Consider the following 54,751-nt stretch of genomic DNA (forward strand, 5'->3'; position numbering starts at 1 on the left):
GAAACTGTACGGGGCGAGGTTGTCGGCGTCGTCGCCGCGGGTGCTCACCCACGCGATGGGGCGGGGCACCACAGCCCCGGAAAGCAGGCGGTACGGCGAGCCGAAGGCGTCGGGCGCGCCGTCCATCAGCGACTCGCCTCCGCGGGCGGGCGTGGTCGGCTACTCGGCGGGCGACGAGGGCGTGTCGAATCCGGTATTGCGTCGGTCACGAATGGATGTGTGGTGGGTTCGGAGGCCGATGAATCTGTGGGAGAGCGTCGGCTCGGGTGTTGGTGTCGGTTCGGTGTCGGCGTCGAGGCGGGTGTTCTGCCGGGTTCGTGTCGGAACTCGCGCCGCGGCCCCGTCCGCGGGGTTAGAACAGCGTCAGGCCGATGGCGTAGGACCACGTCGTCCCGCTGAGCGCGAGGAAGACGAGCGCGCCGCCGAGCATGACGACGTTCTTCAGGAAGCCGGTCATCTCGGACTCCTGTTGGTCCTCGGGGACCGCCCAGAAGTTGTGGAACACCGGCGTCCCGACCACGAGGAAGACGGCGACGGCACCGGCGGCGAGCACGGGGAAGACGCCGAGGACGATACCGAGCCCGCCGAAGACGAGCATCCCGCCGGAGACGACGACGCCGAGGCGGGGTGCCGGCAGGCCCTTCATCTCCGCGTAGCCGGTCATGTGGTCGAGGTTCAGGAAGTGGTTGAGTCCCATGAACGCGAGCACCGCGCCGAAGAGGACGCGCGCGAGGAGGTACGCGACGTCCGCGCCCGGGGAGGCGAACTGGAGCGCGACGCTCATCTCGACACCTCCGTCGCGGCGGTGGTCGTGTGGCGGTCCGTCGTCCGGAGAACTACTAACATTGCGTTACCTGGTACGAGTCCGAACCAACATATATGTTTGCTGATACGAGTGTCACCGGGTAACCGTTCGGGTATCCGGTTACACGGGCGTTACTCGGGGTTCACACGTCTGATGAGTACATTCAACCGGTGCCGATTTCGTCTCATCTGAGGCGATAGGGTGCCCAGTCGTTTCGTTCTCAACTCATATATGGTACGTATATGGTAGTATTGTCCGACCCTCGAAAGATATACCCCGCTTGGCACTCCATAACATCACGGGGCGTGTCAATCATGATGAAAACGACCAGCGGAGAGTCTCGGTTATGACCGAGACGTGGGATTCCGCGGGGCATATCGCGAGTTCACGGTACCGGCTGGCCGTCTGTCGGTATCTCTCGGAGCACGGTTCGGGACTTCCCTCCCGAATCGCCGCCGAGACCGACCTCGCACAGCCGCACGTGTCCCGGGCGCTCTCCGAACTTCGGGAGCGGGGCATCGTCGAACTGTTGGTGCCGGAGTCACAGCAGAAAGGGAGGCTCTACGGGCTGACGGACCTCGGCGAACTCGCCTACGAGCGCGTCGCGCTCGACCGGGAGGCGGACGTTACCGTCGTCGAAGCGGGCGAGTTCCCCGCGCCGGAAATGTCTTCCGAGTTACAGAACGCGTACGGGGACGCGCTCCGGGCGATTGCGTGGTGCGAGCCGCTTCAGACGCGGATTCGGTTCTTCGAGCGGTCGCTTCTCGACCGCTACGACGAGGACACCGTCAAGACGCTCGTTGCGACGCTCACGAACGAGGAGGCCATCGACCAACCCCTCGAAGACCTGCCAATCGGAGGCCCGGAACTCGTCGCGTTCGCCATCGACGACGTGCTCATCGTCAGGGTGCCGCTCGACGACGGCGTGAAACTGCTCGTCTCGCTCGATGCGGCTATCGATGTGACGCTCAGCGACCTCCGCGACTCCTGTCGGCAGATGACGGCCGCGGTCCTCGACTCCTAGCCCCTGGGTTTTCTCTCGCTCGACGACGTAGCTCGACTCGTGTCACAGCGACGCTTTTCCCCCGTCGTCGGCGTCGACGGCTGTTGGGCCGGCTGGGTGTGCGCCGTCGCCGCCGCGGGCGGCCTCTCCGTGCGAGTCGTCGCCGACTTCGCCGCCGTCTGGGACCTCGCCCGCGAGCGCGACGCCGCGCGAGTGCTCGTCGACATCCCTATCGGCTTGCCCGACGCCGCCCGCCGGGCGTGCGACCGCGAGGCCCGCGAGCGACTCGGCTCTCGGGCCGCCACCGTCTTCTTCGCGCCCGTTCGGGCCGTCCTCGCCGCCGACTCCCACGAGGCGGCCAGCGCGGCCAACCGCGAGCGGACCGGGGCGGGACTCTCGATTCAGGCGTGGCATCTCGTGCCCAAAATCCGCGAGGCAGACGCCGTCTTCCGGCAGACGCCGCGCGCCCGACAGCGCGTGTTCGAGTCCCATCCCGAACTCGCGTTCGCCGCGTTCGCCGGCGAACCCCTCTCGGAACCGAAATCGACGCCCGAGGGCCGTGACCGCCGCCTCGACGTGCTCAGGACGGCGTTCGCTGGAAACGAGGTCTCCGGGGACGGCGGCGACAGTTCGGAAGCCGACGCGACCGACCAGTCAGAGTTCGACCCCGAGCGCGCCTACCGCGAGACGCTGGACCGGACGCTCCGCCGCGACGTGGCCCGCGACGACGTGCTCGACGCGCTCGTCCTCGCCGCCGCGGCCAGCCGTCCCCTCGCGTCGCTCCCGAGCGACCCGCCGACAGACGCCGTCGGACTGGAGATGGCGATTCGCGTCCCGGTGAGCGCTCTCGGATGGCATCTCTCGGATTGACAATCATGCATAACCGACTCCAGAATGTTGAAACACACTAGTATATAGTCAACAATAGTGCGTGGTATTCTCAGAGGAGAAGATATTTATGCACGGTGTTCAATCAGATAGATGGCGTGGCCACTGTCGCCACCACAGAATACCCAGCCCAGCCCAATGCGTGATTCAGTGCCAGCACGCAGTCGGCCGCGCCTCCCGCTGCCTCTACTCGGGTTCGACGACCCCGCCCCGGGCTCGAACCCGACCGTTTCCACGCCCCGAGCGTCCGCTTCGGTCGGCGTTTCGCCCCGTTCTCGCCCGGTTTCGAGCCTCGGGTCTCCGGCCCGAAGCTACATCTGCGACCCATCCTAACCCCGCGTATGTACACCGGCAGGACGGACCAGCCCTGCTGTCTCTGTGACGACCCGAAGACCGTCGCCCGCATCGCGGTCCCCCCGCGAGCGGTGATGCTCATGGAGAACGCCGCCCCCATCGCGTGGCGCGACATCGTCGGCGACGTGACGCTCCAGTTCTGCGAGAGCGACTGGGAGCTCGTCGCCGAGTTGGTCTTGGACCTCGGCATGCACCCGCTTTCGCGGTGTAACGTCGCCCGCGCGGACTTCAGCATCCGCGAGGACTTCGAGGCGCTTCTGAACAGCACCCGCGACGAGCCCGACCAGACAGAACAGGAAGACCGCATGCTCGCCGAGGCGCGCGCCGTCATCGACGACTCTGACGACCCCATGGTCGAGGAACGCGACCTCGTGGAGGCGCACGTCGTGGTCCGCGCGATGGCCGAACTCGGCGTCGACCGGCCGGCGTGAGCCGTGCTGTGCCGTGCTGTGCCGTGCTGTGCCGTGTCTCGCGCCGATTTCACGTGCCGATTCTCACGCGCCGGTTGCCACGCCGAACAGCCGCGTCGACCCCCACGAGAGCACGACGATGCCGGCGATGAAGACCGCGAGCGCCGCCATCATCGGGAACGGGTCGAGCGACGGCCCGCCGAGGAACGGCCCGCGGACGATGAGAAACGAGGTGCCCATCGAGAGGCCGAGCCCGACGCTCGTGACGAGCGTGAAAAACAGTTTGGCGACGCCGATTCCCCGCGTGTCGTTCCGGAAGCGCATGGGGACAGGTCCCCCGAACCCCGCTTGAACGATTTGGCCGTCTCGTTGATGTTATCGGTCGGTTGTCGGGTTCCCGTCAGCGCTCGACGCGGAAGCCGGTCTCGCCGTCCGGTTCCTCGTAGGTGACGTCCACGTCCTCGACGGTCGCCATCGGACTCCCGTCGTGGCACCACTCGACCATCGCCTCCACGTCGTCGCGGGGGCCCTCGAAGACGGCCTCGACGCGGCCGTCGGCGAGGTTCTTCACCCAGCCGTCGACGCCGCGGTCGCGGGCGGTGTCGCGGGTCGTCGCCCGGTAGTAGACGCCTTGGACGTGGCCCGAGACGTAGACGTGCGCGCGAGTTCGGCCGTGTTCGCTCATGGCTTTCGCTTCGTCCCCCGGCGTCAAAGGCGTGCTGTCTCGGGCGGTCGGTTCCTCGGGGGGCAGGCTCCCCGAGCGACCGTCTCCGCGGTCGTCGCCGCCACCGACCCGTGCGCCCGCCTCGCACGCATCTCCCGAACCGTCAGCATCTAAGTACGACCCCGCCAACGCTGGACTATGGAACTTTTCGGCACCGCCGGCATCCGCGGGAGCGCGACGGAGCGAGTGACGCCGGAACTCGCCCTCAGCGTCGGCCGCGCCGCCGGCCTCGCCGCGCTCGAATCGGACGGGTCCGCCGAGTTCGTCGTCGGCCGCGACGGACGGACGACCGGACAGGGCCTCGTCGCCGCCGTCGAGGCCGGCCTGCTCTCCGCGGGCGCTGACGTGACCCGCGTGGGCGTCGTCCCGACGCCGGCGCTCGCGTTCGCCTCGCGGGGCCGCCGCGGCGTCATGCTCACGGCCTCGCACAACCCCCCGACGGACAACGGCATCAAGATGTTCGTCGACGGACAGGAGTACGACCGCGACCTCGAACGAGACATCGAGACGCGGGTCGAAGCGGGCGCGACCCCGGCCGACTGGGACGACTGGGGCGCGGCCGGGACGAGCGGCGTCCTCGACGCCTACCGCGACGCAATCGTCGAGTTCGCCGGCCGGCACGGGTCGGACCTCGACGGCCTCTCCGTCGCCGTCGACTGCGGCAACGGCATGTCCGCACTCGGCACGCCGCAGGTCCTCCGCGACCTCGGCGCGCGCGTCGTCACGCTCAACGGGCAGATAGACGGCCACTTCCCCGGCCGCGAGTCGAAGCCGACGCCCGAGACGCTCGCGGACCTCATCGCGTTCGTCGCCGACGGCGACTTCGACTTCGGCATCGGCCACGACGGCGACGCCGACCGCATCGTCATCATCGACGGAAACGGCGAGGTCGTCCACGAGGACACCGTCATCGCCATCGTCGCCGAGCACTACGTCCGCGTCTCCGACGCCGACGACCCGGTCGTGGTCACGACGCCGAACGCCTCGGGCCGCATCGACGAGCGGGTCCGCGAGGCCGGGGGGCGCGTCGAGCGCGTCCGCCTCGGGGCGCTCCACGAGGGCATCGCCAGCGCCCGCGCCGGCGGCGGCGACGTGGTGTTCGCGGCCGAGCCGTGGAAGCACATCCACCCGTCGTTCGGCGGCTGGATAGACGGCATCGCCTCGGCGGCGCTCGTCGCCCGTCTCGCCGCCGAGTCCGGCATGGCCGGCCTGCGCGAGCCGGTTACGGAGCGCCCGTATCGCAAGGTGAGCGTCCCCTGCTCCGACGAGAAAAAGGGGGCGGCGATGGCGGCGCTCGAACGCTCGCTCCCCGAGGCGATGGCCCCCGAGTCGGTCGACACCGAGTACGGCGTCCGACTGGAGTTCGCCGACGCGTCGTGGACGCTGGTCCGCCCGTCGGGGACCGAGCCCTACATCCGGGTGTACGCTGAGGCCGACGACGTGGACGCGCTCGTCGACGAGGTGACGGCCGTCGTCGAGGGCGAAATCGAGGACGCCTGAGCGGGTACCGGGGCAGGTTCGACCCGGCGCGAGCGCGAGCCGGCGCGGCGCGAACTCGACGTCCGCGGAGGTGAACCGCGGTCCCGTCCCCGCCGATTTGCAAACGTGGTGATGCGACGCCGCTGAAACCGCGAAACGACACCTTTATGCAATTTTCGCGGCCCCTGTCTCAATAGGAGTTCATAGATATGGACAGACGTTCTTTTGTCAAAGCGGCAGGGGTCGCGGGTATCGCGGGCCTCGCAGGTTGTACGGGCGGACCGTCCGAGGGGAGCCAAGAGACGACGGCGACGACGACCGAGTCGTCCGGCGGCGAGGAGACCACGGCGGCCGAGCAGACGACCGAGGAGTCCGGTCCGGCGGCCTACGTCGGCATGGTCTACGCGCTCGGCGGTCTCGGTGACAAGTCGTTCAACGACGCCGCGAAGCGCGGCATCGAGCAGGCGACCTCGGAGTTCGGCGTCGAGTACGACGAGGCTCAGCCCTCGGCGGCCGAGGAGTTCCCGCAGTTCCAGCGCCGGTTCGCGCAGTCGTCGAATCCGGACTACGACCTCGTGTCGTGCATCGGCTACGCCCAGAAGTCCGCGCTCGCGGAGACGGCACCGAACTTCCCGGAGCAGAACTTCATGATCGTCGACGACACCGTCGACGAGGACAACGTGGCGAGCTACCTGTTCCGCGAGGAGCAGGGCTCGTTCCAGGTCGGCTACCTCGCCGGTCTCCTCACCACCCAGGAGTTCTCGGCGGGCTCCGGCTCGACGACGCCCGACTCGAAGAACGTCGGCTTCGTCGGCGGCGTCGACGCCCCGCTCATCCGGAAGTTCCAGGCCGGCTTCGAGGCCGGTGTGGCGCACGCGGACGAGGAAATCACGGTCGACGCGGCCTACGCCGGGTCGTTCTCCGACTCCGCGAAGGGGAAGGAAATCGCCACGTCGATGTACGACAACGGCGCGGACATCGTCTACCACGCGGCCGGCGGCACGGGCCTCGGCGTCTTCCAGGCGGCGAAAGAGCAGGGTAAGTTCGCCATCGGCGTCGACTCCGACCAGTCGCAGACCGAGCCGAACTACGCCGACGTCATCCTCGCCTCGATGGTCAAGCGCGTCGAGTCGGCGGTGTACACCTCCGTCGAGAACGTCGTCAACGACGAGTTCAGCGGCGGCTCCACCATGACGCTCGGCCTCGAAGAGGACGGCATCGCCGCCGTCTACGGCGCGGAACTCGGCTCCGAAATCCCGCAGGACGTCAAGGACGCGCTCTCGGAGTCCCGCGAGGCCATCATCGCCGGCGACATCGAGATTCCGACGACGACCGAGTAACCCCGCGACCCGTCACTCGCATTTCTTTCGACGCCGCGCCCCGAGCGACGGCGTCCGAGACGAAGCAGTCAATATTGCCGGTTCCACACCGCGGGCAGTCGAACATGCCCGCGGGTTGAACAGTTCGAACTCCCCGATAACCGCCGCGACGCTCCGTGTGGACCACTCCCGCGTCGACTCGAATCCCACGAGTTTAAGCGAACCCCCCCGAAAAAAGGGTCAAGATGAGCACCGCTGTTCATCTCGACGAAATCACAAAACGGTTCCCCGGCGTCGTGGCGAACGACGACGTGGACCTGACCGTCGAGCGCGGCACGGTGCACGCACTTCTGGGAGAGAACGGGGCCGGCAAGACGACGTTGATGAACATCCTCTACGGGCTCTACGAACCCACGGAGGGGACCGTCCGCGTGGACGGGAAAGCGCGGGACTTCGACTCACCCGCGGACGCTATCGACGCCGGAATCGGTATGATTCACCAGCACTTCATGCTGGTCGACCCCATGACGGTCGCCGAGAACATCGTCCTCGGCAACGAACCGCGCAAGTGGTTCGGCACGACCGTCGACCGGGAGCGCGCGCGCCAAGAGGTCATCGACCTCTCGAACCGATACGGATTCGACGTGGACCCCGACGACGCCATCGAGGACGTGAGCGTCGGCGTTCAACAGCGCGTCGAGATTCTGAAAGCACTCTACCGCGGGGCGGACATCCTCATTTTGGACGAGCCCACCGCGGTCCTCACTCCCCAGGAGGTCGAAGAGCTGTTCCGCGTCTTCGAGGAGCTGACTGCACAGGGGAAGACGATTATCTTCATCAGCCACAAGCTCGGCGAGGCCATGCACGCCGCCGACGACATCACCGTCCTCAGAAACGGCAAGAACGTCGGCACCGTGAAGGCCGACGAGACGTCGAACGAGGAACTCGCCGAGCTGATGGTCGGCCGCGAGGTCCTCCTCGAACCGAAGGCCGAACCGCAGGAACCGGGCGACGAGGTGCTCGCGGTGCGGAACCTCTCGGCGGAGGACAACCGCGGCATCCCCGCCGTCTCCGACGTGTCGTTCGACATCCGCGAGGGCGAGGTGTTCGGCGTCGCCGGCGTCGACGGCAACGGCCAGTCGCAGTTGGTCGAAGCCATCACCGGCCTGCGGACGCCGACCGAGGGCTCGATTACCTACAAGGGCCGGGACGTCACCGACGCCTCGCGCCGCTCCCGCATCGACGACGGGATGGCGTACATCCCCGAGGACCGACACGAGCGCGGGCTCGTGATGGACTTCGACCTCGTCCAAAACGGCATCCTCGGGAGCCAGCACAGCCCGACGTTCGCCGCCGACGGCCGGATACACTGGTCCGACGCGCGCGACCACGCGGAGCGAATCATCGACGAGTACGACGTTCGACCGCCGCACGCCGACGCCGACGCGGAGTCCTTCTCCGGCGGCAACCAACAGAAGTTCATCGTCGGCCGCGAGTTCGAACGCGAACCGGACCTCGTCGTCGCCACCCACCCGACCCGCGGCGTGGACATCGGCGCGATGGAGTTCATCCACGAGCGGCTCTTGGACCTCCGAGCCGAGGGCAAAGCGGTGCTTCTCGTCTCCTCGAAGCTCGACGAGGTGCAGGGCCTCTCGGACCGCCTCGGCGTCATGCACGACGGCGAACTCATGGACATCGTAGACCCACGCGACACCACCGAAGAAGAGATCGGCCTGCTCATGGCCGGCGAACGCCCCGACGCCGACGCGACCGACGCGGAACCGCCCGTGGGTGACGCCAGATGAGCGCGGTCGAGAACGCGAAGGCCGTTCTCCGGCGGCTGACGGCCGCCTCCGCGACCGAGCGCATCCTCATCAGCTTCGCCGCGCTCGTCATGGCCGTGCTCGTCGGCGCGGTCATCATCCTCGTCTCCGGCCGCATCACGACGTGCCAGACCGCGGCGACGACGCTGTTCGGTACCGGCTTCTGTTACGACCCCGTCGAGGTGTACCTCGTGCTGTTCAACGGGGCGCTCGGCGAGCCGTTCCTCGTGAACAGCCCGGGGATTCTCAAACCGCTCAACCCCGACTGGAACCCGCTGAACTTCGGGCTCGCGCTCACGCTCAAGGAGACGACGCTCCTCATCTTCACCGGCCTCTCGGTCGCCGTCTCCTTCCGCGCGGGCCTGTTCAACATCGGGACGCAGGGACAGCTCGTCCTCGGCGGCCTCGCGACGGCGCTGTTTTCCTTCTTCGTCGCGCCGATGCTCCCGTCCGGGCTCGTCGGCGGCCTCGTCCTGATTCCGCTCGCCGTCATCGTCGGCGCGCTCGTCGGCGGCCTCTACGGCGCGATTCCGGGCGCGCTCAAGGCGTACGCCGACGCCAACGAGGTCATCACGACCATCATGCTGAACTTCATCGCCGCGCAAATCGCGTTCGTCCTCGTCAGCGAGTTCTTCTCGAACCCCGACTCGCAGGTCGTCGAGACGACGCCGCTTCCCGGTTGGGCGACGCTCCTCCCGGTGGCGTTCCCGCAGGGGGGCGACTTCTCGATTCTCGCGCTCGCGTTCGGCCTCGCGCTCGTCGTCGCCGTCTGGTTCCTGCTCGAACAGACCTCCTTCGGGTACGACCTCCGGACGAGCGGCGAACAGCCCGAAGCCGCCGAGTACGGCGGCGTCGACGCCAAGCGAACGACCGTCACGAGCATGTTCCTCTCCGGCGCGCTCGGCGGCATGGGCGGTGCCATCTGGGTGCTCATGGTCATGGGCAAGTGGCAGGCCGGCGTCCCCGCGCTCGGGTTCGACGGCATCACCGTCTCCATCCTCGCGGGGAACAACCCGTTCGGCGTCGTCCCGGCGGCGCTCCTGTTCGGGACGCTCAAGTCCGGCTCCCTCGCGGTCCAGTTCGGGACCGGCGTCCCGAAACAGCTCGTCGGCGTCCTCCGCGGTCTCATCATCCTGTTCGTCGCGATGCCCGAGTTCTTCCGCATGCTCGGCTCCGCCATCGACCTCGAACCGGACCGGGAGACCGTGGCCACGGACGGCGGCGCTCTCGGAGGTGACGACGAATGAGCACGACCACCATCGACCGACTCCGCGACACCGAACTGTCTTACAGAGCGACGCTCGCCGGCGGGGCGCTGAGCGTCTTCCTGCTCATCGCACTGCTCGGCCTCGCCTTCCCGAGCAGTATCTGGGGCAACCTCCTCGCCATCCTCACCAGTCGGAGCACGCTCTCGTCGGCGCTCCGGCTCTCGGTGCCCATCACCTTCGCCGCGCTCGGCGGTATCTTCTCCGAGAAGGCCGGCGTGGTGAACATCGGGCTGGAGGGTCTGCTCATCATCTCGGCGTTCACCGCGGTCATCACCACGGCCGTCGTCGGCCCCGAGATGACCGTCCTCGGCCTGCCGGCCATCTGGATCGGCTTCTTCGCCGGCGTCCTCTCGTCGGTGCTGTTCTCGGCGCTGTTCGCCGTGGTCTGCATCCGCTTCAAGGCCGACCAGATTATCGCCGGCCTCGCCGTCTGGCTCATCGCGCTCGGCCTCGCGCCGTTCGCGGCGACCGTCTACTACGGCGGCGTCAACACCGACAACCTCGGGACGACCCTCGGGACGTGGACGATTCCCGTCCTCTCGGACATCCCGTTTTTCGGTGCGCTGTTCGACGCCGACCCCGCGGTGTACATGATGCTCGTCGCGGTCCCGACGTCGTGGTACGTCCTGAACCGCACGGCGTTCGGCCGCCACGTCCGCGCGTCCGGCGAGAACCCCAAGGCGCTCGATACCGTCGGCGTCGACGTGAGCCGCGTCCGCTACGCGGGCGTGCTCCTCTCGGGCTTCCTCGCCGGCATCGGCGGCTCCGCGCTGTCGCTCGGCCTCGGCCAGTTCGTCGGGAACAACCAGACGATGGTCAACGGGAAGGGCTTCATCGCCATCGTGGCGTTCCTCTTCGGGAACTACAACCCCGTCGGCGCGTTCGGCGCGTCGTTCCTCTTCGCGGGGCTGGAGGCCGCCCAGATTCGCCTCCAGCAGGTCCCCGGCTACGGCGTTCCTGACTCGCTCATCCAGACGATTCCGTACGTGACGGTCCTCGTCGTCCTCGCGCTCGTCGGCCGCACCCGCATCCCGGCCGCCTCGGGCGAGCACTACGACACCGGCGACGACAACCGCTGAGCGACTCGGTCGCCTCGGGTTTCCGTTTTCTCCTGCCTCTCGTCCCCGGTTTCTCCCCGTCGAGCGCCGCGTCTCGGCGGGAGCGGTTCCCGCCGGAGTCGCCCCGCGCGGTCGGTGCGGGAGTAAAGAGTTTTCAGCCCGCGATATGGAGGTGATACCATGTCCACAGACGAGAACGACACCGCCGGGGACTCCTCGGCGAGCCCACGGACCCAGTCCGTGGACGTGGTGGTCGTCGGCGCGGGAACCTCCGGCTGTTACGCCGCCGCCACCATCGCGAACGCGGGCTACGACGTGACCATCGTCGAGCGAAAGCCCGCGGAGGAAGCGGGCCACATCGCCTGCGGCGACGCCCTGAAGGGCGCGGACGCCTTCCCCGAGGCGATTCCGAAGTCGAAAATCGAGCCCGCGTTCACCAACACCGAGGTCGACCACGGCCGCTTCGAGATTCCGCAGGAGGACACCGTCCTCGACATCCCGGTCCCCGGCGAACTCGCCGTCATCGACCGCTGGGAGTACGGCCGGCTCATCATCGAGGGCGCGGAGGAAGCCGGCGCGGAACTCCACTACGACACGGTCGTCCAAGACGTGACACAGGACGACGACGGCACCGTCACCGGCATCGTCGGCAAACACGACGGCGAGGTCGTCGAGTACGACGCCGACATCGTCATCGACGGCGCGGGCTCGCTGTCGCTCCTCCAGGATAAGGTGGACTTCGCCGGGACCACCTTCGACACGAACGTCTCCTACCAGCACTTCTCGTCGGCGTACCGCGAGGTCGTCGAGGTCCCCGAGCCCGTCGAGTGGTCGGACGCGCTCGTGTTCAAGCCCGCCGAGGTCGCCGCGGGCTACGTCTGGTACTTCCCGCGGACGGAGACGACCATCAACGCCGGCCTCGGCTTCCAGATGACAGAAGAGCCGATGAAGCTCGTCGACGACCTGAAAAAGGACCTCCGCGAGCGCCCCGAATTCGAGGGCGCGGAGGTCGTCGACAAGCTCGGCGCCGCCCTCCCGACCCGCCGCCCCTACGACTCGGCGACCGCGCCGGGCTACATGGCCGTCGGCGACGCCGCGGCCCACGTCAACCCGACGACCGGCGGCGGCATCGCCGGCGCGGCCTACGCCGGGAAGTACGCCGGCGAGCAGGCCGCAATCGCGCTCGAAGCCGGCGACGTGAGCGAGGAGACGCTGTGGCGCTACAACCAGCGCGTCATGGACCACTTCGGCGGCCGCTACGCCAGCCTCGACGTGTACAACATCCTCTCGACCGCCGTCGACGTGGACGACCTGATGGGCCTCATCGCCTCCATCCCCGGCGAGAAGCTGGCGGAGGCGCTCTACTCCGGGACGACCTCGTTCGGCCCGGTCCTCCTCGCGCAGACCGCGGCGTCGAGCTACGGCCACTGGAGCCAGATTTACGAGTTCTTCAAAGTCAAGCGCCTCGCCGACGAACTGCTGGCTCACTACGGCCGCTATCCGAGTCGGCCGAGCGCCCTCGAAGGCTGGAAGGTCGAGCGGGACCGCATCATGGACGACATCTACGAACTCACCGGCGCGGACCCGAAGTACTGACCTCGGACTCCGCCGCGAACGAGACGCCTCGGAACTCGAACCGCGCGCCACCGTTTTCGCCGGTCGTCGCCGTCACCTCCCAGCCGTGAGCGTCGGCGACGCCGGCGACGATGGCGAGGCCGAGACCGGTCCCCTTCGTATCGGTGCTGTAGCCCGACTCGAAGATTCGGTCTTGTTCTTCCGGCGGGATGCCGGGGCCGTCGTCTTCGACGAAAAAGCCGTCTTCGAGCGGGCCGACGCGGACGTTGACGCCCGGTGTTCCCCCGTCGGCGTCGGCCACCGCCCGGCGGCCGCCCGCGCCTGCCGGGGTAGTTTCGGCGGCGGACGACTGGTCGCTCCGAGCGCCGCGCTCCGCGGTCTCGTCGGAGGAGTCCCGGCGGTTCGTGGAACCGTGTTCGACGGAGTTCCGAAACAGGTTCTCGAAGACGGCGGTGAGTCGGCCCCGGTCGGCGAGCAGTCTCGCGTCGGCCTCGACGGTGAGTCCCGACGCCCCGAGGCTGGTGTTCGTCACCGCGTCGGCGGCCACGGTGGCGAGGCTGACGGGCTCGACGTCGCCGACCGACTCGCCGACGCGGGCGAGCTGGAGCACGTCCTGAATGAGCGCCTCCATCCGGTCGTGGGCCTCGGCGACCGTCGAGAGGTGGTCGGTCCCGTGGCCCTCGCGGGCGAGTTCGAGTCGCATCTGGGCGACGTTCAGCGGGTTGCGGAGGTCGTGGGTGACGACCGACGCGAACTGGTCGAGCCGCTCGTTGCGGCGGCGCAGGTCCGTCTCGCGGGCGTCGCGGTGGGTCGACCACCGGAGCGCCCCGACCACGAGCGCGACCGAGCCGACGAGGAGCGTCCCGTCTTCGAAGACGAGCGTGACCGCCTCGGGCTGGGTGACGAGCTCGTCGACCGCGTCGGTGACGGCGTAGACGGCGAACAGCGCGGTCCCGGCGTACAGCGGCCGCCAGACCGCCTGCACGTCGCGGACGGTCCCGACGACGAACGCGCCGGCGAGGGGAATCGGAACCAGAAGCAACTCCACGGCGAACCGGAGCCAGCGAACCTCGGTGCTGTGGGGGAAGACGGCGACTTGGACGACCGCGACGCCGACGGCGATGCCGACGACTGCGAGACCCGGACGCAGGTCTGTGTCTTCGGTCGATTCACCGCCGAGGAACCCCATCGCTGGCGGCTATGCACGGGGGGGACAAATAACCGCTGGCGGTTCGTCGGGGCGATTCGGGCGACAGTGTGCCGTCTCCGTCGCGGTAACGCGGTCAGAGGTGGCTCGAACGACGCGCTCGGACCGTCTCAGGGACGCTCGGCCGCGATTCGCTCGACGCTCCCGGCGAGCACGTCGACGGCGATGCGGATGGTCTCCTCGTCAACGTCGAACGTCCGGGTGTGGTGGCCGCCGGGGTGGTCCGTGCCGACGCCGACGTAGGCCGCGAGGCCGCCGCGGTCCTGCACGCGTTGCATGAGGTACGTCGCGTCCTCGCTCCCGCCGAGTTCGTCGCGGTCGAGGATGGAGGTGACGCCCTCGACGCCCTCGCTCACGCCGCCGACGATGGCCGCGAGCGCGTCGTCGCTCCGGGCGCTCGGGGCCTTGCCCTCGACGTTGATTTCGACCTCGCAGTCGTGCATGGCGGCCGCGGACTCGATGATAGTGTGGGCGCGGCCCTCGACGTACTCCATGAGTTCCGTCGTCGCGCCGCGCACCTCGCCTTCGATGAACGCCTCTTCGGCGACGATGTTCGTGGCGGTGCCGCCGCCCATCAGCCCGACGTTGACGCGGGTCGCCCCGTCGGAGTGCCGGGAGATGCCGTAGAGGTTCTGAGTGGCCGTCGCGGCCGCGAGGTTCGCGTTCTTCCCCTCCTCGGGTTTCGCGCCCGCGTGGGCCGGCGCGCCGGTGAACTCGGCGCGGAAGTGCGAGACCGCGAGGAAGCCGTCGATGCCGCAGACGACCTCGCCGGTCGGGTGGTCGAGACCGACGTGGACCGCGAGCAGGTAGTCCACGTCGTCTAGGTGGCCGCCCTCGGCGACGGCCTTGCCGCCGGCGACCTGCTCCTCGCTCGGCTGGAAGAACACCTTGAACGTCCCCTCGAAGTCGGAGTCGATGACGGCGTCGAGGACGCCGAGCCCGATGGTCGCGTGGGCGTCGTGCCCGCAGGCGTGCATGAAGCCCTCGTTCTCGGAGCGGAAGCCCTCGGCGGCCGGGAGGTGGTCATCGGCCTCGGACTCGGGGATGGGGAGCGCGTCGATGTCGACGCGGAGGCCGACGGTCGGGCCCTCGCCGCGTTCGACGACGGCGACCGCGCCGGTGTAGCCGCCGGCGAGACGGTCGAGCACGTCCTCGCGCGCGCCGGCCTCGCGGGCCCGCTCGAACCACGCGTCGAGGTCGTCGTCGTCGGGGACGGCCATGCGCTCGTCGGCGTCGAGCGTCTCGGGGCCGACGTAGAGCGCGTCGAGGTCGCGCGTCTCCAGTTCGTCGACGAGGCGGGCGGTGGTGTAGAACTCGCACCACGCGGGTTCGGGGTGGCGATGCAGGTCGCGGCGAAGCGAGACGAGGTCGTCCATCGTCGCTCGGTTGCTCATGTCTGGACTCTTTTTCCCCGGCAATGATAAACGCTCCCGACAGTTCGTGGGCGAGAAACTCAACTTTGGAAGAAATAGTTGGAGGAAATTCGTGCCTATTATATATCCCAGTCAATCTCTGACAAACGATGCCAGAAGAACCGGACATCGAGCTCAGTTTCCGCGGCGGGCGCCTCGTGAGCGCCCTGCCCATCGCCCTGTTCATCGCGTGGGCGATTTTCCAGAGCGGTATCCTCGGTATCGGCGATACGACCGGCCTCGTCGCGGGGATGCTGACAGGACTCATCGTGGGACTGCTGTTCGTCCGGGGAGACTGGAAGGACTACGCGGACGTCATCTTCGCCGGCATGACCCGCCGAGTCGCCGCGACGGCGGTCGTCGCGTGGCTCTGGGCGGGGATGTTCGCCGAGACCATCCAGGTCGGCGGCTTCGTCGACGGCCTCGTCTGGGCGGCCACGGTCCTGAACGTCGGCCCGGGGCTGTTTCCGGCGGTGACGTTCCTGCTCGCGGCGCTCCTGGCGACCGGTATCGGCACCGGCTACGGCACCGCAATCGCCTTCACGAGCCTCGTCTTCCCGGCGGGGCTCCTCCTCGGCGCGAACCCCGTGTTGCTGTTCGGCGCGATTCTCTCCGGCGCGGTGTTCGGGGACAACCTCGCGCCCGTCAGCGACACCACAATCGTCTCCGCGGTCACGCAGGACGCCGACATCGGCGGCGTCGTCGCGTCCCGCGTGAAGTACGCCGTCGTCGCGGCGGCGCTCGCAATCGCGGCGTATCTCGTCGCCGGCTTCGGTATCCCCGGCGTCTGGGGCGGCATGCCGCACGTCGACGTGGCCGGCGAGGTCTCCGCGTCGGTGTCGCCGTGGGGGCTCGTCCACCTGCTCGACATCGCCGTGGTCATCGTCCTCGCCGTCCGCGGCCGGCACATCATCGAGGCCGTCTCGTGGGGCCTGCTCCTCGCGGCGGCGTTCAACGTCGCGCTCGGCGCGGCGAACCTCGTGGACGTGTCGGCCGGGAGCATGCTCCTGTTCAGCGCGCCGCAGAACGGGCTCACGCAGGCGGTCGAGGCGCTTCCGCTCCTCGGGGCCGTCGTCGAGACCGTCCCCGCGGGACAGGTCGGCGTCGGCGGGAGCGTCTACTCCGGCGCGGCCGGCTTCTTCCCGCTTATCGTCCTGACGCTCTTGCTCGTCGCGGGCGCGGAAATCATGCGCGCCGGCGGCGGCTTCGACGCGATTCAGGAGCTCGTCATCGACCGCGTCGCCACGACGGTCCGCCGCGCGGAGACCACGATGGTCGTCGGCACGGCGCTCGTCAACGCGACGGTCACCATCAACACGGCGGCCGAAATCGCCATCGCGCCCTACATCGCCACGCTCGGCAAGCGCTTCAACATCAACGGCTACCGCCGCGCCAACATCCTCGACGCCAACACCTCGGCGCTCGGCTACATCTTCCCGTGGGGCGGCGGCCTGCTCGCCGGTTACGGGGCTATGCAGGGGCTCGTCGGCGGCGAGGCGACGCCGTGGTTCACGGCCGAGATGCTCGTGAACCCCGCGTCCGTCTTCCCCTACGTGTTCCACGGCTGGTTCCTCGTGGCGGTGTTCCTCTTCGCCGCGTGGACCGGCTACGGCCGCGAGTACGTCTCCGACCGCACGAGCGAGGAGGTGAGCCGCGTATGAGCCGCCTCGACAAGCTCTTGGCCGGCTGGACGTTCCGCACCGCGACGCCGACGTTCGAACCCGGCGAGGTCATCACGGCCTACGTCAGCGAGCGCAACGGCGACGGCCTCACCGTCCGCATCGGCGACTCGGTCATCCGGGTCGAAGACGGCGGCGACGCGGCCGTCGAAGACAAGATTCGGCTTGAGGTCACGTCGTTCGACGCGACCAACCACGTCGGAACCGGCGACGTGGTCGAACTGCTCGGGCCGGACGCCTGAGCGACCGCAGAGACCGGAGGAAAAGCGGGGACCCGCGTCGTTTTTCGCGTTCCGCGGCCGCCGTCAGCGACGGTGGCCGAGCGGCTTTTTCTGTTCGACTTCGATTTCGAGGTGGACGCTGTCGGGGAACTCCTTGAGGCCGACTTCGCGGGCGATCTGGTCCGCGCCGTGGATTTCGAGGCGGCGGGTGTAGACGGGGTAGGACCACGACGAAAACTGGTCGCCGGGCTGGAGCGTCCGGTACTGCGGGACGCTCACCTGTTTCGGCTGGTCGGAGTGGGGGCCGCGGCACTCCGCGCCCTTCCGCTCGATGAATTGCTTGAGGTCGTCGACCACCCGGTCGAGGACCGCCTTATCACCGCTTTGAAAGGTGAGTTTTGTGACGAAGGCCATAGCTGGGTACTACTCCTTGTTGCACGCTCCGACGGTAAAAGCGCATCTACACGAACCGGTGACTCGGGCCCCCACGACCCGAATCCCGAGTGAAAAACCGTGCGAACGCGCTACAGGCTCCGATACCCTCTTAAAGGGTGGCACGTTTATTTCGGGTAATGGCAGTCGAAGCGGTCAGCGCTGGAGCCATTCTCTTCCGCGACACCCGCGGCCGGAGGGAGTACTTACTCCTGAAGAGCCGTCCCGGGGACTGGGAGTTCCCGAAGGGCGGGGTCGAAGGGGACGAGGAGCTTCAGCAAACGGCAATCAGGGAAGTCAAAGAGGAGGCGGGAATCCAAGATTTCCGTCTCATCGACGGCTTCCGCGAGGACTACAGCTACGTCTTCGAAGCGAACGGTACGACGATTCACAAGACGGTCCACCTCTTTATCGCGCGGTCGTTCGAGGCGTCCGCGGAGCTCTCGACCGAGCACCGCGACCTCCAGTGGCGCGACTACGAGCAGGCCATCAACACCATCACGCAGGACGGCCCCCGCGAGATATTCGAGCGCGCCCACGAGTTCCTCGACGAACTCGCCGCGAAAAACGAGGGCGAACACAAGTACCTGAAGTAGCGTCGGCCGGTTCGGCCGACGCCCGAGACGCGATATCCGCGAGCGCCAGCGCCGCGGTTCGGCGCGAGCGGCGACACCCGCGGTATCGTCTGCTTCGTCGTCGGGCCGGACGCCGAAGCCGCCCGACCGAAACGCCTTCGGCTCCCCGCCGCAACTCCCGGTCGTGAGCGACGCCGCCGACCGCGACAGCGACCGTGACCCCGAGTTCGCCTTCGAGCTACGGGTCTGCCGCTGGGCCGAGCGCGCGTGGCACCCCGACGGCCCGCGCCCCGCGTTCGTCGCCCGACAGCTCGGCACCCGAGAGCGCCGCTGGGACACCGTCGTCGTCGAGGTCGACCCCGAGGCGTTCGCCGCCCGACGCGCCCTCTCGACCGACGGCTTCGACTCGGACCTCCTGCGCGTCGTCCGCCACGCGCCCGCCGAGTGGGCGTGGTACAGAGACGCCGTCCCCGAACCCGACTTCCCGTGGCGACACGTCGTGCCGGCGGTCCACCGCGCCGCGGGGCTCGGGCTCGTCGAGAAACGCCGCGGCTCGCGGAACCGCGTCGAGTACCGACGGACTGCGCCGTACCCCGACTGGGTCGAGCGCGTCGTCGCCATCGAGAACAAGCCGGACCTCGACGCCAGCGCCGCGCGCGCGCTCGCCGACCAACTCGAACACGACGTGTCGCGGGCGCTCGCAGACGAGGTCTGGGTTGCCACCGAGGTGACGGGCCGACGGGTCGAACCCGCCCTGCTGGAGGACCTCCCGGTCGAAGTCGGCATCCTCGGCGTCGACGGCGACTCGGCGGAGGTGCTGTGGCACCCGAGTTCGCTCTCGCCGGACCCGGCGGACGCCCGGCGGCGACTCGTCCTCGCCGAACGCGCCTTCGACCGCGGCTGGCGGAACTACGTGGACACGATGCGACCCGACTGCCGTCACTTCGAACTCGACCGGCGCGGCCGCGCGCTCGTCCCGCGGTGCGCCGCGAAAGACTGCTATCAGAGCCAACGCGAGTGCGCCCACTCGTGTCCGTCGTTCGAGCCGGAGCCGCCGGCGTGGCGGATGAAGGGGTGGCCCATCGAGGGCGGCCCCGGAAAGGGTGTGCGCCGGATTCTGGAGGCACGGCGCGAGCGCGAACGAGACCGCGCCGAACGCGGGAGTGAGAACGCCTAACTTCGCGCCCCTCGGACCGACTGATATGGAACGATTCCAGAACACGAGTCTGCCGGACTGGGATTGGTGGGGAAAGCTGTGGCCGACGCCGGGCGAGACGCTTCGGGACCTCGGGTTGTCGCCGGGCGACACCGTCGCCGAAATCGGCTGTGGAAACGGCTACTTCGCGTTGCCGGCGGCGCGAATCGTCGCGCCGGCCACGGTGTACGCGGTCGACCTCGACGACGACCTCCTCGCGGAACTCGACCAGCTCGCCGCCCAGCAACGCATCGACAACGTGGTATCGGTCCGCGGCGACGCCCGCGAGCTATCGGGGCACCTCGCCGACCCCGTCGACGTGGCGCTGTTCGCCAACGCGTTCCACGGGGTCGACGACCCCGACGAGTTCCTGACGGAAGTCGAGTCGATTCTCGCCGACGGCGGCCGGTTCGTCGTCGTCAACTGGCGGCCGCTCCCCCGAGCGGAGACGACCGTCGCGGGCGAGCCTCGCGGCCCGCCGACCGACCTGCGCCTCGGTCCCGAGGAGACCGCGGCGATGGTCGCAGAGGCGACCGACCTCGCGGCGACGGCGGAACTCGACATCCCGCCGTACCACTACGCGCTGGTGTTCGAGCGGCGAGAATAGCGTCGCGGAGACGGGCGGTCAGACGACTTCCACGTCGACCTCGTCGCGCTCGACGGCGAGGCGGAACGTGGGGACGGTCCGGTAGACGACCTCGATGACGCCCTTGCGGCGGAGGCTCTGGAGCGCGCGGCGCACGTCGTCCACGTCGGGGTCGATGTCGAACTCCTCGCGGAGCTTGTTGAGGACGCTGACGACGCTCTCGGAGCGGTCGTCGGGGCCGGCGACGACCTCGAAGACGCGGGCTTCGAGCGAGGGGACGCGGATGACGCTCGGCACGGACTCCGCCTCGTCGTCGCCCTCCACGCCGGGTTCGACGCCGACGAGTTCGGCGGCCTCCGCGGTGGCGCGGATGAGGCTGTTGTCGTCGCGGTAGTAGTAGTCTTTCAGCTCGGATTCGAGGTAGCGGTGGACCTCGCTCCCGCTTTCGAGGTCCCAGCGGTTCTGTAACTCCTTGTTCTTCGTCGGCTGGAGCCGGACGATGTCGGCGAGGCGTTCTTCCGCCTCGTCGGAGAGCGTCATATCGGTGGATTCGACGGAGGGGGTATAACGTTGTTCTGGATTCTTCGGCGCGACCGGCGAACGTTAATTATTATCCCTGTGCCTCGCGTCGCCCCGAGTATGAGCTGGGACACCCTCCGACTCGACTGGGACGGCGACGTGGCGACCATCACCATCGACCGCCCCGAGCAGATGAACGCGCTGAACGCGGACACGCTCGACGCGCTCGAAGCGGCGCTCGACGAGGCCGAAGACGGCGGCGCGCGGGTGGTCGTCCTCACCGGCGCGGGCGACAAGGCGTTCGTCGCGGGCGCGGACATCGGCTACATGAAGGACATCGGAACGCCCGCCGCGCAGAACTACGCCGAGCAGGGCCACCGCATCGCGACGCGCTTGGAGGAGTTCCCCGCGCCGACCGTCGCGGCCATCAACGGCTACGCCTTCGGCGGCGGCATGGAACTTGCGCTGGCGTGTGACCTCCGGGTCGCCTCCGAGCGCGCGCTCCTCGGGCAGACCGAAATCGACCTCGGCATCACGCCCGGTTGGGGCGGGAACGTCCGCCTGCCCGCGCTCGTCGGCGACGAGGTCGCGCGACGGCTCATCTTCTTCGGCGAGCGCATCGACGCCAGCGACGCCCACGAGTACGGCATCGTCGGCGAGGTCGTCGCCCACGACCAGCTCGAATCGCACGTCGAGGACCTCGCCGCCGAGCTCGCGTCGAAGCCGCGACACGCCCTCGCGGGCGCGAAAGCCGCCATCAACATGTCTCACGACGCGCCGCGTGACGCCGCGCTCGACTTCGAGGCCCGCGTCTGGAGCGGCCTGTTCGGTACCCACGACCAGCGCGAGGGGATGGAGGCGTTCCTCGACAAGCGCGACCCCGACTTCGAATAGAACTCGACTGAGAGACCGTTCTCCGGTGATGTCGGCCGATTAGCCTCACCGATTCCGCACTGTCGCCGTGCTAGCACGGCTCCTACAACTGCTAATACGCTCCATGTATAATGAACAATCGTGAAAGAATCCATCACGCTCGGCCGCGTCGAATCCCTCCTCGAAGACCTCTCGTACCCGGTCTCGCGCCGGGACGCCGCGGCCTCCCTCGACGGTGTGACGGTGCTCATGGCCGACGGGAACGCCGACCTCGGCGAGTTGGTCGGGAACTGCCTCACGGCCGAGTTCGCCGACGCGAAGGACCTGTACTACGAACTGAACAACGCGATGCCCATCGAGGCGCTCGGCGAGCCGGGGCAGTCCGACGGCGACGCCTGAGTCGCCCGTTTCGACCCGGTTCAGTCGCTCGCTTCGCGCCGGCCTTTTTCAGCGCTCACCCCGCGAGCGCGGCGCAATCCTGACGCTTAAGTCCTTCAAGCGGTAGGACGTACTATCATGGAGTTTTGCGACGACTGCGGGTCCCTGATGACGCCGCAAGACGGCGTCTGGGTCTGTCCGAACGGCCACGAGAAAGCGCGCGACAGCGAAAAGGAGAAGTCGATGGTCACGACCGAGGGCCAGGAGTCCAGCGAGGTCGTCGACATGTCCGACGTGGACAACGCCGACATCGGGCCGACGACGAAGGCCATCTGCCCGAAGTGCGGCCACGACGTGGCGCGCTACGAGATGAAGCAGATTCGCTCGGCCGACGAGTCCGAGACGCGTTTCTTCACCTGCGTCGAGTGCGACCACAAGTGGCGCGAAGACGACCACTGAGCGACTCCCCTTTTTGAGCCCTCCGTCCGTAACGCGGGGTATGGCCGACGCGCTCGCCCCGCCGACCCTCCCGCCGCTTGAGGGGTGGGTCCGCGTCGACGACGCGACCGACCGCCCGTTCGAACTCGGCCCCGTCAGCGTCGTCGCCCGGACGGTCGTCTACGAGGACGCCGCCATCCGCGAGCGCGTGCCGGCGGCCGCCGACGCCCCGTGGCGTTTTCTGTTCGCCAGCCGCCTCGAAATCCGGCCGCACACGCCGCCGTCGAAGGCGCTGACGAAACTGGTCGGCAAGCGCGCGAGCGCCGGTTTCCGGTCGCGCCTCGAAGCCCGCGGCTTCTCGGACGTTCGGCGCGTCGAGTCGCGGACGCTCCGGGTTCGGGTCGGTGGCGGCGACGAGACTGGTTCCGCCGGCGACGGCGGGACCGAAGCCGAGGCCGACGTGGTCCGGTACGCCGCGACCGTCGAACTCGCGGGGGTCGAACTCGCGGCCGACGCCTACCTCGCGGTGACGCCGGTCGACGGCGAGTTCCTCCTGACCGGCGGCGCGTACCCCCGCGAGGTCCGCGGCGGCGACGCGGAAACGGCGGCGGCGCTCCGCGAGGTAATCGAGCCGGAGCGGTTCAGAGAAGAGCTGTTTCGCGTGATTCGCCGCGTCGGGTGAGGCGACGCCGACGGACCGAAAACGGGGCTGGCCCGGCGGCGTCGGTGTCGTTCACTCGTTGCGGGCGAACACGAGGTAGCCGGTGTGGCCGACGCCGGCGGTCGAGGGGCGCGACCCCCGGTCGTTGAAGTCCATGTGGCGCTGAATCGTCTCGAACGTCTCCACGTCCGAGAGGCCCGCCTCTCTGGCGGCTTCGACCGCCGCGCGCGTGCCCTCCACGAACGGGGAGTAGACGGCGACGTAGCCGCCGGTCACGAGCAGGTCGGGCGCGTGGCGGACGACCTCGGGCGCGTTCTCGGTGTCGAGGGTGAGCGCGTCGAACGCCGACGCCGCGAGGTCGTCGACCTCGTCCGTGATGTCGCCGGTGCGAACGTCGACGCGTTCTTCGACGCCGGCGAGTCGCATGTTCTCGCGGGCCACGTCGGCGAACTCGGCGTCGCGTTCGAACGTCGTCACGTCGACGCCGAGGCGACCGAGGTACGCCGAGAGGACGCCCGTGCCGGTCCCCGCGTCGAGGACGCGCTCGCCGGCCGCGATGCCCGTGTGGCCGACGATGAGGCCGATGTCTCGCGGCATCATCGGCGCGCCGGTGCGCTCGAAGTGGTTGAAGAGGTCCGGGCCGCGCGGCTCGCGGACGAGGAACTCCTCGCCGATGTGGGTTTCGAGCGTCTGGCCGGCTTCGACGTCCTCGGGGACGGTGAGCATCCCGAGGTCGGTGTGAAGCTCGTCGCCGGGCGCCCGGAGGTACTCCCGGTCGCCGTGGACGAGGAGTATCACTCCAGTCGCGCGATGGCCGCGGCGAGGTCGCCGTCTTCGGCCTCCAGCGCTTCGCGGGCCTCGTCCTCGGGGACGCCGGCGCGCTGGGCCACGATGGCCACGTCGTCGGCCGGGATGGCGTCGGCGGCCCCGGCGGACTCAGCGGACTCGTCGCCGCCGTCGTCGCCGGCACCGAGTTCGCGCGTCTCGGGCTCGCCGACGATTTGGTACGTCTCCTGGCCCTGCGCGTCCATGCGCGTGACCTGCGCGTCGCTGAAGACGAGTTCCTCGTCGGCCGTCTTGATGACGACTTCCTCGGCATCGAGCTCCGTCACGTCGATGCCCATCTGCTTCATCATCTGCTTCATCTTTCGCGGGTTCATCCCGCCGCCTCCAAACATACCCGAAGGGTCGGGGTGGGCGCTCAAAAGCGTGGCGAACGTCGGTGCGCGGCGGTCGGCGCGCGGCCCGGCGGTCGCGCGCTCACTCGACCCGCGTGCTGACCGCGAGGCCGCTTCCGACCGGGAGGACGATGGTCTCGTACCGCGGGTCGGCCCGCACCGCGTCGAGGAACGCCGCGATGCCGCGGGTGTCGGCGTCGGCCCCGTCGAGGGCCTCTGCCTGCCCTTCGCTCCAGTCGGTGAGCGCGCCGAAGTCGAGCGGGCCGCGCATCACGTTGTCGGCGACGACGACCCCGCCGTCGGCGACCCGGTCGGAGACGAGGTCGAACGCCTCGGCGTAGCGGTGTTTCTGGTGGTCCAACAACACGAGGTCGAACTCGCCGTCGACGCCCTCGAACAGGTCGAGCGCGTCGCCTTCGAGGAAGGTCGTCCGGTCGGCGAGGCCGGCGCGGTCGAGGAAGTCCCGCGCCATGTCGAGTTCGTGGGCGTCGTGTTCCGTCAGGTAGAGTTCGCCGTCGTCGGCCATCCCCTCGGCGAACCACGTCGCGGAGTAGCCGAAGCCGGAGCCGAACTCGAACAGCCGCGTCGCGTCCGCGAGATGCGCGAGGACGCGGAGCACGCCGCCCGCCTCGGGACCGATGATGGGAAAGCCGTGCTCGTCGGCGTAGGCGGCCATCTCGGCCTGCACCGCGTCGTGTTCGGGCGCGGTCGCCGCGAGGAACCGCCGCGTCTCGTCGGTCAGGATGTCCATGCCGGAGGGGCGCGCGCGAGGGACATAAAATCGGTCGCCGCGGCCGCGTTCGCGGGGACCGCCGTCACTCTCTCCGTCGTCGCGCACCGGCCGGCGACGCCGACCGCCGTTCGCCGACCCGCGTACGCTTAAGTAGAGACGAACCACATCTTCGACCATGTTTGATCCCGACGAGCTCGAAGAGATTCGGGAGGCGAAAGCCGAGTGGGAAGACGAGACGCTGGGGCCGACGCTCGACCGCTTCGGGGAGCGGAAAGCGGAGTTCACGACCGACACGGGCGGCAACGTCGTCGAGCGGCTCTACACCCCGGACGACGCCGACGTGGACTACGACGAGGACGTTGGCTTCCCGGGCGAGAAACCGTACACGCGCGGGGTCTATCCGACGATGCACCGCGGGCGGCTCTGGACGATGCGGCAGTACGCGGGCTTCGGGACGGCCGCCGAGACCAACGAGCGGTTCCGCTACCTCATCGACAACGGCTCGTCGGGGCTGTCGCTCGCGTTCGACCTGCCGACGCAGATGGGCTACGACTCCGACGCGATGATGGCCGCCGGCGAGGTCGGGAAGTCGGGCGTCGCCATCGACAGCCTCCACGACATGGAGACGGTGTTCGACGGCATCGACCTCGGCGAGGTCTCCACGTCGATGACCATCAACGCCCCGGCGGCCGTGTTGCTGGCGATGTACGTCGCCCTCGGCGACAAGCAGGGCGTCCCCCGCGAGGAGCTCCGCGGCACCATCCAGAACGACATCATGAAGGAGTACATCGCGCGGAACCTCTACATCTTCCCGCCGGAGCCGTCGATGCGACTCATCACGGACATCTTCGCGTTCTGCGCGGCGGAGACGCCGAAGTTCAACACCATCTCCATCTCCGGCTACCACATCCGCGAGGCCGGCTCGACCGCCGCCCAAGAGGTCGCGTTCACCCTCGGCAACGGCATCCAGTACGTCGAGGCCGCGGTCGAGGCGGGTCTCGACGTGGACGAGTTCGCCCCGCAACTGTCCTTCTTCTTCAACGCCCACAACAACATCCTCGAAGAGGTGGCGAAGTTCCGCGCCGCCCGGCGGATGTGGGCGAAAATCATGGAAGAGCGCTTCGGCGCGGAGAACCCGAAGTCGATGCAGTTGAAGTTCCACACCCAGACCGGCGGGTCGACGCTCACCGCCCAGCAGGTCGAGAACAACGTCGTCCGCGTCGCCTATCAGGCGCTGGCGGCCGTCCTCGGCGGCACGCAGTCGCTCCACACCAACGGGAAGGACGAGGCGCTGTCGCTCCCGACCGAGAAGTCGGTGCGGACGGCGCTCCGCACCCAGCAGATTCTCGCCCACGAGTCGGGCGCGGCCGACACCATCGACCCGCTGGCGGGCAGTTACTACGTCGAGGCGCTGACCGACGACATCGAAGACGAGGCGTTCGACCTGCTCGACGAGGTCGACGACCGCGGCGGGATGCTCGACGCCGTGAAAAACCAGTGGGTCCAGCGGGAGATTCAGGACGTGGCCTACGAGCGCCAACGCGAGATTGAGGAGGGCGAGCGCGTCATCGTCGGCGTCAACGAGTACCAGGTGGACGAGGAGCCGACCGTCGAGGTCCAAGAGGTCTCCGAGGAAGACGAGCGCAAGCAGGTCGACTCGCTCGACGCGCGGAAGGACGACCGCGACGACGAGGCCGTCGAGGCCGCGCTGGAGGACATCCGCGCCGCCGCGAACGGCGACGAGAACCTCCTCCCGCTCATCGTCACGGCGGTCAAGGCCTACGCGACGGTCGGCGAGATATGCGGCGTCCTCCGCGAGGAGTTCGGCGAGTACGAACCCGGCATGGCCTGAGCCGCCCCCGTCACTCCCGAACGACCAGCGCCGGCGGCCTCTCCGCCCCGTGCCAACGAGTCACTAGGTCTATACTTTCACCCGGCTAACCAGTTTTATTATCATCCCCCGATTGGGGCTAATCGAGGCTTATGATGCCGTTTATCGCGTTCTAAACCCGTCACACGCCCGGCCGCCGTCTGTCGGCGCGAGGTTCGCGCCACCAGTCGCTCGACGTTTCGAGCGGCGGCCGTCGCGTTGCGGGGCTCTTCGACCGGAGAGCCCCCGGTATCGCATCCGATTGTCCACCTCACCAGACGAATGTCACGAAGACGCTCCCGAGACAGTCGTACCGTCTCCGATTACCACCCCTCCCATCACCGTCCCGCGCCCTCGCTGGCGACGCAGGCCGTCCTGCTCGCCTCGATGGCCGCGGTGGTCGCGGTCGTCACCTACCCCGTGGCGTCGCTCGCGGTCGCCGTCACCGTCGCCGCCGTCGTCGCCGTCGCCCGCGTCATCGTCACCCGGGCCGACCGCTCGATGCTGACGGTCGACGTGCCCGGCGTCCCCGTCGAGGTCACGGTCGCCCGGACCGCCCGCGACTGAGGCCCGACCCGACGCCGCGAATCCACGCCGACCCCGCTCGCGCACCTCCGACACTCACACCCCGCGACCACTCGCCCCTCGCGTCCCGCTCTTGACGCGCCCTTCCGCGCTCCGTTGCGCTCCCTCCCGACTCGCTTCGCTCCGTCCCGTCACTCCCCGGATTCGACGAACCGACCCCGAAGCCACCGAGCGACCGCCACGACGAGCATCGCTTGGAGGTAGCCGAAGACGGCGAGCGCCGAGTAGAACACCGATGTCTCGCGGGCGCCGAACTCGTTGGCCGCGAGCGTGTCGAAGAAGAAGGCGGCCACGAGCGCGGGGTAGTCGACGACCCAAATCTCCTTCGGCAACACGTCGAAGAAGCCGACCGCCCACACGGCCGCGAGGACGGCGAAGACGGCGAGCGTGGTCCAGTCACTGGCGAGTCGAGCGAATTCGCGTGCGAACCGCCGCGGGTCGCGGGCGGCGCGCCGCCGGGTCGGCGTCGTCATCGTCGGCTCACGCCACGTCGGCGTTCGACTCGGACGCGGGTTCGGCGTCGGCGTCGGAGCCGCCGACGAGCGTGACGGCGGTCCCGTAGGCCAGAATCTCGGCCGCGCCCTGCGCCACCTCGGCGGTCACGTACCGGACGCCGACGACGGCGTCGGCACCCATCGCCTCCGCCTCGGCTATCATCCGTTCCGTCGCCTCGTCGCGCGCCTCGGCCATCAGCCCGGTGTAGGACTTGAGCTCGCCGCCGACGATGTTTCGGAGGCCCTGCGTGATGTCGCGGCCGACGTTTCGGGCGCGAATCGTGTTCCCGCGGACGGCGCCCAGCGTCTCCTCTATGTCGCGGCCGACGACCGTCTCCGTTGTCGTTACTATCATGACAGGAGTATCGAACCGTCTGGGTTTATCCGTTGCGCCCGACGAACTGGAGGCATGCACTTCGACCACGTCGGAATCGCCACGCCCGACGCCGCCGGACTGGCCGCGCTGTTCGCGGAGCTGTTCGACGCGCCCGTGGCCCACGAGGAGACGTTCGACGGCATGTCGGTCGTCTTCCTCGAACTCGAAAACGGCTACTTCGAACTGCTCGAACCCCACGAGGAGGGTGCCATCTCGAAGTTCCTCGACAAGCGCGGCGGCGGCATCCACCACGTCGCCGTCGAGACCGACGACATCGAGGGCGCGCTTCGGACCGCCGAGGCCGCCGGTGTCGACCGCATCGACGAGGAACCGCGCCCCGGCGCGTGGGGCCACGAGGTCGCCTTCTTACATCCGAAATCCACGGGCGGCGTCCTCGTCGAGTTCGTCTCGCACTGAGCGATGACGGGCTCTCCTGACGGCGCGGCCGACGACACGACCGCCACCGACGGCTCGGCCGAACGCGGCGACGCCCCCGCCGCGAGCGGTTCCGACTCCGACGCCGACGCCGGGTCCCGCGGGTTCGCCGGGCCGATGCGCGACTGGCTCTCCCACCGAGTCGCCGCGACGCCCGACCGCCGGGCGCTCATCCACGCCGCGACCGGCGACTCGTGGACCTTCCGCGAACTCGACGCGCTCGTCGACGAAACCGCCGGCCAGCTCGCCGCCCTCGGCGTCGAGTCCGGCGACCACCTCGGCGTCGTTCTCGACCCCGGCGTCGACTACGTCCGACTCATCCACGCCGCGACGCGCCTCGGGGCCGTGCTCGTCCCCCTCGGCGACCGACTCACCGCCGACGAAATCGCTCGGAACCTCGAACTCGCGGACGTGACCACGCTCGTCTGCGGCGAGTCCACCGAGTCGACGGCGGTCGAGGCCACGGCCGACGTGCCCGTCGTCTCCGTGGACGACCCGCGGTGGGAGGGCGTCATCAACCTCTCGTCTATCGCGCCGAAGCGGGTCGAACCGGCGGGCTGGTCCCTCTCGGAGACGATGCTCCTGCTTTTCACCTCGGGGACGACCGGGACGCCGAAGGCGGTGAAACTCACCATGGGCAACCTGCTCGCGAACGCCGTCGCCGGGGCGTTCCGACTCGGCGTCTCTCCCGACGACCGGTGGCTCGTCACGCTCTCGTTGCACCACATGGGCGGCATCGGCCCGATTCTCCGCGGGCCGCTGTACGGGACGACGGTCGTCCTCCGCGAGGGGTTCGACGCCGGCGGCGCGGCCGACGACATCGGCAAGTACGACGTGACGGGCGTCTCGCTCGTGCCGACGATGCTCAAGCGGATGCTCGACAGCCGGGGGACGCTCTCGGACTCGCTCCGCGTGGTGCTCCTCGGCGGCGCGCCCGCCCCCGACGAGCTCGTCGAGCGCTGTCGGAACTACTCGGTGCCGGTCCACCCGACCTACGGCATGACCGAGACGGCGTCGCAGGTCGCCACCGCGACCCCGCGGGAGGCGTTCGCCGACGTGGGGACCGTCGGGCGGCCGCTCTACTTCACCGACCTCCGGGTCGTCGACGAGGACGGCACCCCCGTCGAACCCGGCACGCCGGGCGAACTCGTCGTCTCGGGACCGACCGTCTCGCCCGGCTACTACCGGAACCCCGAGGCCACCGCCGACGCCTTCGCCGACGCCGGCCTCCGGACCGGCGACATCGGCTACCGCGACGACGACGGCCTCCTGTACGTCCTGAACCGGAAGGACGACCGCATCATCACCGGCGGCGAGAACGTCGACCCCGGCGAGGTCGCGGCGGTCCTGCGAGACCACCCCGACGTTGACGACGCCGCCGTGCTCGGCGTCCCCGACGCCGAGTGGGGCGAGCGCGTCGCCGCCCTCGTCGTTCCCGCGGACCCGGAGAACCCGCCGGACGACGAGGACCTCGACGACTTCTGCCGCGAGCGACTCGCCGGGTTCAAATGCCCGCGACAGGTCGCGACCGCGGACGAACTCCCGCGGACCGTCTCGGGGACCGTCGACCGCGAGGCGGTCCGCGAGCGACTGGTCGCGGCCAAGCCCGTCGCGGAGGCCGAACCGGCGCGCGCGGCCGATTACGACGACGCCGGCGAAGTCGAGACCGAACCCGACGAGGCGACGTCCGCCACCGACATCGACGGGGACGCCATCGACGACGCCGAGGACGACGCGGTCGTCGCAGACGCCGACCGCGACGAAGCCGATGAGGACGAAGCCGGCGACGGTGAGGCGAGCGCCGACGGAGACGAACACAGCGACGCCGAGCGGGCGGAGGGCGACGCCGGGAGCGCAGAGAGTGACACCGACGACGGCGACGGCACCAACGACACCGACGGCACCGGCGAACTCGCTCTCGACCGCGACGAGGAGTGAACGCGCCCGCGGGTGACGCGGAATCCACAGCCCGCGCCCCGCCGAGTCGCTTCCAAACAATCATTATGTTTTACCACAAGAGGATAGTATGGTAGGTGCTACTAACCAGACGCTTCGGCCGTTCCTGTGGCGCGCGGGCAAGCTCTATCCGGACCGCGAAATCGTCTCTCGGACCGCCGAAGGGCTGGAACGTTACACGTACGCGGAGTACGAGGGACGCGTGGCACGGCTCGCGGGGGCGCTTTCGGACGCCGGCATCGGGGACGGCGACCGGGTGGCGACGTTCTGCTGGAACCACAACCGACACTTCGAGACGTACTTCGGCGTGCCCTCGATGGGCGCGCAGTTGCACACCATCAACCCGCTTCTGCCCGACCACCACATCCAGTACATCGTCGAGAACGCGGAAGACCGCATCATCTTCGTGGACCCGTCGCTCGCGCCGAAACTCGCCGGCGCGGTCGACGAGGAGGCCTTCGCCTCGGTCGAGCAGTTCGTCGTGATGGCTTCCGAAGTACCGGACGACGTGGGGCTTTCTCCGGTGACGGACTACGAGTCGTTCGTCGCCGACTTCCCCGACGACTACGACTGGCCGGACCTCCCGGAGGACCAGCCGGCGGGGATGTGCTACACCTCGGGGACGACCGGCGAGCCGAAGGGCGTCGAGTACTCCCAGCAGATGCTGTGGGCGCACACGATGGCGACGCTCCCCGAGTCCGGCCTCGACATCGGCGCGAAGGACGTCATCATGCCGGTGGTGCCGATGTTCCACGTCAACGCGTGGGGTCTGCCGTTTTCGACGACCGCGGCGGGCGCGAAACACGTCTACCCCGGCCCGTCGCCGACGCCCGAGGACCTCGCGAAACTCATCGAAGAGGAGGGCGTGACGATGACCGCGGGCGTGCCGACGGTGTGGCTCGGCCTGCTCGACTACCTCGACGAGCACGACGCGGACGTCTCGTCGCTCGAACGCATCATCATCGGCGGGTCGGCCGCGCCCAAGTCGGTCATCCGCCGGTTCGACGAGGAGTACGACGTGGACGTGCTCCACGCGTGGGGGATGACGGAGATGTCGCCGGTCGGCACCGTCGCCCACCTCAAGCCGGGGATGGAGGACCTCTCCGCCGAAGAGCAGTACGAAAAGCGCGCCAAGCAGGGCCTGCTCGCGCCGGGGCTCGAGATGCGCGTCGTCGACGACGACGGGAACGAGGTCCCGTGGAACGGCGAGGAGTTCGGTGAGTTGTGGGTCCGCGGCCCGTGGGTGACGACCGAGTACTTCGAGCGCCCCGACGCGAACGAGGAGGACTACGAGGGCAACTGGCTGAAGACCGGCGACGTGGTCACGGTGGACGAAGACGGCTACGTCCAAATCGTCGACCGGGCGAAAGACGTCATCAAGTCCGGCGGGGAGTGGATTTCGTCGCTCGAACTCGAAAACAGCATCATGGCCCACGACGACGTGGCCGAGGCGACCGTCATCGGCGTCCCCCACGAGCGCTGGCAGGAGCGCCCCGTGGCGTTTATCGTCCCGAAGAGCGGCGCCGACCAGGACGCGCTGAAGGCCGAACTCGTCGCGCTCGTCGAAGACGAGTTCCCGAAGTGGTGGGCCCCCGACGAAGTCGTGTTCATCGACGAGGTGCCGAAGACCGCGACCGGCAAGTTCGACAAGAAGGTGCTCCGCGACCAGTACGACGACTCGTCGCTCATCGAGGGGAAGACGCCCGACGCGGAGGCACCGTCGGACGAGTGAGCGGCGGGGCGGACGGATGTTTTAACGAAAAACGAGTTTGAAGTTTAGACTGGTTCCATACACTATTTTTACTGTACAATTCTATGGCGTGGTATGGAACTTCTCGACGACACCATCGTGCCCGAACACGCCCGTGACCTCAAACAGGAGGCGCGGGAGTTCGCCGAGGCGCACATCGACCCGGTCGCGGCGGACTACTACGAGTCCGGCGAGTACCCCCACGAGGTGCTCCAAGCGGGGATGGACGCGGGGCTCGTCGCACAGGACATCTCCGAGGAGTACGGCGGGAAGGGCTTCGACCTCCAGCAGATGCTCGCCATCTCCGAGGAGTTCTACCGCGCCGACGCCGGCATCGCGCTGACGCTCCAGCTCGCCTCGTTCGGCTGTGAGATTATGGAGGACTACGGGAGCGAGGCACAGAAGGAGCGGTGGCTCCGCCCGGTCGCCGAAAACGAGCAGATTTCGGGGCTCGCGGTCTCCGAGCCGCAGACCGGCTCCGACATGGCCGGCATGGAGACGACCGCCGAGAAGACCGAAAACGGCTACGTCCTCAACGGCGAGAAGTACTGGGTCGGCAACGCCGTCGAGGCCGACTGGCTGACGGTGTACGCCAAGACCGCCGACACCGACGACCGCTACTCGAACTACTCGATGTTCGTCGTGCCGACGGACACGCCCGGCTACGAGGCCGAGCACATCCCCGAGAAGATGGGCATGCGCGCGTCGAAGCAGGGACACATCGTCTTCGACGACTGCGAGGTGCCCGAGGAGAACCTCATCGGCACCGAGGGCGGCGGCTTCTACATGCTCGCGGACTTCTTCAACCACGGCCGGGTCGTCGTCGGCGGCCACAGCCTCGGTCTCGCGGCCGCCGCCATCGAGGAGGCGTGGGAGTTCGTTCACGACCGGCGGGCGTTCGGGCGCACCGTCTCGGAGTTCCAGGCGGTCCAGCACATCCTCGCCGACATGCGAATGGAGTTCGAGGCGGCGCGCGCGCTCAACTGGCGCGCCGCCGAGAAGGTCGCAAACGGCGAGGACGCCGGCTTCTGGGCGGCCGCGGCCAAGACGAAATCGACCGAGACGGCGGTCGACGTGGCCGAACGCGGCATGCAACTCCACGGCGGCCGGTCGGTCCTCAACGAGTACAAGATTTCCCGGGTCTACCGCGACGTGCGCATCCCGGTCATCTACGAGGGCGCAAACGAGATTCAGCGCAACCTCATCTACCGGCAGGGCGCGCTGTAAGGCGGTCCCGCCACGGCCCCCGGAACTGACAACTCGTTTTTAGGTTTGGCATGGCTTGACCGGAACGCAGTTACTATCTGAGCGTCGTACCTTGAGTCAGCACCAATGGTACGAACGAGCGTTATCGGCTGTGGAAACATGGGGAGCGCCCTCCTCACCGGGCTTTGGAAGGCGGGTGGCCACTCGGTCATCGCCTGCGACCTCGACCCCGACGCCCTCGCCGCGGTCGCCGACTACTGCGAAGAGACGACGGACGACGTGTCGCGCGCCGCCGAGGCCGACGTGGTGTTCGTCGCGGTCAAGCCCGACATCGTCGGGGCCGTCCTCTCGGAACTCGACCTGTCTCCCGACCAGACTCTCGTCACGATAGCCGCGGGCGTCCCGACCGCGTTCGTCGAGGCGCACACCGACGCCCGCGTCGTTCGCATCATGCCGAACCTCGCCGCCGAGACCCGCGACATGGCCGCGGCGGCGACCGGCGACCTGACCGACGAGGTCCGCGAACTCCTCTCGGACGTGGGCGAGTTCGTCGAGGTCGAAGAATCGCAGATGGACATCGCGACCGCGGTCAACGGCAGTGGGCCGGCCTTCGTCTTCTATCTCATCGAGGCCGTCACGCAGGCCGGCATCGCGGGCGGACTCTCCGAGGAAGACGCCGAGACTCTCGCCGCCCAGACGTTCAAGGGCGCGGCCGAGACCGTCGTCCAGGACGACCGCACCGCCGACGAACTCATCGACGCGGTCTGCTCGCCGAACGGGACGACCATCGAGGGGATGGAGGTCCTCTGGGACAGCGCCGCCGACGAGGCCGTCACCGAGGCGGTCGTCGCCGCCGAGCGCCGGTCGAAGGAGCTCGCGGAGGACTTCGCCGATGAGTGAGGTGAGCGAGACGACGGAGACCTCCGAGGTCGCCGAGCCCGACCCCGACGCGGTCGCCGCCGCCCGCGAGACCGCCGCCGAGGCGGACCGCGTCATCGTCAAGGCCGGCACCAACTCGCTGACCGACGACGACTCCAACCTCGACGACGACAAGCTCGACAAACTGGTCGACGACATCGAGTCGCTCCTCTCGCGCGGCAAGGAGGTGCTTCTCGTCTCCTCGGGCGCGGTCGGAGCCGGCATCGGCCGACTCGACCACCCCACGGCGGACCGCGACACCCTCGAAGCGTCGCAGGCGCTGTCGACGGTCGGCCAGAGCCTGCTCATGCACCGCTACACGGAGAGCTTCGAGCGCTACGACCGGAAGGTCGCCCAGATACTCATCACCCAGCACGACCTGGAGAACCCCGAGCGCTTCACCAACTTCCGGAACACGGTCGAGACGCTTCTGGAGTGGGGCGTCGTGCCCATCATCAACGAGAACGACGCGGTCGCCACCGAGGAGCTCCAAATCGGCGACAACGACATGATCTCGTCGAACATCGCGGTCGGCATCGGCGTCGACCTGCTCGTGACGCTCACCGACGTGGGCGGCGTCTACACCGGAAACCCGAAGGAGGACCCCGACGCCGAGCCCATCGAGGTCGTCGGCGACAACTACAGCGACGTCGAGGACGTCGTCACCGCGAGTTCGACCGGCGGCTTCGGCGGCATCCAGACGAAGGTCCGCGGCGCGCGCGACGCCGCCGAGTACGGCATCCCCGCCGTCATCGCGCAGTCGACCGAACCCGACGTGTTGGCGAAGATAGCCGAGCGCGAATCGGTGGGAACAATGTTCCTCCCGCTCGATGGTGAACTCGATGACTGAGCGAGACACGACCGCGCAGGTCGAACGGGCACAGTCGGCGGCGCTCCGCCTCGCCAACGTCGACGCGGCCGACCGCGACGCCGCGCTCGGAGCCATCGCGGACGCCATCCGCGACAACAGCGAGGCGATTCTCGCGGCCAACCGCGAGGACGTCGGGGAGGCCGAGGCGATGCTCGCGGAGGGCGAGTACACGCAGGCGCTCGTCGACCGCCTCAAACTCGACGAGGCGAAGCTCGACGACATCGCCGGGATGGTCGAGTCCGTCGCCGAACAGGACGACCCGCTCGGCGAGACGCTGGAAGCGAGAGAGCTGGACGCAGACCTCGAACTGTACAAGCTGTCTGTCCCCATCGGCGTCGTCGCGACCATCTTCGAGTCGCGGCCCGACGCGCTCGTCCAAATCGCCGCGCTGGCGCTGAAGTCCGGCAACGCCGTCATCCTCAAGGGCGGGAGCGAGGCGAGCGAGTCGAACCGCGTGCTGTACGAGACGATTCTGTCCGCCACCGAAGAGCTCCCCGACGGCTGGGCGACGCTCATCGAGGCCCACGAGGAGGTCGACCGCCTGCTCGAACTCGACGACATGGTCGACCTCGTGATGCCCCGCGGCTCCTCGGAGTTCGTCAGCTACATCCAGGACAACACCCAGATTCCCGTGCTCGGCCACACCGAGGGCATCTGTCACGTCTACGTCGACGAGGCGGCCGACCTCGACATGGCCGAAGACATCGCCCTCGACGCGAAGGTGCAGTACCCCGCGGTCTGTAACGCCGTCGAGACGCTCTTGGTCGACGAGGCGGTCGCCGCCGACTTCCTGCCCGCGGTCGTCGCACGCTACCGCGACGAGGGCGTCGTCCTCCGCGGCGACGAGGCGACCCGCGAGCACGTCGATGTCGACCCCGCGACCGACGACGACTGGGACACCGAGTACGGCGACCTCGAACTCTCCGTCAAGGTCGTCTCGGACCTGTACGACGCGGTCGACCACATCAACGCCCACGGCTCGAAACACACCGAGTCCATCGTCACCGACGACGCCGAGCGCGCGGAGACGTTCATGACCGGCGTCGACGCCGCCAGCGTCTTCCACAACGCCTCGACCCGATTCGCCGACGGCTACCGCTACGGCCTCGGCGCCGAGGTGGGCATCTCGACCGGCAAGATTCACGCCCGCGGCCCGGTCGGTCTCGAAGGGCTGACGACCTACAAGTACTACCTCGAAGGCGACGGCCAGTTGGTCGCCACCTACGCCGGCGAGGACGCCGTCCCCTTCACCCACGAGGCGCTCGACGCCGAGTGGAGCCCCGGGCATCGAAGCCGACAGGGCTGAGCTGAGCGACCCCGGCGGTTCGGGTCCGGCTTTTCGCGGCAAACAGAACTATATCCCTGACAGTCGCCTCTCCGGTAGAGTCGTCTCCGCTACGACTCGGTGACTCCAATGGATATCGACGAATTCGTCAGCGCGCACGCACCGTCCGAAGGCGGCGACTCCTTCGAACTCGAAAACTCGAAACTCCTCGACGTGGCCCTCGACGGGGAGGTCATGGCGAAAGCCGGGTCGATGGTCGGCTACACCGGCGACATCTCCTTCGAGCGCAAGTCCGCCGGCGGGCTGACGGGGATGCTCAAGAAGAAAGCCACGGGCGAGGGCGACGTCATGATGCAGGCGACCGGCACCGGCCACCTCTACCTCGCGGACCAGGGCAAGGAAGTCCAGATTCTCGAACTCGACGCGGGCGAGGAACTGAGCGTCAACGGCAACGACGTGCTCGCGTTCGAATCGAGCGTGAACTGGGACATCAAGATGCTGACGAGCATCGCCGGCACCTCCTCGGGCGGCCTGTTCAACGTCTTCCTCGAAGGCCCCGGCCACGTCGCCATCACGACCCACGGCGAGCCTATCGTCCTCCAGACGCCGGCGAAGACCGACCCCAACGCGACCGTCGCCTGGAGCGGCAACGTCTCGCCGTCGTCGAACCGCGACATCAACATCAAGGGCCTGCTCGGCCGCTCGTCGGGCGAGTCCTACCAGCTCGAATTCGCCGGCGACGACGGCTTCGTCATCGTCCAGCCGTTCGAGGAAGTCGGCCCCGGCGAGTAGTCGACCGGCCCGGAACCGCCCTCGTCTCGCTTTCACTTTCCGACCGTTCGTCCCGCAACCCGACACAAAGCGGGCCGAAACGACGCGAATCTCTAGTGCTCGACGGAGATATATTGTCTGCCTGAACGGTTATGCCCGCTCCGTCCTAATCCGGGTGTATGGGTGACATCAGCGTCCACCTGGTCGACCGCGGCCGCGTCCACGCGGACACCGGCTACGTCCTCGACGGCTACTCCATGGGGAGCGCGTCGAACCCGAACCCCGACCACGAGATGACCGAGTTCGTCGTCTGGAACGCCGTCGTCGACGGCCCCGACCGAACGGTGCTGTGGGACACCGGCTCGAACCCGGCGGCCGGCGACGGCTACTGGCCCGAACCGCTGTACGAGGCGTTTTCGCACGTCGACGCCGCGGAACACACGCTCGAAGACGACCTCGACGCGGTCGGCTACGACCTCGACGACATCGACGCGGTGGTGATGAGCCACCTGCACCTCGACCACGCCGGCGGCCTCGCCGAGTTCGCGGGAACGGACGTCCCGATATACGTCCACGAGGAGGAACTGAAGTTCGCGTACTACTCGGCGAAGACGACCGAGGGCTCCATCGCGTACCTCGCGTCGGACTTCGACCGCGACCTGAACTGGCACGTCGTCCACGGCGACGAACACACGCTGTTCGACGGCTTCCGGCTCATTCACCTGCCGGGTCACACGCCCGGCGTGCTGGGCGCGCACATCGAGACGCCCGACGGCGACGTGCTCGTCGCGGGCGACGAGTGCTACGTCGAAGGCAACTACGCCGACGAGGTGCCGCTCGGCCCCGGCCTGCTCTGGAGCGAGCGCGACTGGTTCGAGAGCCTCCAGACGGTGAAGGAGCTCGAACGCCGGACCGGCGGCGACGTGCTGTTCGGCCACGACCTCGACCGCTTTTCGTCGTTCGGCGACGGCTGGAACGTCTGAATCGAACGACGGCGCGCTCGTCGGCCTCGGATTTTCTGGACTCACGCGCCGAGCGGGCGACAGCGACCGCACTCGTCGCGTCCGAAGAAAGTGAAAAGGGGAACCGCAGGGGTGGTGGCGGGTGAGGTGGGGTTGGGTGGAGTGGTGTGGCTGGTGTTGGGGTGGGGAAGTAGGGGGATTGGATTACTGGTGGAGACGACGACCCGGCCTAAATCATGAGTTGCACGTCGGCGTCGGCCATGTGCTGGAGGGCCGTCGCCGCGCCGACGCCGGTGGTGACGCCGTCGTAGAACTCGGCTTCGTCGTAGCCCATCAGTTCGATGGTCATCTGGCAGGCCTGGAGGTCGACGCCCATGTCGAGGGAGGTCTCGATGAGTTCCTCGATGGTCGCCGTCCCGTTTTCCTTGATCTTCTTTTCCATCATGCTCGTGGCGACGTTGTCCATGAAGGGCAGTGCGGCGACGGCGTTCGGCATCGGCATGCTCGGGTTGCCGACCGCGCTGAGCTTCAGGTTCTTCGACTTCTCCTCGTGGAGGATGTCGAGTCCCCAGAACGTGTGGAAGACCACGACGTCCCAGCCGAAGGCGGCCGCCGTGCTGGCGAGGATGAGCGGCGGGTACGCCATGTCGAGGGTGCCTTTGGTCGCGATGATGGTCATCGACTTCTGTCCGTCGTCGTCGGTCGCCTCCCGGAGGTCGGAGACCTCCTCCTGCAGGGCTTGGACCTGCGCACGGAGGTCTTCGACGGAGTCGGCTCCCGCGTCGACGGGCGCGTCGGCGTCCGAGCTCATTCCTTCTGGATGAAGTGGCGGAAGACCGCGTCGCCGTCTTCCTCGGCCTCTTCCTGTTCGAGCATGGCGACGCCGTCGGTGGCGTCGGCCCAGCCCTTCAGGTCGCTCATACTGCCGGAGTCGGTCGCGACGACCTGCAGAATCTCGCCGGATTCGAGCTCGTCGACCGCGCCGCGGGTCTTGACGACGGGCATCGGGCAGGACAGTCCTTTCACGTCGAGGGTCTCGGTGGGTTCGTATGTACTCATTTTCGAAGTCACCTGTGTTGGGTGTATTCCACAATATAAGGGTGCTTCGTAAAAGTGTGTCGGTTCTTGGGGAGACACCACAATACCTTATCGAACGGGCTGAAGGGCGTCAAATCGGCACTTAACGGGTTAGAGAGCCATTGTGTGCTCGCGTAGGTGCGAAATCGCACTAGTTTCGGTCGATGTCTACGGAGAGAATATTGCATAAAATCCAAACTACCATCCGAAAGCTTAAGTCGAACCACCCGATAGTGGGTGATGCATACATGACCGTTCCAGACCTGCCGGAACTCGAAGTCGACGTGCCAGTCATCGAACCCGAGGCGCTGAAAGCCCGCATCGACGAGGGCGAGGCGCTGACCATCCTCGACAACCGCGTGCCGTCGGAACACGAGGACTGGCGCATCGACGGCGAGAACGTCTCGCACGTCAACATCCCCTATTTCGAGTTCCTCGACGAGGAGCTCGACGAGTCGCTGTTCGAGGACCTGCCCGAGGACGAGGAGTTCGTCGTCCTCTGTGCGAAGGGCCACTCCTCGGAGTACGTCGCCGGGTTGCTCATCCAGGAGGGCTACGACGCCGTGGCGCTCGAACGCGGCATGAACGGCTGGGCGAGAATCTACGAGTACACCGAACTGGAGACCGACGGCGACGCGCTCGTCGCGCAGTACCAGCGCCCCTCCAGCGGCTGTCTGGCGTACCTCGTCGTCGACGGCGACGAGGCCGCCGTCGTCGACCCGCTTCGCTACTTCGCCGACGAGTACGTCGCCGACGCGAAGGCGCTCGGCGCGGAGCTGAAGTACGCCATCGACACGCACATCCACGCCGACCACATCAGCGGGGTCCGCACGCTGGTCGAAGACTACGGCGTCACGGGCGTCATCCCCGAGGCCGCCGAAGGCCGCGGCGTCGACTACGACACCCCCTACGAGACCATCGCGGACGGCGAGACCCTCACCGTCGGCGACACCGACATCGAGGCCATCCACACGCCCGGCCACACGACCGGCATGACGACCTACAAGGTCGACAACGTGCTCTTTACGGGCGACGGCCTGTTCATCGAGTCGGTCGCCCGCCCCGACCTCGAAGACGGGGACGAGGGCGCGCCCGACGCGGCCGGGATGCTCTACGACTCCCTGCAGGAGCGCGTCCTCTCGCACGACGACGACGCCATCGTGGCCTCCGCGCACTTCAGCGACGCGGCAATCCCCGCCGACGACGGCAGTTACACCGCCACGCTCGGGGAACTGAAGGACACGATGGACGCACTTTCGATGCCCAAAGAGGAGTTCGTGGAGTTCATCCTCTCCGATATGCCGCCGCGGCCGGCCAACTACGTCGACATCATCGAAACGAACCTCGGTGTGCAGGAGTCCGACGACGACCGCGCCTTCGAGCTCGAACTCGGGCCGAACAACTGCGCGGCCAGCAACGAAGCCCTGACGAACTAAATGTCGGGTCTGACGCCGCTCCTCGTCGACGGGCTCTTCCCGAACGGCATCGCGCACTACGCGCTCGGCGGCCTCCTCATCGGCCTCGGGACCGCCGTCATCTACCTCGGGACGGGCGTCATCGCCGGCGCGAGCACCTTCCTCGAATCGACGCTGTCGTACGTCTCCGACCTCCCGCGGTTCAACAAGGCGAAGTACGTCGCCTCGCGGGACTGGCGGGTCGTGTTCACGCTGAGCATCGTCGCCGGGGCCGCGCTGTACACCGTCCTGTTCGGCGACGGCTGGTGGGTCTCTGACGTGCAACCGTGGCGCTTCGCCGTCGGCGGCGTGCTCGTCGGCGTCGGCACCCGCATCGGGAAGGGCTGTACGTCCGGCCACGGGGTCTGCGGCGTCGGCTCGCGCTCGCGGACCTCGCTCGTCAACGTCGCCACCTTCATGCTCGTCGCCATCGGGATCGCACAGCTCCTGAGCGCGCTGGGGGTGTCGCCGTGAGCGACGACGAGCGCGGACTCGGGTTCATGCTGGTCGTCATCGCGGGCGGCCTGATATTCGGGTTCGGCCTCGCCGTCAGCAACATGGCCCGCCCGGAGGTCGTCCTCGACTTCCTCCAGTTCGACGACTTCGGCCTCCTCTTCGTGATGGGCGGCGCCGCCGTCGTCACCGGCACCGTCTTCGCGCTCGCCGAGGCGTTCGGCGACCGCGCGCCCCTCACCGGGCGCGACTACGGCCGCCGCCTGAAGTCGTTCGACAAGAACGTCGTCGTCGGCGGGGTCATCTTCGGAGCCGGCTGGGGCATCTCGGGTATCTGCCCCGGCGCGGCCTACGCCAGCGTCGGCATCGGCAACTACCCCATCCTCATCGCCATCGGCGGGATGTTCGTCGGCGCGTACCTACAGGGGCTCTGGCGCGCCCGCCGCGCCGAGAGCGCCGCGACCGGCACCTCCGCCGACTGAGCCGTCTCGCGACGAACCCGGTTTCGATTTCGTTCTTTTCGTACCTCGACCTCGACCGTAAGCGGCGGCGACGCCCTCGACGCCCGCTCCGTTGAACGCGGACGCGAGGCAACGAGTCGCGCGCGCCGTCGAGTGCGGAGACTCGTGTTCCCTCCCAGCGTGGCGTTCGAAGCTCGCCCAGACGCTCGTATGTGCCGCCGTGAGCGCCTTTCGACGCCGTTCTCTCGTCTCCGACTCCATGTGGGAATAGAATTGTACAATAGACAAAATACTATTCTGTCATAGGTAGCGGCCAAATATGTTTGTAAGGCCGCGTGATACAAAATGTGCCCCGATTTAGTGGTATTTCTATGCTGTTTCTATAACTTATGTGTATGCAACGAGGATATGGTATTGTATAGTATTCCCAAAAGCGTTATATCCTCACTCCGGTTAGCCAGCCATGTACAAGAAAGTATGATTCGCACAAGACACACCGGGCACCCCGAGGGGTGCTGGTAAGATGTTCGGAATCGAGACGTTGGGCGGCAACGTTCAGGCCGCCGCGCTCGTCGGCATCGTCCTCGTCGAGGCGATGGTCCTGTACGTCGGCTACGGCGCGCTGACCGCCGCGGTCGGGCCGTCCGTGCGGAAGGCCATCGGTGGTGAGTGAGCGTGTTCGAGCTACTGGGCATGTCGGCCGGGATGCTGGCGCTTTTCGTCGCGTTCGGCGTCCTCATCGGCATCCTGTTCGGCTTCTTCGGCATGGGCGGGTCGTTCCTCGTGACGCCCGCGCTCCTCGTCATGGGCTACCCCTCGCGCGTGGCCGTCGGCTCCGGCCTCGCGTTCGTCTTCGGGACCTCGGTTATCGCGACGCTGAAACACCGCGACCTCGGACAGGTCGACTACAAACTCGGCGTCTCGATGATTATCGGGACCACGGTCGGCCTCGAAGTCGGGAAGGAAATCGTCCTCTACCTCGAAGAGCTCGGACTCGCCGGTAACATCATCAGCGTCACGTACGTGCTCTTGCTCGGCGGTATCGGGCTGTTCGTCACCTACGAGGCGCTGAAGGGCGGCAACGGCGGCGGCGTCAGCCACGACGTGGACGGCGACGCCGACATCGACGCCGACGACATCCCCGAGCTGGCGAAGAAGATTCAGAGCTACTCGCTCCCGCCGATGATAACGCTTCGCGGCGGCGTCAAGGTCTCGCTGTGGATGATCCTCCTCGTCGCGTTCGCCACGGGGCTCCTCTCGGGGTTCCTCGGCGTCGGCGGCGGCTTCATCCGCATGCCCGCGCTGTTCTACCTCATCGGCGTCCCGGTGCCCATCGCGGTCGGGACCGACCTGTTCGAAATCATGTTCTCGGGCGGTATCGGCTCGTTCCTCTACGCGCAGTCCGGCGGCGTCGACCTCTCTATCGTCGCGCCGCTCCTCGCCGGTTCGGCGCTCGGCGCGCGCGTCGGCTCCGCCGCGACCTCCATCGTCGACGAGGACGAAATCAAGGTCTACTTCGGCCTGATGTTGCTCCTCGGCGCGCTCGCGGTCGCCGTGCGGCAGGCCGGGAACTACCTCGGCATGGGCGTCCTCGACTACGTCAGCCTCGCGCTCATCCTCGGCTCGGCGCTCATGGTCTCCGGCGCGGTGCTCTACAGCGCCGTCAAGTCCATGCGCGCGCCCTCGGCCACCGGGAGTTCGACCGCCGACTGAGGGCGACGACTCACACGCGAACCGCACTCGCATCGAACACGAATCCGCGACACCGGGCCGCCGTTTCTCCCCCGGTGTTGTGCAAACTATACAAACCCTTTTGAGGGCTGACCACGTAGCCCGAACCGATAATGGCTAGCTCGATGGTCGAATACCTGCAATCGGACATGGAGTGTGAGGGGCTCCTCGAGTGTCTCCACGGACTGAAACAACTCGACCGGCGGTGTTTCGAGGTGCTCGTCGAGACCGAGGAACACCTCACCGTCGACGAGGTCGCCGACGCGGTCGAACGCGAGCGCTCGACCGCCTACCGCTCCATCCAGCGTCTGTTGCAGGCGGGGCTCATCCAGAAGGAACAGGTCAACTACGAACACGGCGGCTACTACCACGTCTACCACCCGACCGACCCCAACGAGGTCGCGGACGACATGCAACGCATGCTCAACGACTGGTACGCCCAGATGGGCACGCTCATCCAGGAGTTCCGCGACAAGTACGACGAGAAAATCGTCCCCGCAGAGTGAGTTCGTTCGGTCGACGAGCGGCCGTCGCCCCTCGATTGGTTCGCGCGTCCCAAATCGATTAGGTTCCGTATTCAACCGCATACAGTCCATAGCTACTGCTACGACCACTCTATGTCGAAGAGTAAAAGCAGTCCCCGAAACAACGAGTTCGTCGAAGAGTGCCCGTCGTGTGAGTCGCGGACGCCTCACGACGTCTCCATCGAAATCAAGACCGAGAGCCGGAAACGCGAGAACCGTCAGTTCTCCCGCGAACCCTACCGCGTCACGCGCTGTACGCGCTGTGGAGACACGCAGTCCCAGCGCATGAACGACGCGTGAGCGGCGCTCCCGACCGGCGGCCGACCTCCTCCCGCGTCCGACTCCGGACGACCACGCCCGCGACGACGTAACCACGGCCCGAGCCATGACACAGACTCACACTGACGACACGCCGACCGTCCTCCTCGTCGACGACGAGGCCGCCCTCGCCGACAGCCTCGCGCTGTGGCTCGAACGCCGCTACCGCGTCCGGGTCGCCTACTCCGGGCGCGAGGCGCTTCAGGCGTTCGACGACGACGTCGACCTCGTCTTTCTCGACCGCAACCTCCCCGGTCTCTCCGGCGAGTCCGTCCTCGAAGAACTCCGCCGCCGGGTCGACCCGTCGTCGTTCGGCGTCGTCATGCTCAGCGCCTCGCCCGGCGACGAACTGACCGCGCTCCCCGTCGACGACGTCCTCACGAAGCCGGTCACTAAACGCGATGTCTTCGACGCCGCCGCTCGTCTCGTCGGCGACGCGCCAGAAGCGAAACTCGAGTAACCGTTCTCCCGCCGTATCCGCGTCCCTCAGTCGTCCGCCGGCGCGGGACTCAGCTCGTCGAAGTACGTCTCGATGAGCTTTCGCTCCGCCGTCCGGAGATGTTCGTGGAGCGTCGGCGGCGAGATACCGAGCGAGTCGGCGACCTCCTCGGCCGTGCTCCCGCGGGGCCACTCGAAGTACCCGGAGACGAGCGACGTTTCGAGGACCGTCCGCTGTCGGTCGGTCAGCTTCGAGTCGAGCGCCCGCCGGAAGGAGTCCGGTGACTGGACGGACCGCTCGGCCTCGCGCTTTGCGACGACCGAGACGCCCGGTGCGGCCGTCGTCACCGCCTCTACCAGCGCGCCGTGGTCGGCGTCGGCCGCGACGTGGAGCGCGAGGGTCCCAGACCCCTCCGAGAGTGTCAACCGCTCGACGCCCGCGCCGTGGTCGATAGCGGTCGAAAGCACCGCCTCGGCGTCGGTGCGGAGTTCGACGACCGACTCCTCGCCGCCGTCGGAGACGACGCGGGCCTGCGAGACGTCGTCGGCGTCGACGGCGGCCTCGACGGCGTCCGCCCCCGACGCGCCCGCGACGCTGACGAAGCAGGTGAGACCGTCGTCGAGGCGGCTCGCGCTGTCGAGCGAAAGCTGGCAGTCGAGCGTCGCCGAGAGCCCGGCGAGCACGCCGGTGTCGCCGGCGTCGCCGCCGACCTGAAACTCCAGTTCGACGATGCTGTCGCCGTTGAGAAGCTGTTTGCTCTGAGCCGCGCTGATGCCGTTGCCGACGGTCGCCCCGAGGTCGGAAAACAGCGCGGCGGACTCGTCGTCGAAGCCGTCGGTCTCGTCGTAGACGACGAGCGCGCCGTACATCGTCTCGCGGTAGTCGATGGCGACACAGAGCGCCGACACCGCGTCGAGGGCGGCGGCGTCGTCGCCGAACACGGCCGCGCGGTGCGCCTCGGAGATGTCGTCGAAGGCGAAGCCGTCTTCGACCATGCCGTCGATGTCGAACGCCTCGTCGACGAAATCTACGTCGACGCCCGCGGGGTCGAGGCCGTGACCGGCCGCCGCGGTACACCGGAGCGTGCCGGCGGCGGTGCGCCTGAGGACGAACGCGGCCTCGTGGGCGCTCGCGACCGTCTCGCAGACGGTCTGTTCGATTTCGTCGCGGGTGCGCGCGTCGATGAGCGCCCGGTCGACGTCGCGGAGGAGCTCGTTGGTCCGGTTCAGGCGGTCGAGCTGGGCCTCGCGGTTGCGAATCGCCTCCTCGTGTTCGGTCCGCACCGCCTCCAGGCGACTTCGGAGGTCCGAAAGCGCCTCCGGCTCGCGGAGCTCCTCGACGTCGCGGCTGTCGAGCGCCGCCTCGGTGGATTCGAGCGCGAAGTACTCGCGGACCTCGGAGTCGAACCCCGACCGCACGAGCAGTTCCTCGACCGTCTCTTTGACCTCCGTCTCCGAGACGGGCTTGACGAGATAGGCGTCGAACGGCATGTCGACGATGTCGGTGTCGGGCTCGACCGCGGTCATCATCGCCACGCGGCAGTCGAGGCCGCGCTCGCGAATCTCTTCGAGCACGTCGTCGCCCGTGACGTTCGGCATCCGGCGGTCGAGGAGGACGACGTCGACGGTGTCGTCCAGTCGACCGAGAGCCTCTTTTCCGCCGTAGGCGGTCTCGACGGCGAACCGCTCGCCGTCGAGCCAGTACCGGCAGGTGTCCGCGAGGTCCTCGTCGTCGTCGACCACGAGGACGACCTGCTCGGCGGCCCGAAGTTCGGGGCTCTCGCGCGCCGAGCGTTCGGTGACCATCGTATCGAACACACAGTGACGGCGAACGGTAATATATCTGCCCATCGAAGAAGGTGGAATTTAGGCGGTACGGCGACCCGAGTCGGCGGTCTCCGACGGGCGGGGTACCCCCGTCCGAAGGCGGGGAGAACAGAGCGGAAGGCGAGCGGCGCGCGGGACCGACCTCACGCCCGCGGGAGCGTGACGACGAACGTCGCCCCGCCGCGGTCGTTGTCCTCGATTCCGACCGAGCCGCCGTAGCTCTCGACGATTTCGCGGACCAGAAACAGGCCGAAGCCGTTGCCCGGGTTCGACAGGTCCTCGATGCGCTGGTCGACGATGCGGTGTTTCTCCTCGTCGGGGACGCCCGGCCCGTTGTCGGAGACGCGGAGTTCGACCGCGTCGTCGCCGGCGGCCACCTCGACTTCGACCGCGGGGTCCGGCTTGTCGTTGTGCTGGACGGCGTTTTTCAGCAGGTGCTCGACGACCTCGTCCAGCAGGTCGTCGGCGACGACCGAAATCTCCGGCAGTCGCCCGACCGCGACGCTCGCGGCGTCGGACTCCCGCCGGAGCGACTCCACGCCGTGGCCGACCGCCTCGTCGATTCGGCGCGGGCGGAACTCGTGGGACTCGCGCTCGACGATGACCTTCATGAACGTCCGCATCGTCCCCACCAGCTCGGTCATCTCGCGGACGCGTCCCTGTATCGTTTCGAGGTGCGTCAGCCCCGCGTCGCTCACGAAGTCCTCGACGATGTCCGCCCGCGCGCCGACCACGTTCAGCCCGTTCAGGAGGTTGTGGCGGATGATGCGGTTGACGAACTCCAGTCGCTCCTGTTCGCGGCGGAGCGCCCGCTCTCGCTCCTTGCGGGCGGTGATGTCGTGGCCTTCGAGGACCAGAAACGACACCTCGCCCTCGTCGTCGTCGACCGGCGTGACGGAGAAGTCGATGACGACCGTCCGGTCGGTGTTCTCGCGGTCGATTTCGACCTCGTGGCGGACGAACGCTCCGTCGACCGCGCGGTCCAGCGAGTCCCGGAGGTCGGCGACGCGTTCGTCGTCGTCGCGCCACCACGGCGTCTCCCACGCTCGCAGTCCGATGACGTCGTCGCGGTCGGCGTCGACGAGGTCGAGCGCGGCGTCGTTCACCCGGAGGACCGTCCCGTCGGGGTCGACCAGCCCGATGTACTGGAAGGTGCTGTTGAACACCGCGTCCAGTTGCCGTTCGCGGCGCTTCCGGTCGGTCATGTCGCGTGTCACCTTGGCGAAGCCGATGACCTCGCCGGCGTCGTCGGTCAGAGCGGTGATGGTGACAGACGCCCAAAAGCGGGTGCCGTCGGCCCGGACGCGCCAGCCCTCGTCTTCGACCCGGCCCTCGGTGCGCGCCCGGTCGAGGAGGCGGTCGGGCAGGCCGTCTTCGGCGTCCTCGTCGGTGTAGAACGTCTCGATGTGCTCTCCGAGTATCTCTTCGGTGTCGTAGCCCTTGATGGCCGCCGCGCCGCGGTTCCAGCTCTCGACGCGCCCCGAGGCGTCGAGGCGGAACAGCGCGTACTCCTCGATGTTCTCGACGATGCGCGAAAACGCCTGCTCGCGGCGTTCGAGCTCGCGCTCGCGCTCCCGGCGGACGTGAGTGTCGATGCCGTGGGCGACGGCGTGTCCGAGGTTCCAAATCGGCTCGTCGAGCTCCGGGGTGAACGCCCGCTCGTGTTCGGCGTACATCGTGAGCACGCCGTAGCGCGCGTCGTCGTAGACCAGCGGGACCGACGCCGCCGACCGGTAGCCGCGTTCGAGCGCCGGCTCGCGGAACGGCCCGAACGCCGGGTCGTCGGCGATGCTGTGTGTCGCCTGCACCGCGTTCGACCGGACCGCCCGCCCGACTGGGCCGTTTCCCGCGGGGCTGTCCGCCGACACCGACACGGAAATCTCGTCGAGGTAGCCGTCCTCGACGCCGGCCCACGCGGTCGGCTCCACGTCGCCCGTCGTCTCGTCGACGACGCCGACCCACGCGAACCGGAGTTCCCCGGTCTGGACGAGTCGCTCGCAGACCTGCCGTTCGATGTCCGCGCGCCCGGCGGCGTCGACGATCGTCTCGTTCACGTCAGCGACGACCTCGTTGAACGTCGCGAGGATGTCGAGCCGCTGGCGCAGTTCGCGCTCGGTCGCCGACGGCTCGCCGACCGACCGCCGAGACCCGTCGGTCATCCCTCTCGACCCCCCCGCGAATCGGCGTCCCGTCGTGCGTGCATACCCCGACTCTAACCCCCACCGACTTGTGCGTTTCTCGGTCGGGCCGGCTCTTCCCTAACCACGTAGGGCCGTGAATTACTACTGACCGTTCCATTCCACTATGTGGCCACAGTGACCTGCCCGGGTCACTCGTCGTGCCCGCACGCCCCCACGGCGGAATCGACAACCCACCCCCTCTCCGCCCAGGGGACGTGTCCCTGCCCAAACCCCAACTCCCTTTCCGCGAAATCGACCGACGAGCGACGGGTGTTTCGTTCGTGTCCCCGACTCGTACATTCATTTCTAGCGGAGGCAGATACAAGACCGAAAGGACGCCTCACCGCGCCATTTACGCCCGATGAGCACATATGTGCAACTCATGAAGAAAAACGAACTCATCCACGTCCACTCGCTCCTCGTGGAAATCGCCACAGACTACCGCGACAGCGGGGTCGTCACGAGCGCCGACCTCGAACCGTACAACCGACTGGGAATCAGCCCGATGGCCCTCCGGGACTGCCGCGCCGACCACGAGCGCGCCGTCCGGACGCTCACGGCCGTGCTCGCGGTCTGTGCGGCCCGCGACCTCGACCGCGACGCGGAGGCGGTGCCCGGCCGACGCCTGCTCCGGTCCGACGAGACGGCCGGCACTGACACCGACCAGCGCGCCACGTCGTACTGATTTCTCTCCGCGGTCTCCCTCGAACAGCGGCGGCACCGGCCGACGGGTGGACCTAAGAGCGCCCGGTGAGACGCCCTCGGTATGCGACTCGAAGACTACTGGGGCGTCGGTCCGAAGACCTCGGACCGACTGGAATCGGCGCTCGGCAGGGAGGGGGCGGTCGCCGCCATCGAGTCGGCCGACGTGCGGGCGCTCGTCGACGCCGGCGTCACCCGCGGGCGGGCGGTCAGAATTCTCCGCCGGGCCGACGGGCAGGCCGGTATCGACGCGCTTGCGACCCGCGACGCACGGAACGTGTACGACGACCTGCTGTCGCTGGCGAGCGACCGCGCGCTGACCGAACACGCCGCCGACCGAATCCGCGTGTTGACGCCGCTTCCGGGCGTCGAGGCCCGGCGCGACCGCCTCGACCGCATCCTCGCGGCGCGGGAGGCGTGGGCCGACCTCGACGGCGACGCCCGCGACGCTATCGAGGCGGCGTTCCGCGACTACGACGAGGCCGGCGAGACCGAGCGCGCCGCCGTCCGCGCCGCGCTCGAACTCCGGGAGGCCGGACTCCGCGGCGAGCCGTTCGACGCGCTGGCGGAGGCAGACCCCGACGCCCTCCGCGACGCGCTCGGGGCGCTCGGCTACGTCGACAACGACGGCTCGGTCGCGGCGGGTGCCGACGAGCGCCTCGACAGCCTGCGGAGCCGGCTCGACACCGCGAACGAACTCCGATCCGGCTCGTTCGACGTGCTCGAAACCATCCAGTCGCGGGGCGTCCGCTCGCTGGACGACTTCCGAGCCGCGTTCGTCCAGTACGTCGCCCAGGAGACCGACCTCTCGCGCGGCGAGGTCGAGTCGGTCGCCGCCGAGGACGCCCGCGACGCGACCGACTTCGTGAGCGCGTCGCTCCGGGCGCTCGTCGAGGACCTCGAAGCCGACGTCGCCGCCCGCGAGGAGACCGTCGCCGAGGAGTTACGCGACCGAATCTGGGCGGCCCGCGACGACGTGGACCTCGCGGTCGAGGCCGTCGACGAGGTGGCGCTGTCGCTGTCGCTCGCGCGGTTCGCCGACGAGTACGACCTGACGCCGCCGGACATCGCCGAGACCGGGCTGGCGGTCTGCGGCGCGCGGAACCTCTTTCTCGACGACCCACAGCCCGTCTCCTACGCCGTCGGCGACCACGAACTCGCGTGTCCCGCCGGGTCGACACCGCCGGTCGGCGACCGCGTGTCGGTCCTCACGGGGGCCAACAGCGGCGGGAAGACGACGCTCTTGGAGACGCTCTCGCAGGTCGCCATCCTCGCGTCGATGGGGCTTCCCGTCCCCGCCGAGTCGGCGGTCGTCGGTCGGTTCGACTCGGTCGTGTTCCACCGCCGGCACGCGAGTTTCAACGCGGGCGTGCTCGAATCGACGCTCAAGTCCATCGTCCCGCCGCTTTCGGGCGACGGGCGGACGCTGATGCTCGTCGACGAGTTCGAGGCCATCACCGAGCCGGGTCGCGCGGCCGACCTGCTCAACGGACTGGTGAACCTCACCGTCGAGCGCGACGCCTTCGGCGTCTACGTCACGCACCTCGCGGACGAGCTGAGCCCGCTCCCGCCGGAGGCCCGCATCGACGGCATCTTCGCCGAGGGGCTGACCGACGAGCTGGAACTGCGCGTGGACTACCAGCCGCGGTTCGGGACGGTCGGCAAGTCCACGCCGGAGTTCATCGTCTCGCGGCTGGTGGCGAACGCCGGCGACCGCGCCGAGCGCGCCGGCTTCGAGGCGCTGGCGGCGGCGGTGGGCGAAGAGGCGGTACAAAAGACGCTGTCCGACGCCGAGTTCGTCGGCTGACGCGACGCGGCGTCGGAGGGGGCTAGCGGCGGCGGAGGCTCTCGTCGGCGGCGCGGCGACCGCGTCGGCGTCGGCGACTCAGCACATCTCGTCGAGCGAGACGAACGCGTCGGCGTCGGCGGTCAACCACGCCTCCATCCGGTCGCAACAGCTGTCGCGTCGGGGGTAGACGGTGACCTGGTCCGGGCTCCCTCGATAGGAGACGACGACGCTATGGAGGAAGCGTTCCCCGGTGGTATCCGCGCCGGCGCGGTCAGCGGTCCCTGCAACCGAGTTCTGAGATGCGGGCAGTTCGGACATTCGCCGTCACGTAGACAAACGCGACCGTGATTACATAACCTTCACTAAGTGTGGTAGGCATTGACAATATCCGGAGGTTACAAAACGTTGCACCAAGTGGGAGTACGGAGTGATACATAGCCGCGCTCGCCGACGCGAAGGCGTGGATTCCACAGTTTCGCGGCGTCGGCCGCGCCGTCGGGCGACTTCTGCCGGCGGAGACGGGTTGAAGTGCCCGGAACCGCCATCTGGGTGTCAATGGTCGATCCCACGTCCGATTTGGAAGAAAACGTAGACCCAGAAGACGCCCCGACCTGCGCGACGTGCGGGGAACCGATTGTGAACAGCCCGACGCACCACGTCGTCACGTGGGTCGAAGACGACGCTTTGCAGGCGCGGCACTTCTGCGACGACGACTGCCGGGACGCGTGGGACGACGAGCGGTAGCCGCTTTCTGACGGCCGATTCGCAGGACGCGATTCCACCCGACCTGACCCGACCCAACTCCGGCCGCGACTACTCGACCGACGACCAGAACTGGTCGAGGCCGAAGCCGAGCATGTCCGGACTGACGGGTCTGAACTCCTCGCGCTCCTGTGCCGGCAGGTAGTCGCGGACGCCGTTCCACGAGTCGCGGGCGTACCGAGCGTCGACGAAGACGCGGACGCCGACCTCGTCGGTGCCGCGGATGACGCGCCCGATGGCCTGTCGCGCCTTTCTGACCGCGGGCACCGTGAGCGCGGTCTCGAACCCGTCTCCGAACTCGCGGTCGTAGGCGGTCTTTACCGCGCGGGTCCGCGGCGACGACGTGTTGATGAGCGGGACGCCGCAGACGACGGCGGCCGAGAGCTTGTCGCCGCTGTAGTCGACGCCCTCGGTGAGCGTGCCGCGGAGACTCGTCACGAGCACCTTCCCCTCGCCGCCGAAGAAGTCGCGCTTGAGTCGCTCGGTGGCCCCGTCGTCGGACGACTCGTCGAGGAGGACGGGCTTGCCGACGCGGGCTTCGAGCGCGCCGGCCATCCACTCGGCCTCGGCGTAGTTCGGCATCCCGACGAGGACGTTCCCCGGCGACCGCTCGCACACCTCGACCGCGGCGTCGGTGTACGCGAGCCGCGTCTCGTTTTCCTCGCCGGGCGGCCCGCGGTTGCTGTGGGTGAACTTCGGCACGTCGACGGCGAAGCTCGCGCGGTTCGACTCGGGGAAGCCGAGGCCGAACGTCCGCTCTGCCACCGGGCGGCCGTCGTCGGCGAGGGCGTCGAGGCCGGTCACGCGCCGGAACACGTCGATTGGTTCGAGCGTCGCGCTCATGAGGACGCCGCCGCCGAAGTCGCCGAGGCGCTCCGCGATGGCCTCGCCGGGGACGCAGTTGTGGACCGACAGCCGGGCGTTGTACGCGCGCCGCCACGACTCCGGCGGCTCCATCTCGTCCCACGTCCGTTCGAATTCGATTTCGCGGAAGTGCTTTTCGTGGTCCGCGTAGGCCCACGTCGAAAGCGCCCGCCCCGCCGCGGGCGCGGCCCGGCGCTTGTCGTCGTCCTCCACCGAGTCGAGGATGCGGGCGACCGCCGACCCGGTCGCCTCGGCGCGGACCCACGTCCCCTCGTCGTGGCCGCTCTCTTCGGCCCACTCGGTGAGTTCGTCGACGCCGGGCTCCTCGGGGTCTCGAAGCGGGAGCTCCTCGTCTTCGAGTTCGGTGAGGTCGGCGCGCCAGCCGACGTACTCGCGGTCGAGGTGGGCGGTCACGCGCCGGTCGAGTTCCTCCCGGAGGTCGCGGATGAAGTCCCGGGTCTCCTCCAGTTCGCGGAGCGTCACGTCGGCCTCCTGTAGCTCCCCGCGGACGAGGTCGGCGTCGACGGTGGACTTGCCGGCGTCGTCGAACTTCACGGGCTGGATGACGCGCGTGAACTCGCTTTCGGCGTCGCGGAGCGTCCGGTCGCCGACGCCGACGGAGACGAGGTCGCGGACGCGGGGTTCGAGCATGTGCGCCTCGTCGCAGATGACGAACGTCGAGTCGTCGACGAGCGCGCCGGTGAAGGTGCCGACGGTCGTCGGGTCGAACGCGTGGTAGTAGTTGCCGACGACGACCTCGACGTGGGGCAACAGCGCGCCCATCACGGAGTGGGGACACGACCCCGCGCCCGCGGCCAGCGAGACGAGGTCCTCGGTCCCGATGAGTCCCTTCTCGTCGAACTCGAAGGGGACGGCCTCGATTGGGTCGCCGTCCTCGGGGAGGTCCGCGAGGAAGTTCGCATAAAAGGGGCAGTACTCCACGTCCTCGTACTCCGGCATCGACGTCGGGTACGGCGTCGGGTCGCCCGCGGTTTCGAGGTAGTCCGGCCCCGCGGCCGTCGAGCCGGTGTCGAGGAGGCCGGTCTGTTGCTCGCGGGCGTCCGTGGCGAGCGCCTCGGCGCTGGTCCGGCCGCCGTCGCCGACGAGCCCGCGGGTCCGGTCGCGGAGCGCCTCACAGCGGTCGTAGACGGTCGCGTCGTCGATGCCGCCACAGCCCTCGCGGCTGTAGGGACACACGTCGGACTTGCCGACGAGCGTGAGCCCCGAGACGGGCTTCCAGTCGGTCGGGAGGTTCTCGTTTATGGTTCGGAGGTCGGCCTCGAACTGCCGGAGCTGTTGCTTGACGCTCGTGAGGACGAAGACGCGCTCGTAGTCGGAGTCGGGGTCGCGGACGAGGTCGATGCCGGCGGTGAGCGCGAGCATCGTCTTGCCGGTCCCGCACGCGCCCTCCACGACGGCGAAGCCGTCGTCGCGGGCGGTCTGTATCGCGGTCTCGATTCCGTCGGCCTGCTCCGGGTACGCCTCCGGGTGGCCGAACACCTCCTGCCAGGTCACGCTCTGTGGTCCAGTTGCGACGGCCATAGGGGTGTCGGTGAGTGGCCGCGGCGTCGCACTTGAACGTTCGCGCCGGGGCGAGGAGGAATGGGGCGGGGCGCGCCGAGCTATTCGAGGAACGCGGAGATGACCTCGGCGAAGGCCTCGCGGTCGTCGGCGTCGCCGCCGACGCAGACGACGAACGGCGCGGCGGCGGCGTACACCTTCATCTCGCGGCCCTTCTCGGAGTAGCGGGTGTCGGCGACGCGGACGAGGTCGGCGTCGATGAGGTTTCCGAGGTGGTGACGGGCGTTCTGGACGGAGGTGTCGACCCGCTTCGAGAGTTCGGTCGCCGTCGCGGGCGACTCCTGCAGACACGAAAGCAGGTCGCGGGCGGTGTCACAG

General features: G+C 68.3%; 60 protein-coding genes (2 of these 60 running past the window's edge). 40 read left to right on the forward strand and 20 right to left on the reverse strand.

Annotated elements, in window-relative coordinates:
• Positions 1-126, reverse strand: the 5' end (the start) of a protein-coding gene (locus C441_RS03360) for a flavin reductase family protein (protein WP_007273790.1). Its footprint begins 456 nt before the window's first position; the window shows 126 of its 582 coding nt (coding positions 1-126); the start codon lies at positions 124-126; its stop codon lies off the left edge, out of view.
• A 226-nt stretch (positions 127-352) separates the two neighbouring features.
• On the reverse strand, positions 353-784 hold the full coding sequence (locus C441_RS03365) for a DoxX family protein (RefSeq protein ID WP_007273791.1): 432 nt from the start codon (positions 782-784) through the stop codon (positions 353-355).
• Positions 785-1,151: 367 nt separating this feature from the next.
• Between C441_RS03365 and C441_RS03370 the strand changes: the two genes are divergently transcribed.
• The 3 genes from C441_RS03370 (at position 1,152) to C441_RS03380 (ending at position 3,481) form a co-directional block, all read left to right on the forward strand.
• Positions 1,152-1,829: a winged helix-turn-helix domain-containing protein gene (locus tag C441_RS03370; protein ID WP_007273792.1), complete on the forward strand. Its 678-nt coding sequence runs from the start codon at positions 1,152-1,154 to the stop codon at positions 1,827-1,829.
• Between the two features lie 39 nt (positions 1,830-1,868).
• A complete protein-coding gene (locus tag C441_RS03375; protein WP_007273793.1) occupies positions 1,869-2,678 on the forward strand; it encodes a DUF429 domain-containing protein in 810 nt (269 codons plus the stop codon).
• A 359-nt stretch (positions 2,679-3,037) separates the two neighbouring features.
• Positions 3,038-3,481, forward strand: coding sequence for a hypothetical protein (locus C441_RS03380; RefSeq protein ID WP_007273794.1), 444 nt, complete (start codon positions 3,038-3,040; stop codon positions 3,479-3,481).
• A gap of 63 nt (positions 3,482-3,544) precedes the next feature.
• Here the strand turns inward: C441_RS03380 and C441_RS03385 are convergent, their stop codons facing one another.
• Together C441_RS03385 and C441_RS03390 are read right to left on the reverse strand one after the other, a co-directional pair.
• Complete coding sequence (locus C441_RS03385) at positions 3,545-3,784, reverse strand: hypothetical protein (RefSeq protein ID WP_007273795.1); 240 nt, start codon at positions 3,782-3,784, stop codon at positions 3,545-3,547.
• Positions 3,785-3,860: 76 nt separating this feature from the next.
• Positions 3,861-4,145: an acylphosphatase gene (locus C441_RS03390; protein WP_007273796.1), complete on the reverse strand. Its 285-nt coding sequence runs from the start codon at positions 4,143-4,145 to the stop codon at positions 3,861-3,863.
• Between the two features lie 177 nt (positions 4,146-4,322).
• Here C441_RS03390 and C441_RS03395 point away from each other — a divergent pair, with 177 nt between their 5' ends.
• From C441_RS03395 to C441_RS03420, 6 genes are all read left to right on the forward strand, one after another.
• Positions 4,323-5,684, forward strand: coding sequence for a phosphopentomutase/phosphoglucosamine mutase (locus C441_RS03395; RefSeq protein WP_007273797.1), 1,362 nt, complete (start codon positions 4,323-4,325; stop codon positions 5,682-5,684).
• A 188-nt stretch (positions 5,685-5,872) separates the two neighbouring features.
• A complete protein-coding gene (locus C441_RS03400; RefSeq protein WP_007273798.1) occupies positions 5,873-7,003 on the forward strand; it encodes a BMP family lipoprotein in 1,131 nt (376 codons plus the stop codon).
• 224 nt (positions 7,004-7,227) lie between these two features.
• Entirely contained in the window at positions 7,228-8,787 is a 1,560-nt protein-coding gene (locus C441_RS03405; RefSeq protein ID WP_007273799.1) for an ABC transporter ATP-binding protein, read from the forward strand.
• Positions 8,784-10,052 (forward strand): ABC transporter permease, encoded by a 1,269-nt coding sequence (locus C441_RS03410; RefSeq protein ID WP_007273800.1) that lies wholly within the window; start codon positions 8,784-8,786, stop codon positions 10,050-10,052. Before C441_RS03405 ends, C441_RS03410 begins: the two co-directional genes overlap by 4 nt.
• Positions 10,049-11,152, forward strand: a complete 1,104-nt coding sequence (locus C441_RS03415) for an ABC transporter permease (RefSeq protein ID WP_007273801.1) — start codon at positions 10,049-10,051, stop codon at positions 11,150-11,152. The genes C441_RS03410 and C441_RS03415 overlap by 4 nt, the downstream gene beginning before the upstream one ends.
• A 159-nt stretch (positions 11,153-11,311) precedes the next feature.
• Positions 11,312-12,727 (forward strand): geranylgeranyl reductase family protein, encoded by a 1,416-nt coding sequence (locus C441_RS03420; protein WP_007273802.1) that lies wholly within the window; start codon positions 11,312-11,314, stop codon positions 12,725-12,727.
• Here C441_RS03420 and C441_RS03425 read toward each other — a convergent pair.
• Positions 12,702-13,895 (reverse strand): sensor histidine kinase, encoded by a 1,194-nt coding sequence (locus C441_RS03425; RefSeq protein WP_007273803.1) that lies wholly within the window; start codon positions 13,893-13,895, stop codon positions 12,702-12,704. The genes C441_RS03420 and C441_RS03425 overlap by 26 nt on opposite strands.
• A 128-nt stretch (positions 13,896-14,023) precedes the next feature.
• On the reverse strand, positions 14,024-15,307 hold the full coding sequence (locus C441_RS03430; protein WP_049920401.1) for an amidohydrolase: 1,284 nt from the start codon (positions 15,305-15,307) through the stop codon (positions 14,024-14,026).
• A gap of 128 nt (positions 15,308-15,435) precedes the next feature.
• On the opposite strand from C441_RS03430, the gene C441_RS03435 reads away from it, so the two are divergent.
• Together C441_RS03435 and C441_RS03440 are read left to right on the forward strand one after the other, a co-directional pair.
• Complete coding sequence (locus tag C441_RS03435; protein ID WP_007273805.1) at positions 15,436-16,986, forward strand: Na+/H+ antiporter NhaC family protein; 1,551 nt, start codon at positions 15,436-15,438, stop codon at positions 16,984-16,986.
• Positions 16,983-17,246: a DUF7513 family protein gene (locus C441_RS03440; protein ID WP_007273806.1), complete on the forward strand. Its 264-nt coding sequence runs from the start codon at positions 16,983-16,985 to the stop codon at positions 17,244-17,246. The genes C441_RS03435 and C441_RS03440 overlap by 4 nt, the downstream gene beginning before the upstream one ends.
• 63 nt (positions 17,247-17,309) lie before the next feature.
• On the opposite strand, the gene C441_RS03445 is transcribed toward C441_RS03440, so the two are convergent.
• Complete coding sequence (locus tag C441_RS03445; protein WP_004969907.1) at positions 17,310-17,639, reverse strand: uS10/mL48 family ribosomal protein; 330 nt, start codon at positions 17,637-17,639, stop codon at positions 17,310-17,312.
• Between the two features lie 158 nt (positions 17,640-17,797).
• Here C441_RS03445 and C441_RS03450 point away from each other — a divergent pair, with 158 nt between their 5' ends.
• From C441_RS03450 to C441_RS03460, 3 genes are all read left to right on the forward strand, one after another.
• Positions 17,798-18,253: a bis(5'-nucleosyl)-tetraphosphatase gene (locus tag C441_RS03450; protein ID WP_007273807.1), complete on the forward strand. Its 456-nt coding sequence runs from the start codon at positions 17,798-17,800 to the stop codon at positions 18,251-18,253.
• Positions 18,254-18,416: 163 nt separating this feature from the next.
• On the forward strand, positions 18,417-19,409 hold the full coding sequence (locus C441_RS03455) for a DUF5787 family protein (protein ID WP_007273808.1): 993 nt from the start codon (positions 18,417-18,419) through the stop codon (positions 19,407-19,409).
• A 25-nt stretch (positions 19,410-19,434) separates the two neighbouring features.
• Positions 19,435-20,034: a class I SAM-dependent methyltransferase gene (locus tag C441_RS03460; protein ID WP_007273809.1), complete on the forward strand. Its 600-nt coding sequence runs from the start codon at positions 19,435-19,437 to the stop codon at positions 20,032-20,034.
• A gap of 18 nt (positions 20,035-20,052) precedes the next feature.
• On the opposite strand, the gene C441_RS03465 is transcribed toward C441_RS03460, so the two are convergent.
• Positions 20,053-20,553, reverse strand: coding sequence for a DUF5797 family protein (locus tag C441_RS03465; protein WP_007273810.1), 501 nt, complete (start codon positions 20,551-20,553; stop codon positions 20,053-20,055).
• Between the two features lie 99 nt (positions 20,554-20,652).
• On the opposite strand from C441_RS03465, the gene C441_RS03470 reads away from it, so the two are divergent.
• From C441_RS03470 to C441_RS03485, 4 genes are all read left to right on the forward strand, one after another.
• Positions 20,653-21,426: an enoyl-CoA hydratase/isomerase family protein gene (locus tag C441_RS03470; protein WP_007273811.1), complete on the forward strand. Its 774-nt coding sequence runs from the start codon at positions 20,653-20,655 to the stop codon at positions 21,424-21,426.
• A 120-nt stretch (positions 21,427-21,546) separates the two neighbouring features.
• Entirely contained in the window at positions 21,547-21,804 is a 258-nt protein-coding gene (locus tag C441_RS03475) for a DUF5789 family protein (RefSeq protein WP_007273812.1), read from the forward strand.
• A gap of 117 nt (positions 21,805-21,921) precedes the next feature.
• Positions 21,922-22,242: a transcription factor S gene (locus C441_RS03480; RefSeq protein ID WP_008574128.1), complete on the forward strand. Its 321-nt coding sequence runs from the start codon at positions 21,922-21,924 to the stop codon at positions 22,240-22,242.
• Between the two features lie 40 nt (positions 22,243-22,282).
• Positions 22,283-22,903: a DUF6517 family protein gene (locus C441_RS03485; protein WP_007273813.1), complete on the forward strand. Its 621-nt coding sequence runs from the start codon at positions 22,283-22,285 to the stop codon at positions 22,901-22,903.
• Between the two features lie 51 nt (positions 22,904-22,954).
• On the opposite strand, the gene C441_RS03490 is transcribed toward C441_RS03485, so the two are convergent.
• The 3 genes from C441_RS03490 to C441_RS03500 all read right to left on the reverse strand — a co-directional run bounded on the left by C441_RS03490 (position 22,955) and on the right by C441_RS03500 (position 24,811).
• The gene (locus C441_RS03490) at positions 22,955-23,680 is read right to left on the reverse strand and encodes a methyltransferase domain-containing protein (RefSeq protein WP_007273814.1); all 726 of its coding nucleotides are present in this window, start codon (positions 23,678-23,680) and stop codon (positions 22,955-22,957) included.
• On the reverse strand, positions 23,677-24,060 hold the full coding sequence (locus tag C441_RS03495; protein WP_083874860.1) for a nascent polypeptide-associated complex protein: 384 nt from the start codon (positions 24,058-24,060) through the stop codon (positions 23,677-23,679). The genes C441_RS03490 and C441_RS03495 overlap by 4 nt, the downstream gene beginning before the upstream one ends.
• 82 nt (positions 24,061-24,142) lie before the next feature.
• Positions 24,143-24,811 (reverse strand): O-methyltransferase, encoded by a 669-nt coding sequence (locus tag C441_RS03500; protein WP_007273816.1) that lies wholly within the window; start codon positions 24,809-24,811, stop codon positions 24,143-24,145.
• Positions 24,812-24,968: 157 nt separating this feature from the next.
• Here C441_RS03500 and C441_RS03505 point away from each other — a divergent pair, with 157 nt between their 5' ends.
• Entirely contained in the window at positions 24,969-26,645 is a 1,677-nt protein-coding gene (locus tag C441_RS03505) for an acyl-CoA mutase large subunit family protein (RefSeq protein ID WP_007273817.1), read from the forward strand.
• 300 nt (positions 26,646-26,945) lie between these two features.
• Positions 26,946-27,230 (forward strand): hypothetical protein, encoded by a 285-nt coding sequence (locus C441_RS20220; protein ID WP_229722581.1) that lies wholly within the window; start codon positions 26,946-26,948, stop codon positions 27,228-27,230.
• 149 nt (positions 27,231-27,379) lie between these two features.
• Here C441_RS20220 and C441_RS03515 read toward each other — a convergent pair whose 3' ends face one another.
• A complete protein-coding gene (locus C441_RS03515; protein WP_007273819.1) occupies positions 27,380-27,721 on the reverse strand; it encodes a hypothetical protein in 342 nt (113 codons plus the stop codon).
• Positions 27,722-27,728: 7 nt separating this feature from the next.
• Entirely contained in the window at positions 27,729-28,097 is a 369-nt protein-coding gene (locus C441_RS03520; RefSeq protein WP_007273820.1) for a YbjQ family protein, read from the reverse strand.
• Between the two features lie 54 nt (positions 28,098-28,151).
• Here C441_RS03520 and mce point away from each other — a divergent pair, with 54 nt between their 5' ends.
• The 9 genes from mce (at position 28,152) to C441_RS03565 (ending at position 38,293) form a co-directional block, all read left to right on the forward strand.
• Positions 28,152-28,535 (forward strand): methylmalonyl-CoA epimerase, encoded by a 384-nt coding sequence (gene mce / locus C441_RS03525; protein WP_007273821.1) that lies wholly within the window; start codon positions 28,152-28,154, stop codon positions 28,533-28,535.
• Positions 28,536-28,538: 3 nt separating this feature from the next.
• Positions 28,539-30,491, forward strand: a complete 1,953-nt coding sequence (menE, locus tag C441_RS03530) for an o-succinylbenzoate--CoA ligase (RefSeq protein ID WP_007273822.1) — start codon at positions 28,539-28,541, stop codon at positions 30,489-30,491.
• 88 nt (positions 30,492-30,579) lie between these two features.
• Positions 30,580-32,241: a long-chain fatty acid--CoA ligase gene (locus tag C441_RS03535; protein WP_007273823.1), complete on the forward strand. Its 1,662-nt coding sequence runs from the start codon at positions 30,580-30,582 to the stop codon at positions 32,239-32,241.
• 93 nt (positions 32,242-32,334) lie between these two features.
• Positions 32,335-33,486 (forward strand): acyl-CoA dehydrogenase family protein, encoded by a 1,152-nt coding sequence (locus C441_RS03540; protein WP_007273824.1) that lies wholly within the window; start codon positions 32,335-32,337, stop codon positions 33,484-33,486.
• Between the two features lie 105 nt (positions 33,487-33,591).
• Positions 33,592-34,365, forward strand: a complete 774-nt coding sequence (proC, locus tag C441_RS03545) for a pyrroline-5-carboxylate reductase (protein ID WP_083874867.1) — start codon at positions 33,592-33,594, stop codon at positions 34,363-34,365.
• On the forward strand, positions 34,358-35,233 hold the full coding sequence (gene proB / locus C441_RS03550) for a glutamate 5-kinase (protein WP_007273826.1): 876 nt from the start codon (positions 34,358-34,360) through the stop codon (positions 35,231-35,233). Before proC ends, proB begins: the two co-directional genes overlap by 8 nt.
• Complete coding sequence (locus C441_RS03555; protein WP_007273827.1) at positions 35,226-36,560, forward strand: glutamate-5-semialdehyde dehydrogenase; 1,335 nt, start codon at positions 35,226-35,228, stop codon at positions 36,558-36,560. Before proB ends, C441_RS03555 begins: the two co-directional genes overlap by 8 nt.
• 108 nt (positions 36,561-36,668) lie before the next feature.
• Entirely contained in the window at positions 36,669-37,331 is a 663-nt protein-coding gene (locus C441_RS03560; protein WP_007273828.1) for an AIM24 family protein, read from the forward strand.
• A 158-nt stretch (positions 37,332-37,489) separates the two neighbouring features.
• Complete coding sequence (locus C441_RS03565) at positions 37,490-38,293, forward strand: N-acyl homoserine lactonase family protein (RefSeq protein WP_007273829.1); 804 nt, start codon at positions 37,490-37,492, stop codon at positions 38,291-38,293.
• A 208-nt stretch (positions 38,294-38,501) separates the two neighbouring features.
• Here C441_RS03565 and C441_RS03570 read toward each other — a convergent pair whose 3' ends face one another.
• Positions 38,502-39,083 carry a DsrE/DsrF/DrsH-like family protein gene (locus tag C441_RS03570; protein ID WP_004968143.1) on the reverse strand — a complete coding sequence of 194 codons (582 nt, stop codon included), beginning with the start codon at positions 39,081-39,083 and terminating at the stop codon, positions 38,502-38,504.
• Complete coding sequence (locus tag C441_RS03575; protein WP_049920402.1) at positions 39,080-39,331, reverse strand: sulfurtransferase TusA family protein; 252 nt, start codon at positions 39,329-39,331, stop codon at positions 39,080-39,082. The genes C441_RS03570 and C441_RS03575 overlap by 4 nt, the downstream gene beginning before the upstream one ends.
• 266 nt (positions 39,332-39,597) lie before the next feature.
• Here C441_RS03575 and C441_RS03580 point away from each other — a divergent pair, with 266 nt between their 5' ends.
• The 8 genes from C441_RS03580 (at position 39,598) to C441_RS03610 (ending at position 44,750) form a co-directional block, all read left to right on the forward strand.
• Positions 39,598-40,785 carry an MBL fold metallo-hydrolase gene (locus tag C441_RS03580; protein WP_007273831.1) on the forward strand — a complete coding sequence of 396 codons (1,188 nt, stop codon included), beginning with the start codon at positions 39,598-39,600 and terminating at the stop codon, positions 40,783-40,785.
• Complete coding sequence (locus C441_RS03585) at positions 40,786-41,277, forward strand: YeeE/YedE family protein (protein ID WP_007273832.1); 492 nt, start codon at positions 40,786-40,788, stop codon at positions 41,275-41,277.
• Positions 41,274-41,738, forward strand: a complete 465-nt coding sequence (locus C441_RS03590) for a DUF6691 family protein (RefSeq protein WP_004968138.1) — start codon at positions 41,274-41,276, stop codon at positions 41,736-41,738. Before C441_RS03585 ends, C441_RS03590 begins: the two co-directional genes overlap by 4 nt.
• Before the next feature lie 502 nt (positions 41,739-42,240).
• A complete protein-coding gene (locus C441_RS19805; RefSeq protein ID WP_004968137.1) occupies positions 42,241-42,390 on the forward strand; it encodes a DUF7512 family protein in 150 nt (49 codons plus the stop codon).
• Positions 42,387-43,430, forward strand: a complete 1,044-nt coding sequence (locus C441_RS03595; RefSeq protein WP_007273833.1) for a sulfite exporter TauE/SafE family protein — start codon at positions 42,387-42,389, stop codon at positions 43,428-43,430. Before C441_RS19805 ends, C441_RS03595 begins: the two co-directional genes overlap by 4 nt.
• A gap of 143 nt (positions 43,431-43,573) precedes the next feature.
• The gene (locus tag C441_RS03600) at positions 43,574-43,954 is read left to right on the forward strand and encodes a helix-turn-helix domain-containing protein (RefSeq protein ID WP_004968134.1); all 381 of its coding nucleotides are present in this window, start codon (positions 43,574-43,576) and stop codon (positions 43,952-43,954) included.
• A gap of 111 nt (positions 43,955-44,065) precedes the next feature.
• Positions 44,066-44,272 (forward strand): DUF7835 family putative zinc beta-ribbon protein, encoded by a 207-nt coding sequence (locus tag C441_RS03605; RefSeq protein ID WP_004968133.1) that lies wholly within the window; start codon positions 44,066-44,068, stop codon positions 44,270-44,272.
• Positions 44,273-44,357: 85 nt separating this feature from the next.
• The gene (locus C441_RS03610) at positions 44,358-44,750 is read left to right on the forward strand and encodes a response regulator transcription factor (protein ID WP_004968132.1); all 393 of its coding nucleotides are present in this window, start codon (positions 44,358-44,360) and stop codon (positions 44,748-44,750) included.
• 26 nt (positions 44,751-44,776) lie between these two features.
• Here the strand turns inward: C441_RS03610 and C441_RS03615 are convergent, their stop codons facing one another.
• Positions 44,777-46,534, reverse strand: a complete 1,758-nt coding sequence (locus C441_RS03615; RefSeq protein WP_007273834.1) for a bacterio-opsin activator domain-containing protein — start codon at positions 46,532-46,534, stop codon at positions 44,777-44,779.
• A gap of 164 nt (positions 46,535-46,698) precedes the next feature.
• Entirely contained in the window at positions 46,699-48,714 is a 2,016-nt protein-coding gene (locus C441_RS03620) for a PAS domain S-box protein (protein WP_007273835.1), read from the reverse strand.
• 403 nt (positions 48,715-49,117) lie between these two features.
• Here C441_RS03620 and C441_RS03625 point away from each other — a divergent pair, with 403 nt between their 5' ends.
• Together C441_RS03625 and C441_RS03630 are read left to right on the forward strand one after the other, a co-directional pair.
• Positions 49,118-49,420: a UPF0058 family protein gene (locus tag C441_RS03625; RefSeq protein WP_007273836.1), complete on the forward strand. Its 303-nt coding sequence runs from the start codon at positions 49,118-49,120 to the stop codon at positions 49,418-49,420.
• An 81-nt stretch (positions 49,421-49,501) separates the two neighbouring features.
• On the forward strand, positions 49,502-51,244 hold the full coding sequence (locus C441_RS03630; protein ID WP_007273837.1) for a DNA mismatch repair protein MutS: 1,743 nt from the start codon (positions 49,502-49,504) through the stop codon (positions 51,242-51,244).
• Between the two features lie 78 nt (positions 51,245-51,322).
• On the opposite strand, the gene C441_RS03635 is transcribed toward C441_RS03630, so the two are convergent.
• Positions 51,323-51,544, reverse strand: a complete 222-nt coding sequence (locus C441_RS03635; RefSeq protein ID WP_049917734.1) for a DUF7511 domain-containing protein — start codon at positions 51,542-51,544, stop codon at positions 51,323-51,325.
• Positions 51,545-51,781: 237 nt separating this feature from the next.
• Here C441_RS03635 and C441_RS03640 point away from each other — a divergent pair, with 237 nt between their 5' ends.
• Positions 51,782-51,970 carry a DUF7576 family protein gene (locus C441_RS03640; protein WP_049920409.1) on the forward strand — a complete coding sequence of 63 codons (189 nt, stop codon included), beginning with the start codon at positions 51,782-51,784 and terminating at the stop codon, positions 51,968-51,970.
• Positions 51,971-52,039: 69 nt separating this feature from the next.
• Here the strand turns inward: C441_RS03640 and C441_RS03645 are convergent, their stop codons facing one another.
• Both C441_RS03645 and C441_RS03650 read right to left on the reverse strand, forming a co-directional pair.
• Complete coding sequence (locus tag C441_RS03645; RefSeq protein ID WP_049920403.1) at positions 52,040-54,394, reverse strand: ATP-dependent DNA helicase; 2,355 nt, start codon at positions 54,392-54,394, stop codon at positions 52,040-52,042.
• Between the two features lie 80 nt (positions 54,395-54,474).
• Positions 54,475-54,751 carry the 3' portion of an ArsR/SmtB family transcription factor gene (locus C441_RS03650; RefSeq protein ID WP_049917733.1) on the reverse strand. 110 nt of this gene lie beyond the right edge of the window, so only the last 277 of its 387 coding nucleotides appear in the window; its start codon lies beyond the right edge, outside the window — the gene reads right to left on this strand; the stop codon is at positions 54,475-54,477.

The sequence above is a fragment of the Haloferax sulfurifontis ATCC BAA-897 genome (genome assembly GCF_000337835.1).
Taxonomy (GTDB): Archaea; Halobacteriota; Halobacteria; order Halobacteriales; family Haloferacaceae; genus Haloferax; species Haloferax denitrificans.

What these genes read in the sequence shown, in the direction of transcription:
- C441_RS03605 (WP_004968133.1), top strand. Translation starts at nt 44,066, where the DNA reads ATGTCGAAGAGTAAAAGCAGTCCCCGAAACAACGAGTTCGTCGAAGAG.
- menE (WP_007273822.1), top strand. Translation starts at nt 28,539, where the DNA reads ATGACGGGCTCTCCTGACGGCGCGGCCGACGACACGACCGCCACCGAC.
- C441_RS03515 (WP_007273819.1), bottom strand. Translation starts at nt 27,721, where the DNA reads ATGACGACGCCGACCCGGCGGCGCGCCGCCCGCGACCCGCGGCGGTTC.
- C441_RS03520 (WP_007273820.1), bottom strand. Translation starts at nt 28,097, where the DNA reads ATGATAGTAACGACAACGGAGACGGTCGTCGGCCGCGACATAGAGGAG.
- C441_RS03365 (WP_007273791.1), bottom strand. Translation starts at nt 784, where the DNA reads ATGAGCGTCGCGCTCCAGTTCGCCTCCCCGGGCGCGGACGTCGCGTAC.
- C441_RS03570 (WP_004968143.1), bottom strand. Translation starts at nt 39,083, where the DNA reads ATGAGCTCGGACGCCGACGCGCCCGTCGACGCGGGAGCCGACTCCGTC.
- C441_RS03435 (WP_007273805.1), top strand. Translation starts at nt 15,436, where the DNA reads ATGCCAGAAGAACCGGACATCGAGCTCAGTTTCCGCGGCGGGCGCCTC.
- C441_RS03630 (WP_007273837.1), top strand. Translation starts at nt 49,502, where the DNA reads ATGCGACTCGAAGACTACTGGGGCGTCGGTCCGAAGACCTCGGACCGA.
- mce (WP_007273821.1), top strand. Translation starts at nt 28,152, where the DNA reads ATGCACTTCGACCACGTCGGAATCGCCACGCCCGACGCCGCCGGACTG.
- C441_RS03505 (WP_007273817.1), top strand. Translation starts at nt 24,969, where the DNA reads ATGTTTGATCCCGACGAGCTCGAAGAGATTCGGGAGGCGAAAGCCGAG.
- C441_RS03405 (WP_007273799.1), top strand. Translation starts at nt 7,228, where the DNA reads ATGAGCACCGCTGTTCATCTCGACGAAATCACAAAACGGTTCCCCGGC.
- C441_RS03440 (WP_007273806.1), top strand. Translation starts at nt 16,983, where the DNA reads ATGAGCCGCCTCGACAAGCTCTTGGCCGGCTGGACGTTCCGCACCGCG.
- proC (WP_083874867.1), top strand. Translation starts at nt 33,592, where the DNA reads ATGGTACGAACGAGCGTTATCGGCTGTGGAAACATGGGGAGCGCCCTC.
- C441_RS03620 (WP_007273835.1), bottom strand. Translation starts at nt 48,714, where the DNA reads ATGACCGACGGGTCTCGGCGGTCGGTCGGCGAGCCGTCGGCGACCGAG.
- C441_RS19805 (WP_004968137.1), top strand. Translation starts at nt 42,241, where the DNA reads ATGTTCGGAATCGAGACGTTGGGCGGCAACGTTCAGGCCGCCGCGCTC.
- C441_RS03645 (WP_049920403.1), bottom strand. Translation starts at nt 54,394, where the DNA reads ATGGCCGTCGCAACTGGACCACAGAGCGTGACCTGGCAGGAGGTGTTC.
- C441_RS03430 (WP_049920401.1), bottom strand. Translation starts at nt 15,307, where the DNA reads ATGAGCAACCGAGCGACGATGGACGACCTCGTCTCGCTTCGCCGCGAC.
- C441_RS03425 (WP_007273803.1), bottom strand. Translation starts at nt 13,895, where the DNA reads ATGGGGTTCCTCGGCGGTGAATCGACCGAAGACACAGACCTGCGTCCG.
- C441_RS03410 (WP_007273800.1), top strand. Translation starts at nt 8,784, where the DNA reads ATGAGCGCGGTCGAGAACGCGAAGGCCGTTCTCCGGCGGCTGACGGCC.
- C441_RS03485 (WP_007273813.1), top strand. Translation starts at nt 22,283, where the DNA reads ATGGCCGACGCGCTCGCCCCGCCGACCCTCCCGCCGCTTGAGGGGTGG.
- C441_RS03500 (WP_007273816.1), bottom strand. Translation starts at nt 24,811, where the DNA reads ATGGACATCCTGACCGACGAGACGCGGCGGTTCCTCGCGGCGACCGCG.
- C441_RS03480 (WP_008574128.1), top strand. Translation starts at nt 21,922, where the DNA reads ATGGAGTTTTGCGACGACTGCGGGTCCCTGATGACGCCGCAAGACGGC.
- C441_RS03445 (WP_004969907.1), bottom strand. Translation starts at nt 17,639, where the DNA reads ATGGCCTTCGTCACAAAACTCACCTTTCAAAGCGGTGATAAGGCGGTC.
- proB (WP_007273826.1), top strand. Translation starts at nt 34,358, where the DNA reads ATGAGTGAGGTGAGCGAGACGACGGAGACCTCCGAGGTCGCCGAGCCC.
- C441_RS03535 (WP_007273823.1), top strand. Translation starts at nt 30,580, where the DNA reads ATGGTAGGTGCTACTAACCAGACGCTTCGGCCGTTCCTGTGGCGCGCG.
- C441_RS03395 (WP_007273797.1), top strand. Translation starts at nt 4,323, where the DNA reads ATGGAACTTTTCGGCACCGCCGGCATCCGCGGGAGCGCGACGGAGCGA.
- C441_RS03390 (WP_007273796.1), bottom strand. Translation starts at nt 4,145, where the DNA reads ATGAGCGAACACGGCCGAACTCGCGCGCACGTCTACGTCTCGGGCCAC.
- C441_RS03420 (WP_007273802.1), top strand. Translation starts at nt 11,312, where the DNA reads ATGTCCACAGACGAGAACGACACCGCCGGGGACTCCTCGGCGAGCCCA.
- C441_RS03450 (WP_007273807.1), top strand. Translation starts at nt 17,798, where the DNA reads ATGGCAGTCGAAGCGGTCAGCGCTGGAGCCATTCTCTTCCGCGACACC.
- C441_RS03465 (WP_007273810.1), bottom strand. Translation starts at nt 20,553, where the DNA reads ATGACGCTCTCCGACGAGGCGGAAGAACGCCTCGCCGACATCGTCCGG.
- C441_RS03610 (WP_004968132.1), top strand. Translation starts at nt 44,358, where the DNA reads ATGACACAGACTCACACTGACGACACGCCGACCGTCCTCCTCGTCGAC.
- C441_RS03560 (WP_007273828.1), top strand. Translation starts at nt 36,669, where the DNA reads ATGGATATCGACGAATTCGTCAGCGCGCACGCACCGTCCGAAGGCGGC.
- C441_RS03615 (WP_007273834.1), bottom strand. Translation starts at nt 46,534, where the DNA reads ATGGTCACCGAACGCTCGGCGCGCGAGAGCCCCGAACTTCGGGCCGCC.
- C441_RS03635 (WP_049917734.1), bottom strand. Translation starts at nt 51,544, where the DNA reads ATGTCCGAACTGCCCGCATCTCAGAACTCGGTTGCAGGGACCGCTGAC.
- C441_RS20220 (WP_229722581.1), top strand. Translation starts at nt 26,946, where the DNA reads ATGTCACGAAGACGCTCCCGAGACAGTCGTACCGTCTCCGATTACCAC.
- C441_RS03625 (WP_007273836.1), top strand. Translation starts at nt 49,118, where the DNA reads ATGAAGAAAAACGAACTCATCCACGTCCACTCGCTCCTCGTGGAAATC.
- C441_RS03385 (WP_007273795.1), bottom strand. Translation starts at nt 3,784, where the DNA reads ATGCGCTTCCGGAACGACACGCGGGGAATCGGCGTCGCCAAACTGTTT.
- C441_RS03540 (WP_007273824.1), top strand. Translation starts at nt 32,335, where the DNA reads ATGGAACTTCTCGACGACACCATCGTGCCCGAACACGCCCGTGACCTC.
- C441_RS03380 (WP_007273794.1), top strand. Translation starts at nt 3,038, where the DNA reads ATGTACACCGGCAGGACGGACCAGCCCTGCTGTCTCTGTGACGACCCG.
- C441_RS03370 (WP_007273792.1), top strand. Translation starts at nt 1,152, where the DNA reads ATGACCGAGACGTGGGATTCCGCGGGGCATATCGCGAGTTCACGGTAC.
- C441_RS03580 (WP_007273831.1), top strand. Translation starts at nt 39,598, where the DNA reads ATGACCGTTCCAGACCTGCCGGAACTCGAAGTCGACGTGCCAGTCATC.
- C441_RS03640 (WP_049920409.1), top strand. Translation starts at nt 51,782, where the DNA reads ATGGTCGATCCCACGTCCGATTTGGAAGAAAACGTAGACCCAGAAGAC.
- C441_RS03470 (WP_007273811.1), top strand. Translation starts at nt 20,653, where the DNA reads ATGAGCTGGGACACCCTCCGACTCGACTGGGACGGCGACGTGGCGACC.
- C441_RS03555 (WP_007273827.1), top strand. Translation starts at nt 35,226, where the DNA reads ATGACTGAGCGAGACACGACCGCGCAGGTCGAACGGGCACAGTCGGCG.
- C441_RS03585 (WP_007273832.1), top strand. Translation starts at nt 40,786, where the DNA reads ATGTCGGGTCTGACGCCGCTCCTCGTCGACGGGCTCTTCCCGAACGGC.
- C441_RS03600 (WP_004968134.1), top strand. Translation starts at nt 43,574, where the DNA reads ATGGTCGAATACCTGCAATCGGACATGGAGTGTGAGGGGCTCCTCGAG.
- C441_RS03460 (WP_007273809.1), top strand. Translation starts at nt 19,435, where the DNA reads ATGGAACGATTCCAGAACACGAGTCTGCCGGACTGGGATTGGTGGGGA.
- C441_RS03400 (WP_007273798.1), top strand. Translation starts at nt 5,873, where the DNA reads ATGGACAGACGTTCTTTTGTCAAAGCGGCAGGGGTCGCGGGTATCGCG.
- C441_RS03495 (WP_083874860.1), bottom strand. Translation starts at nt 24,060, where the DNA reads ATGTTTGGAGGCGGCGGGATGAACCCGCGAAAGATGAAGCAGATGATG.
- C441_RS03415 (WP_007273801.1), top strand. Translation starts at nt 10,049, where the DNA reads ATGAGCACGACCACCATCGACCGACTCCGCGACACCGAACTGTCTTAC.
- C441_RS03575 (WP_049920402.1), bottom strand. Translation starts at nt 39,331, where the DNA reads ATGAGTACATACGAACCCACCGAGACCCTCGACGTGAAAGGACTGTCC.
- C441_RS03565 (WP_007273829.1), top strand. Translation starts at nt 37,490, where the DNA reads ATGGGTGACATCAGCGTCCACCTGGTCGACCGCGGCCGCGTCCACGCG.